The organism is Streptomyces globisporus (assembly GCF_003501885.1).
In the GTDB taxonomy this organism is placed as follows: Bacteria; Actinomycetota; Actinomycetes; order Streptomycetales; family Streptomycetaceae; genus Streptomyces; species Streptomyces globisporus_D.
The window spans coordinates 1-51,685 of record NZ_QWFA01000042.1; the positions used below are offsets into that span (position 1 = coordinate 1).

Genomic DNA, 51,685 nt, shown 5'->3' on the forward strand with positions numbered 1-51,685 from the left:
CTCCCACAGGCACCACTCCCACAGCACCCCCGGCTTCGCCCCCCGGCCCGCCGACCCCGCCCATCCCGCTGGCGGAGCTGCTGGCGAGCAAGGACCTGGGCCTGCGCAGGATCGCGGGCCCGGCCGAGGCCGAGCTGCTCTGGGTGCACACCTCGGAGATGGCGGACCCGTATCCGTACCTCCTCGGCGGCGAGCTGCTGCTGAGCGCCGGGGTGCTGCTGACGGACCCGGACCACTACGTCGGCCGGCTGGTGGAGGCGGGGGCGGCGGCGCTGGGGTTCGGGGTGCGCCCGGTGCACGAGACGGTGCCCGGGGCGCTGATCGAGGCGTGCGACCGGCAGGGCCTGCCGCTGCTGGAGGTACCGCCGCAGACCCCGTTCACGGCGATCGCGCGGGTGGTGTGGCGGCTGATGGCCGAGGCGCGCCACCGCGAGCTGCGCCGGGTGACCCGCGCCCAGCAGGCCCTGGCGACGGCGGCGGCCCGCCCCGACCCCGTACCGGCGGTCCTGCACCAGCTGGCGACGCAACTCGGCGGCCGGGCGGTGCTGCTGAGTGCACGGGGCGAGGAGGTCCACGCGGCGGGCCGCCGCCTGTCCCCGGAGCCGGCGGGAGCCCTGACGCGGCTGGCTCGCGTGGTGGCCCGGGAACGCCCCGGCTCCCCCGCGTCGGCGACGGACACCCACGGCGCCACGCATCTGTCGGCGTACGCGCTGGGCGGCGGCGACGGCCTGGTCCTGGCGCTGGCGGCCGGGCGGCGGGAGTCCGGCGACCACACGGTGGCGGGCATCGCGGTGGTCCTGCTGTCGCTCCTGGCCGCCCCGCACCAGGGCGCGGACGCGGCGGGCCGTTCGGCGGCCCTGGTCCGCATGCTCCTGGGCGCCACCCCCGCCGAGGTGGCCCCGCTCCTCGGCGCCACCGGCCCCTGGACGGTGATCCACGCGCGCCGCACGGACGGCACCCCGGCGGACGCCTTGACGGCCGGGGCCCTGGGCGCGTCGCTGGGCACGGCCCTGGTGGACGCGGGCCGTGGGGGCGGCGAGGCGGTACGGCTGCTGCTGCCGGGCGAAGCGGGGCGGCCGCTGCGGGAGGGCGAGGCAGCACGGCCGCCGCAGGAGGGCAGGGCAGCACGGCCGCCGCAGGAGGCGGACAGGATCGCCCCGCAGCCCGGCTGGACGCTCGGCGCGTCCGCCCCCACCCCCGTCACCGCGCTCGACGCCGCCGACTCCCTGGCCGCCCGCGCCCTGGCCCACGCACAGGCGACCCGCGCCCCGCTGACGGTGGACGCCCCCGTGAGCGGCCTGGCCGCCCTGGTCCCGCCCGAGGAGGCGGCCGCCCACGCCCGCGCCCTCCTCGCCCCGCTCACCGCGCCGCTGGCCGACACCCTGCGCTGCTGGCTCTCCCTGCACGGCAGCTGGGACCGCACGGCGGTGGCGCTCGGCGTCCACCGCAACACGGTGCGCCAACGCATCGGGCGGTGCGGGGAGTTGCTGGGCGCGGACCTGGACGACATGGACGTACGGGCGGAGCTGTGGTTCGCGCTGCGGCAGGGCTGAGCGAGGCAGACCGCGCGCCGCCCGAGTCACCGATGAGTTTCGGTGCCCGCCCCTGTCCTACTGGTGAACACCGCGACGGGCCCCGCCGCGGGCTCACGGACAGGCGGTACCGACGATGGACAAGCAATTCACCGCGACTCTGCGAAAGAGCCCGAGCAAGGGCGGCTGGACCTACGTGGTGTGGCCCGAGTCGGCCGAGTTCTTCGGCACCCGCGGCCTGGTGAAGGTCCGGGGCACGGTCGACGGCCACCCGTTCCGGAGTTCGTTCATGGCCCTGGGCGACGGCACGCACAAGCTGCCCGTGAAGGCGGACGTACGCAAGGCGATCGGCAAGGAGGAGGGGGACACCGTGACCGTCCGCCTGGAGGAGCGCATTTCCGACTGACCAGGGGCGGGTAGGACACCCCTATCCTCGCCCCCATGCCTCCTGTCGTACGGCGCCCCCTCTCCCGCTTCGACACCCCCCGGGCGCTGCGCGCGCTGACCGCGTGGACACCGGCCGACGCCCCGGCGGGGGGCCTGCACCCCGGGGACGCGGGCCGGCTGCTGTGCCACGCGGACGCGACGGTCCACCTCTGGGTCGACGCGCGGAGCACGGGACGCCCCCCTCGGCTCGACCCCCGGCACGACGCCGCGGCCCCGGTCGCGGTGGGCTTTCTCGGCGGACGCGTCCTACGGGTGACGGCAGCACCCGACGCCGACCTCGGGGCGCTCGCGGCGGACGCCGAGGAGTTGCTCGTACCGGGCATCGACCGGTCCGACGGCCTGCCCGTACCGGGGTGGCACCCCCACCCGGAGGAGACCCGGCTCGTCCTGTCCTCGACCCCGCAGCCGGTGACGACCCGCGCCGAACCGGTCGGCGAGCCCGACGCCGCCGGCCGGGTGCTGATCCACAGGTCGGCCTTTCCCGGGTCGAAGTTCGCCCTGAAGCACTGGGAGACGATGCGGGCGGCCCCGGCGGGCCGTCTGTCCACGGAGACGCTCGTCACCGGACGGCGAGCCGGCGGCCGCCGCGACGGGCTGGTTCGCGGGCGCGGGCCGATGCGCCCTGCTCGAACCGGTCGGCACTCACCCGGACCACCGCGGCCACGGCTACGGCCGCGACGCCGTCCTGGGCACGTGCGCGGCCCTCGCCGACCGGGGCGCGAGCGCGGTGGCCGTCGTGACTCCGGCCCGCAACGAGGCGGCGGTGGCGCTCTACACATCGGCCGGATTCACCGTCGTACGCGAGAACCGCGACTGGACCCGCCCCCGCCGGGCGTGAAACCGCCCCATCACTTCCGACGACCCTGGTGTGTACTCCGCGAGCGCCCCTCGGTATGTTGCAGTGGCAAAGGGGGATCGCGTGGCACGGGATTACGACAGTCAACTGCTGGAATCGGTGGGGGCACGCCGCCGCAGGATGCGCGATGCCCTGCTCTTCGGTGCGGGGCGCGCACGGCGCAGCGCCGACGAGCGGCTCGGGAAGGTATTCGCGGGTATCGCCATCACCGCTGTGCTCTGCGCCGGTTGCGTCGGCTGGTCCTTCCTCCAGCACACGCTGGAGAAGCAGAAGGCCGAGCAGGAGAAGCAGCAACAGCGGCAGGCGCAGCAGTACGAACCACCGGCACATTCTTCCGGCCCGGAGAAGGGGCCCTGATCAACTCCGGCCGGGAAACGATCCGGTGGCCGAAAATTCACCGGGCCGTTGACCGGCACTGCGGTGGACGGGGTGACCGGCCGTGCGCACCGCGTCGGCGCGTTCGCGACACGCTTCGACAACGCGGAAGACATGGCGCGAGCCGACGCCTACTTCCGCGCCGAGATGGCTCGCACCGGGGAAGAGGCTATAGAGACTTCGATCGAGGACGTGCTCGGTCCTGGGGCAGAGGAAAGGTTCACGGGCTACTATCGTGACCCGGCCAACCTTGACGAATTCAAGCCGGTGAATTTCGAAGGCGGAACAATTATGCCTCTGTACCGGCAGAATCCCGACGGCACATACCGCCTGCACACCATGTTCGCAAACCCGGCCCCTGGCCGCCACCCATAAGGAAGCATTTCGATGGACGCACGTTTCAGGAACTTCTTCAGGGCAAACCTGGATCTTGAGCGAGGGTATGAAAATACAGGAGACCTCAGGCCCACACTACTGAGCTACAGCGATTCCTACGTGAAATTGATTCGCGAGGGATTCGAACAGATTCTGTCGGATGATTCTTTCGGACCAGCCGAGTACGAAAGGCTGACCGATATCGAATTCCCTGACAGGGAAACCCTCCACACCTATCTCCGAGACATGTACGACTATCTTTTCAATAATGCGCCGGAACAGCCGATGCCACCGGGCTACTAGTGGGCTGCGCGGGACTGAACCTGGCTCCACCGCGTGAATTCTGGTCGTGAACGCCGGATGAGCTCCGGGGGCTTCTTCGGGGTGAGGCAGCAGTGAGCGTCGGGGGCCGAGCACCTTCTCCCATCACGCCTGACTCGGCGGATTGCCAGGCTGATGCCCCTGGTCGCCCGCGAGACCGAGGCCTCTCTACCCTTTACCGGCATGGGGATATGCATTGACGTACTGATCGTCGACTGGGACCACCTCATGTCGGAACCGAGCGATCAGCACTACGGGATGTTGCATGATGCCGGTTTCTCCGTGGGCGAGGAGTGGTGGGCCGCCGGTCCCGGCCATCCGTCACCCATAGGTCCTCAGTGGTTCTGGCCCTCTCCTTCCGCCCTCGGCTGGTTCGGGAAGTACGACTTCGGGGCCGTCGGTTTCTCGTACAAGGATCACTTCGCGGCGAGCGAGCACTGGGAGGCGATTCGGGGGTTCGTCCCGCCTGCAATGCGGTCGGCCGTGGACCGGTTCATCGATCCGCTCTTCTGGGGCGGGCTGGAGTACATGGCCGACCAGGACTCCGAGGGGGCCGCGGCGCACGTATCGGTGGTCTTGCCCCCTGCACCGCCGGATCACCTCCTGTGGTGTCCTCCTGAAGCTGCCTCTTCGCTGAAACTGTTCTGGGATCTGGTCGGCACCCAACTCGAAGCGCTCCAAGAGCCGTTCGAGCGGTACGCTCACGCCGGATCCAGCCGCATCAACAGCTTCGACGCGTTCGTTGGGCTGCTCCGCGGGTGGGGTGACGTCATCGGCCAGGCCCAGCAGCGTGGCTGGGGCGTTGTTGGGCTGCGTTGCTGAAGGCGGACGCGGAAGCAATGTCCGGTTGGGGGATTGGATAGTTCCATGGTGAGGCAGGAGCACACGAAGAAGAGGCAGGCTCCCTTCGGCATGCCCAAGGGCATCGTCCTTCTCGCGACGCCGGAAGGCTGGCGCCACAGTGTTCTCACCGAGGAAGGCGGGACACTCTGCGGGCGCCTTACCGGTCTGCCGCCCGATACCGACCCGGCCGAGGCACGGGCCGCCGTGACCGCGGTGGTGGTGGGACTCGCGCACGACGTGAACGAAGCTGACGTCGACGTGGTCTGGGATCAGCCTCGGGAACCCGGGTCCTGGACAGCCCGAGTCACCGTTGTGGCGCCCCCACCGAGCGCCCGGGGTTGAGCAACAGGCTCAGTCCTGCGTCGCGTTGCCGTCCAGCTTCCTGCGTTCCCGCTTGCCGGGGTGGCGGATGACCACTCCGGCCATGCCGCCGGACCCGGTGAGCCGGATCAGTGGCGTTCCCGGGAGGCGGTCGGGAGTCGTCTTGTCCTTCAGGCCGCCGAAGCCGGGGGCCAGGCCGGTGGTGTCCGCGGCCCAGCCGTCGGGGATGACGATCGTGACGCCGGAGGTCTCCCCGTACGCCTCCACCACGACCTCCGCGAGGCGGCACTCGACCCGGGTGAAGTCGAGGCTCACCCCTCCCACGCCCGCGTGCGCGATCACGTGCCCGGGGACCTCCCAGCGGCCGGGGCCCCGGGACGCGCCGTACATGCCGCCCTTGAGTACCAGCGGCGGCAGGTTCTCGGCTGCCGACGAAGGCGGCTTCGGCAAGTCGGCCGTGAGGAGCGCCAGTTCACCGTATGTCTTCGACGTCAGCGCCTGCTCCAGGCGGGAATCCAGCTCATCGAGGTCGATGCGCCCCTCTGCCGCCGCGTCGCGGAGCTGCTCCACCACTGCTTCCCGGTCGTCGTGAGAAGCTCGGAGCTCTCCTGATGGGACGGGGCGTGGAGTGGGCTCCGGGGGCTGGGCGGTCATGATCCCAAGAATAGGCAGTCGGCGGACGGGGCGAACAGGGGCAGCGCATTGCGAGCGCCGCCCCCTGCGACGCGCTCGTACCGGCGTAGTGAGCGGATGTCCGCCGGCATCCCGGTGGCTCGTGAACAGCCCCGTCAGCCCAGCCAGTTGCCGAAGCGGACCGCCGACGGCGTGACGCCCAGGCTCGCCTCGCCGAAGGAGACGCTGCCCTTGGTGACCGGGCCCGTGCGGCTGCCCTTGAAGAGCCAGACGCCGCCCTGGTTGGTGTTCTCGCCGGGGGCGGCCACCGCAAGCGTGGCCGGTACGTTCTTGGCCCCGGACACCACATGGACCTCGCCGCCGAACGCGTCGCCCTGCTCGTCGACGCCGGGCACGTCCACCGTGGACTGGCCGATCACCTTCGTGTCGGCGCCCGTGATGCCCGAGGCTCGGCCCTTGAAGACCAGGACCCCTCCGGCGTCCTTCGCCGTGCCGACGTCCTCGCCCGGCAGGCCCACGACGACCTCGCCGTAGCCGTCGCCGTCCAGGTCCCCCACCGCGGCGCTCGCGCCCAGGGCGTCGCCCTTCTCGTCGGCGCCCGGCACCCCGGCCGTGGCCTGGGTGATCCACTTCGGCTTCACGGAGGTGTTCTGCCCCTTGGGGCCGCCGAGGGCGACCGCCACCGCGCCGCCCTTGCTCGGGAAGTCCACGTCGCTGTCCAGGCCGGTGGGCCGCCGGGTGAAGACCAGGTCCGGGTACGCGTCGCCGTTGACCGAACCGACCGTCACCGAGGCGTGGTTGAGGTACGTTCCCGGCGCGGTGACGATGTCGGTGCGGGTGAAGCCCGTGCCGGTCGACAGGTACAGCGACGTCCCGCCGCAGTCCGGCTCGTCGTTGCAGCCGGTGCGTACCAGCAGGTCGTCCTTGCCGTCGTTGTTGATGTCCGCGGCCTGCAGTCCCTCGTAGGTCGTGACTCCGTCGGCGGTCAGCGCCGTGCGGGTGCTTCCGACCGAGCCGTCCGCGCCGATGTTCTCGCTGAGCACGATCCTGCCGGCCCATTCGGTGTTGTCGATCCCGGCCACGTCCGCCCGGCCGTCGCCGCCGAAGTCGCCCACCGCGTTGCCCTGCCCCTGGAACTCGACGGCCCGGGTACCGAGACCGCTCTTGCCGCCGAACAGGATGATCGGGCGGCCGTTTCCGGCCGAGACCAGCAGGTCGGTGTAGCCGTCGGCGTCGATGTCGGCGGGCGCCGAACCGCCGAAGCGCGCGTTCGCGGCGGCCGAGCCGGGGACTCCGGCCGTGTTCTGGTTGATCACCTGGTGCCGGGCCGGGCTGATGCCCTTCGCGTCACCCCGATACACCGCCACGTAACCGGCCTTCTTGATGCCGGAGACGGTCCCGTCGAGCACCGAGGCGATCATGTCCTCGTACCCGTCACCGTTGAAGTCGACCTGCTGACGGACTGCGGAGGCCTGCGCGGCCGCCACCGCCGTACCGGAGAAGGCCGGGGCGGCGGTCGCCGTGGCGGCGAGCGTCACGAAGATCGCCGAAGCGGTACGGAGTCGAGAAGTCTTCATGGTTCATCCCCCGGATGCGCGCGTGCGTACTACGGGCGGGTCTGCTGCCCGTCATCTGCCCAGAAAGACCATCCGTGCCGCGAATGGTTGTGCGCTCAGGTTCCGGACGGTTCGCCCGTCGGCTGCTCAGGAGCTGCCTGCGTGCCGTCCGCGAGGTGCGGACGAGTTGTCCGCGCATTGCCTCCACTGCCGGCTTCGGCGCCATCTTCTTGCGTTAGCGGCAAGACTGCATGCGTCAGGCGCAGGAGACCGTACGCTCGATCTCATGGCTCACGCACACCAGCACCAGCACCAGCACCAGCACGGGGCGCCCTCCGCGCATGCCCACACCCACGACTCCGACGCAACGCCGAACGGGCTTCCCGAGATCCTCGACCTCGACGCCGCTCTCTTCGCACCCCACCTGACCGCGCTCACCGGGCGTATCGCCTGTCTGGCCGGTGACGACGTCCGGCACATCGTCGACCTCGGCTCGGGCACCGGGACCGGCACGTTCGCCCTGCTGGAGCAGTTCCCGACCGCCCGCGTGACCGCGGTCGACAGCTCCCCCGCGATGCTGGAGCTGCTCGTCTCGGCGGCCCGCGAGCGGGGGCTGGACGACCGCGTGCGCACGCTGGAGGCCGACGCCGGTACGGGGGTGCCGGGAGTGGTCGACGCCGACCTCGTCTGGGCGTCGGCGTCCCTGCACCACCTGGACGACCCCGCGACCGCCCTGGCCGGGATCCGCGCCGCGCTGCGTCCCGGAGGGCTGCTGGCCGTCGCGGAGGTGGACGGGATGCCGTCCTTCCTGCCCGCGGACGGGGAGCCGGGCGAGCTGGAGGCCCGCTGTCGCGCGGCGCTCGACGGGCTGCACGCCGAGCGGATGCCGCACCGGGGTGCCGACTGGGGCTCCCTGCTGACGGCCGCCGGCTTCTCCGTCGAGCAGGAGCGCGCCGAGCCGTGGGAGCTGCGCGCCCCGCTGCCCGAGGGGGCGGGCCGGTACGCCTTCCTGGTCTTCGAGCGGATCCGCGGCTCGCTCGACGGGCGCGTCGACGCCGACGACCTGGCCGCGCTCGACCGGCTGATCGGCGGCGGGCCCGAGGACGTACGCCACCGCGACGACCTCGTCGTACGGTCCACTCGCCGGACCTGGATGGCCCGCCCCGTCGAAGAAGGCGTGAAGGCATAGGGGTGCAGGCAGCATCACCGGGCCCCCCGGGGCACCGTGTACTGCCCCGCCGTACCGTCCGCCGGGCGTACACGGTCGAGCAGCCTGGAAAGGCTAGCCATCGACGCGACGAAGGAACCTCTCTGTGCGTGCGTACGCCTCGGGAAAAGAGCCTGATGACAGCCCAGCACGGGGCCGGGCCCGGGCCGCGGCTCCGGCCCGCCTCCCGGGCGGCGCCGGAGCCCTCGAATCCGGTGGTGCCCTCGCTCCCCAACGGGCCCTGGGCAATGCGGCGGTGACGCGCCTGCTGGAGGAGGAACGGAAGCGGCAGGAGGAGTCGGCCCGGCCCGACGGGACGCAAACCGCGCCCGATGTGCAGCGTTTCACCGTCCAGAACGTCCTCCGGGCCCCGGGCCGCCCCCTGGACGCCGCGCTCAAGGACGACATGGAGAGCCGGTCCGACGCCGACTTCTCCGACGTCCGCCTGCACACCGGCGCGGCCGCCCGGGACTCCGCCGCCGAGATCGGTGCTCGCGCCTACACCTCCGGAAGCCACATCGTGATCGGCGACGGGGGCGACGACCAGCACACGCTCGCCCACGAGTTGACGCACGTCATCCAACAACGCACGGGGCCTGTCTCCGGCACCGACGACGGAACCGGTCTACGGATCAGCGACCCCTCCGACCGATACGAGCGCGAGGCCGAGGCGAACGCGTCGCGGGTGCTGTCCCGGCCGTCGGCCCACAGCCCGGCTGCAGAGAGCGCGGGCGGTGCCCCGTCCTCCCACGCCCCCGGGGCCACCGTGCAGCGCCGCCCCCGGGAGAAGCCCCCCGAGGAGGAGGGCGACCACACGCACGTGGACCCCGACTATCCCGGGCTGCGCCTGACGGTGGACCAGGCCCTGACCGACGAGTACTACGAGACGATCTTCAAGCTCGGCGAATCCGAAGAGCGCGTGCTCTTCGACATGGACGGCAGCTTCGGCTACATCAAGGTCGACGAAGGGCTCCAGACCTACGACAAACTCGTGGAACAGGAGATCGGAGCGCAGGACGCACAGGCGGACCTGACCGGCCACTTCTCGCCGCAGCGGGACAGCAGCTACCACGTCCGGGCCAACGGCAAGCAGTTCCAGGACGCCCGGATCAACAGCCTGCAGGACTTCGAGGCCGCGGGCATCGGACCGGGGCAGCTGGTCGAGGTGAGCGCGGCGCTGCTGAGCCGGGCCAGAGGCAGACGGCAGACGGCTAAGTGCTGCTGACGGCGACAGCGGTCCCCGCGGCAACCGCCGCCACCGTCCGCAGCACCGCCGCGTTCACCGCCTCCGCGCCCCAACTGCTCCGCTCCAGCTCCTTCGCCCGCTTGTAGACCTTGCCGGACCACGGGATGGAGCGGTGCAGCGTCGGGAGCGTGCCGCTCGCGGAGAGCAGTCCGGCCAGCGCCGCCGTACGGCCATCGGGCTCGGCCCCGTCGACCAGGACGACCCGGACCTTCTCCACCAGGGCCTTCTTGTACCCGGTGTCCGACACCGTCGTCGATGTCGTACGGAACAGGCCCAGGGTCTTCTTCGTCTCCTGGCGCAGCACGCTCCGCTCCACGAGGCGGTCGAGCACCGTCTCCCGCTTCCCCACCCCCGTACCGATCTCGATCAGCAGGGTCTGTACGCCGCGCACCCGCTCACCCACCTTCGCGTGGGCGGCCCGGAGCAGCGGGTCCGACGGCGTACGACCGGCTACGGCATGCACCTTCACGCCGTTGAGGCCCGTGTCGTTCTCGTCGGCCCTGATGTGCCCGCCGAGGCCCAGCTCCACGAGGAGCGCGCCGCCCAGCGTGTAGTACAGCGTGCCCGCCCCCGCGATGGCCCCCGACGTGTCGTCCATCATCAGCAGCGTCAGGTCTTCGACGATGAGCAGGTCGTTCTCGGTCTTCTTCTGCATGGCCTCTGTCCAACCGTCGGCATCCGGTGCGCGGGTCTTCCTCCAGCCTGACCCGCGCGGGCGGAGGGGAGCGGTGCGCCCTGTCACCACTGTTCATGACAGACGTCATGTCCGGGCGTACGGCGGGGCCGCCCGGCTCACGGCAGCGCCGATAGCATCCGGCAGGAGACCCGGACGGACGAGGACGGAGAAGGAGCGGCACATGCGATTCGCACGGGAAGCACTGTTCGCGGACGTGCCCGCCGAGCAGGTCGCCGAGGCCCGGGACTTCTACCGGTCGCGGCCGGCCGGCCGGGGGCCGGCCGGCTTCGAGGAGCTGGAGGAGGCCCGGGCGAAGAAGCCCGCGCCCCGTGCCGTCGTTCCGCCGCCCCTCGCAGAGACGGTCGAGGCCGCCGGCGTACGCGTCCCGGTCCGCATCTTCCTGCCTGCCGACGGTCCGCCCCGGGGCGTCTACCTGGGCATCCACGGCGGCGGCTTCTACATGGGCACCGCCGCCCAGGGCGACGAACGCCACCGCGCGCTCGCCGACGCCCTGCAGATCGCCGTCATCGGCATCGACTACCGGCTCGCGCCCGAACACCCCTGGCCAGCCGCCCCCGACGACTGCGCAGCGGTGGCGCTCTGGCTCGTCGAGGAGGCCGAGGCCCGCTTCGGGACCTCGCGGCTCGCGATCGGCGGAAGTTCCGCAGGGGCCACCCTCGCCCTCACGACCCTCCTCCGGCTGCGGGACCGGGGCGTCGTCGACCGGTTCGCCGGGGCGGCGCTCCGCTTCGGCACCTGGGACCTGAGCGCGCACACCCCGAGCGGCCGTCTCATCGCGGACGAGTACTTCATCCAGGCGTACGTCGGCCACGTGCCGGACCGCGACCGCACCCTTCCCGACATCTCGCCCCTCTACGCCGACCTGACCGGACTCCCCCCGGCCCTGCTGGTCGTGGGCGCCGAGGACATCCTGCTGGAGGACAACCTGACCATGGCCGGGCGGCTGTCGGCGGCGGGGAACGACGTCGAGCTGCGCGTCTACCCCGCGGCGCCCCACGGCTTCACCGGCCACGCCACCGCCCTGGCCGCCACCGCGGTCGACGGGATCAACGCCTGGCTGCGCGAACGGATCAGCTGAGCAACCGGATCAGCGGTCGCCTCTGACACGGGCGTGCAGATGCATGTCGTGCCGCCCGTCGTCGTGCACGGCCGAGCTGCGCTTGGTCCCCTCCAGCAGGTAGCCGGCCTTGGTCGCGACCCGGCAGGAGGCGTCGTTACGCGTCGAGTGGTCCAACTCCAGCCGGTGGAAGCCGATGTCGTCCAGCGCCCAGGAGCTGACCGCCGCGAGTGCGCGGCAGGCGACCCCCGCGCCGCGTGCGGCCGGGAGCACCCAGTACGCCGCGTTCGCGACCCCATCGGCGAAGTCCACGCGGCGCAGGGCCATCCGGCCGAGCACCTCGCCGCTCTCGCGGGCGACGGCCCAGTGGCAGCCCTTCTCCCGCTCCCAGTCCTGGCGGTACCCCTCGAACCACTCCCGGACCTCGGCCTCGGTCGAGGGCCGGTGCGTGTGCCAGCGGCGGGTGCCCTCGTCCTCGTACGCGGAGAGGAACGCCTGCGCGTCGGCCCGCTCCCACGGACGCAAGCGCAGCCCGCCGCCGGCTACCGGGATCACGGGTTGCGGGGCTCCGGCGAGGCAGCCGGACCGCATGGTGGGTGGCGTGGACAGCGTACGGGTCATGGCCTCATGATCGCCGATCCCCGGCTGACAGCGGATCGGCCCCCTGCCTGGGCTCAGCCCATGAACGTCTTCCACGGGGGTGACGGCAGACGCCTGGAGATGCGCAACGGCGGTACGGCGGTGTTCGTGGACGTCCTCGTACTCGCCGTCTCCGCCCTGGCCCGCGAGCCCTGGCACTTCCGCTTCGCCGCCCTGCTCACGCTCCAGGACCAGAACGTCATGGGGCGCGGGGTGGTCGGCTTCGATCTGGCGGAGCTCGACTGGGGAGACACCCCGCGCGAGCGGGCGGCGGCGAAGGACTGGCTGCTGTGCGTCCTCGACCTGGCGCTGACCCGTCACCGCTGGGAGGAGCTGACGTACGAACCGCCGTACACCGAGGGGTACTTGCGCACGTACCGGGCGATGGTGGAGGCGTTCGCCCCCGCGACGGCCGAGCCCGGTACAGATGTCCTGCCCGGCCCGGAGGACGCCGCGACGGCCTCGTGCGTACGTCACCGGGTGCTGGACGCCCTGCCGTACTGGGCGGGGTGCGTGTTCTGCACGGCCGGGGACCGAGGGTCCGTTCCCCAACAGCCCCTGCCGGGTCAGTGACGCCCGCCGCGCTCCCAGCGCTGCGCCGTGAGTTCCGCGGGCCGTCCACCGGCCAGCCGTTCCGCGAACGGCCGGACCAGTCCCCGCGCTTCGTCCGGGAGCCCCCGCACGGCCGCGACCACTCCCGTCGTGCCGGTCCCTCCGTCGTCGACCAGAGCGGCCACGAAGATGAGCCGGCTGTCCGTCTCCGCACCCGACAGCCCCCGCGGCTCGACATCATCCGGAGCAGCTGCCGACAGCGGCCACTGAGCGGTGACGAGGGTGTGGGGGACGTCCGCCTCGGGTTCACGGCTCAACAGCACGTTCGCCGCGACGACCGTGAGATCGCGGTAGAGGCCCGCCTTCCAGAACGGCTCCTCCCGCGCGAACCGCTCCGCCGCGGCCCGGTCCGCGAGGTCGGCGACGTGGACGCTCCCCGTGTGCTCCTCCCCGTCGTCGGACACGGTGGGGCCGCGGAGTATCAGCCGGCCCTCGAACCGGTCCATGTAGGACCAGTGCTCCTCGGACAGCTCCATCAGCTGGTCGGCGACATCCGGCTGGTCCTGGGCGTACACATAGAACGGCATGCCGTGACCGTACCGGGACTCCTGAAGCGGCCCTCTCCGCCTGACCTGGAGGAGCAGGCGGAGAGAGCGCTGGCCTCACTCCCCCACGTACTCCGCGAGGTGTTCGCCCGTCAGGGTCGAGCGGGCGGCGACCAGGTCGGCCGGGGTGCCCTCGAAGACGATCTTGCCGCCGTCGTGGCCCGCGCCGGGGCCGAGGTCGATGATCCAGTCGGCGTGGGCCATGACCGCCTGGTGGTGCTCGATGACGATCACCGACTTTCCGGAGTCGACCAGGCGGTCCAGCAGGCCGAGGAGCTGCTCCACGTCCGCGAGGTGCAGGCCGGTGGTCGGCTCGTCGAGGACGTAGGTTCCGCCCTTGTCGCCCATGTGCGTCGCCAGCTTCAGGCGCTGGCGTTCGCCGCCGGACAGGGTGGTGAGCGGCTGGCCGAGGCTGAGGTAGCCGAGGCCGACGTCCGCCAGGCGGTCGAGGATCTTGTGCGCGGCCGGGAGGGCCGCCTCGCCGGAGCCGAAGAACTCCTCGGCCTCGGCGACCGACATCGCGAGGACCTCGCTGATGTCGCGGCCGCCGAGGTGGTAGTCGAGCACCGAAGGCTGGAACCGCTTGCCCTCGCAGTCCTCGCACGGGCTGGAGACGCCGGCCATGACGCCGAGGTCGGTGAAGATGACGCCCGCGCCGTTGCAGGTGGGGCAGGCGCCCTCGGAGTTGGCGCTGAACAGGGCGGGCTTCACGCCGTTGGCCTTGGCGAAGGCCTTGCGGATCGGCTCCAGCAGGCCGGTGTACGTCGCCGGGTTGCTGCGGCGGGAGCCCTTGATGGGGCTCTGGTCGACCGAGATGACGTTCTCGCCCGCCGGGATCGAGCCGTGGACCAGCGAGCTCTTTCCGGAGCCGGCGACGCCCGTGATGACGGTGAGGACGCCGAGCGGGATGTCGACGTCGACGTCCTGGAGGTTGTGCGCCGTCGCGCCGCGGATCTCCAGCGCGCCGGTGGGCTTGCGGACCTCGTCCTTGAGGACGGCCCGGTCGTCGAGGTGGCGGCCGGTGACGGTGTCGGAGGCGCGGAGCCCTTCCAGGGTGCCCTCGAAGCAGACGGTGCCGCCCGCCGTACCGGCCCCGGGGCCGAGGTCGACCACGTGGTCCGCGATGGCGATGGCCTCCGGCTTGTGCTCGACGACCAGGACGGTGTTGCCCTTGTCGCGCAGGCGCAGCAGGAGGTCGTTCATGCGCTGGATGTCGTGCGGGTGGAGGCCGATGGTCGGCTCGTCGAAGACGTACGTGACGTCGGTGAGCGAGGAGCCGAGGTGGCGGATCATCTTGACGCGCTGGGCCTCGCCGCCGGACAGGGTGCCGGAGGGGCGGTCCAGGGCGAGGTAGCCGAGGCCGATCTCCACGAAGGAGTCCAGCGTCTGCTGGAGGGCTTCGAGCAGCGGGGCGACCGAGGGTTCGTTCAGGCCGCGGACCCATTCCGCGAGGTCCCTGATCTCCATGGAGCAGGCGTCGGCGATGGAGATCTTCTTGATCTTCGAGGAGCGGGCGCCCTCGGTGAGCCGTGTTCCCTCGCACTCGGGACAGGTGGCGAAGGTGACCGCGCGGTCGACGAACTCCCGGATGTGGGGCTGCATCGCCTCGCGGTCCTTGGACAGGAACGACTTCTGGATCTTGGGGATCAGCCCCTCGAAGGTGAGGGTGGAGCCCTCGACCTTCACCTTGGTCGGCTCCTTGTAGAGGAAGTCCTGCATCTCCCGCTTGGTGAACTTGGCGATCGGCTTGTTCGGGTCGAGGAAGCCGGACTCCGCGTAGATCCGCACGGTCCACCAACTGTCCGACTTCCAGCCGGGGATGGTGAACGCGCCCTCGGCGATCGACTTGGAGTCGTCGTAGAGCTGGGTGAGGTCGATGTCGGAGACCGACCCGCGGCCCTCGCAGCGCGGGCACATGCCGCCGGTGCGGCTGAAGGTCGCCTTTTCCGTCTTCTTGTTGCCGCGCTCGACGGTGATCGCGCCGCTGGCGGTCACCGAAGGGACGTTGAAGGCGAAGGCGCCGGGCGGGCCGATGTGCGGCTTGCCGAGCCGGCTGAAGAGGATGCGCAGCATGGCGTTGGCGTCGGTCGCGGTGCCGACGGTGGAGCGGGGGTCGCTGCCCATGCGCTGCTGGTCGACGATGATCGCGGTCGTCAGGCCGTCGAGCACGTCGACGTCGGGCCGGGCCTGGGAGGGCATGAAGCCCTGGACGAACGCGGGGTACGTCTCGTTGATCAGCCGCTGGGACTCGGCGGCGATGGTGGCGAAGACCAGCGAGCTCTTGCCCGAGCCCGAGACTCCGGTGAACACCGTCAGCCGGCGCTTCGGCAGCTCGATGCTGACGTCCTTCAGGTTGTTCTCCCGCGCGCCGTGCACGCGGATCAGGTCGTGGCTGTCGGCAGCGTGCGGCGCGGGCGGCTGCGGGGTCTTCGTTCTCGGAGCCATGCTCGTCGTCTCTCCATTACTGGATTACTGGTGCGCGGAGCCTACTGTCCGTGCGTGGGGGCCGGGGCCCGAATACCGGGCTCCGGCCCCTGGGGGCGGTGGGGCGGGTACTACTTCTTGGCCTGGGTGATGCGCAGCATGTTGCCGGAGGGGTCCCGGAAGGCGCAGTCGCGGACGCCGTACGGCTGGTCGATCGGCTCCTGGAGCACTTCGCCGCCCGCGGCGCGGACCTTCTCGAACGCCGCGTCGACGTCGTCGGAGGTGAGGATGACGCCGCGCAGCATGCCCTTGGCGAGCAGCTCGGCCATGGTCTGCCGGTCGGCGGCCGGGGCGTTCGGGTCGGCGAGCGGGGGCTCCAGGACGATCTCCACGTCCGGCTGCGCGGGGGACCCGACGGTCACCCAGCGCATGCCTTCGAACCCGACATCGTTGCGCACCTCCATTCCCAGGGCGTCGCGGTAGAAGGCGAGCGCCTTGTCGTGGTCGTCGACGGCGATGAAGCACTGCGAGAGCTTGATGTCCATGGGTTTCACGCTACGGGCGGGGCTTTCGATCCGCTTCTCCATTCCTGACCGGTCGTGTCAGCATCTTGGCGACGCACGCGGGGATGGTCTCGCCGGCTTCGTGGGGGCGGGCCCGGTAGGCGCTGGGGCTCTCCCCGACCAGCTCCGTGAAGCGGGAACTGAACGAGCCCAGCGACGTACAGCCGACGGCGAAGCAGACGTCCGTGACCGACAGGTCGCCCCGGCGCAGCAGTGCCTTGGCCCGCTCGATGCGGCGGGTCATGAGATAGCTGTACGGGGTCTCGCCGAAGGCGGCGCGGAAGCTGCGGGAGAAGTGGCCCGCCGACATCAGGGCGTCACGGGCCAGCGCGGGGACGTCGAGCGGTTCGGCGTACTCGCGGTCCATGCGGTCACGGGCCCGACGCAGCCGGACCAGGTCCTCCAGCCTCACTCCCACACCTTCCTCCTCTCACCGTCCCACGGCCACCGACGCCCGGCCCGCCGCTCGAAGAGGACGTGGTCCGGGACATAGTCGTCCTCGTACAGCAGGTCCAGGAAGGTGTGGCCCGCCGGCTGCTCGCTGGTGATCGTCATCGTGCCCCCCGATACGTACCGCCGCCGTCTGCATCCGATAGTCCCCCATGCCACTGACAATCGGGCCGCCCCTTGGCCTTCGCCGGCCTCCGCCGGTCCGTCGCGTGCCGAGCATCACCCTGGACAGCGACCGCAACCGGCGGGTAACTTCGAAGGGAGTCTGAGCAAGCGCTTAGCCATGTTCCGCGAGTTTCCGCGAATCGACTGCCGACCTAGGAGGCATCCCGTGCGCCGTACGGTATTCAACGAGGATCACGAGGCGTTCCGGGAGACCATCCGCGCCTTCATCGCGGCCGAGGTCGTGCCGGTCTACGACGAGTGGTTCGCCGCGGGCCAGGCTCCGCGCGACTTCTACCTCAAGCTGGGCGAGCTGGGCGTCTTCGGCATCGAGGTCGACGAGGAGTACGGCGGCGCGGGCATCGACTCGCACAAGTACGAGGCCGTCATCTACGAGGAGACCGCCCGCGCGGGCGTCTCCTTCGGCGGCTCCGGCGTGCACACGCTGCTCGGCCTCCCCTACATCAAGATGCTCGCCACCGGCGAGCAGAAGAAGCGCTGGCTGCCGAAGTTCGCGAGCGGTGAGGAGATGTGGGCCCTCGCGATGACCGAGCCGGGCACCGGCTCCGACGTCGCGGGCATGAAGACCACCGCGAAGCTCTCCGAGGACGGCACGCACTACGTCCTCAACGGTGCGAAGACCTTCATCACCGGCGGCGTCCACGCCGACCGCGTCATCGTCTGCGCCCGTACCGCCGCCCCGCGCGAGGACGACCGCCGCTTCGGCATCTCCCTCTTCGCCGTCGACACGAAGTCCGAGGGCTACTCGGTCGGCCGCAAGCTCGACAAGCTGGGCCTGAAGGTTTCCGACACCGCCGAGCTGGCGTTCGTCGACGTCAAGGTCCCGGTCGAGGACCTCATGGGCGAGGAGAACAAGGGCTTCGGCTACCTCGGCACCAACCTGGCCTCCGAGCGCTGGGGCATCGCCTTCGGCGCGTACGCCCAGGCCGCGGCGGCCGTCCGGTTCGCCAAGGAATACGTCCAGGACCGCACGGTCTTCGGCAAGACCGTCGCCTCGTTCCAGAACACCAAGTTCGAGCTGGCCGCCTGCCAGGCCGAGGTGGACGCGGCCCAGGCCGTCGCCGACCGCGCGCTGGAGGCCCTGGACGCCGGTGAGCTGACGGCGGCCGAGGCCGCCTCCGCGAAGCTGTTCTGCACCGAGGTCGCCCACCGCGTCATCGACCGCTGCCTCCAGCTGCACGGCGGCTACGGCTTCATGAACGAGTACCCGATCGCCCGCCTGTACGCGGACAACCGCGTCAACCGCATCTACGGCGGCACCAGCGAGGTCATGAAGTCCATCATCGCCAAGTCCATGGGTCTGTAAGGGATTACCTTCCCTCCATGAACGCGAGTCCCGATCCCCTGCTCGATCTGCTCCACCTGCTCGACCTGGAGCAGATCGAGCGGGACATCTTCCGGGGCGAGAGCCGCAGCGCGCTCGTGCCCCGGGTGTTCGGCGGCCAGGTCGCGGCCCAGGCGCTCGTCGCCGCGGGCCGCACCGTCCCCGCCGACCGGGGAGCCCACTCCCTGCACTCCTACTTCCTGCGGGCCGGCGACCCCGGCGCGCCCATCGTCTACACCGTCGACCGCATCCGCGACGGGAAGTCCTTCACCACCCGCCGCGTCGTCGCCGTCCAGCACGGGCAGCCGATCTTCCACCTCTCCGCGTCCTTCCAGACGCACGAGGAGGGCATGGAGCACCAGGCCCCGATGCCCGCCGCCCCGGACCCGGAGACCCTGCCGACGGCCGCCGAGATGCTGCCCCGGTACGCGGACCGCTTCAGCGATCCCAGCGTCGTGGACCGGCTGATCGAGGCGCGGCAGGCGGTGGACCTGCGGTATGTGGACGCGCCGCCGTTCGGCACGGTGGGCGAGCCGCGCGAACCCCGCTCCCAGGTGTGGTTCCGGACGAACGGCAAGCTCGCCGACGATCCGCTGCTGCACGTCTGCATGGCGACGTACGTCTCCGACATGACCCTGCTCGACTCGGTGCTCCTCGCCCACGGGCGGGGCGGCTGGGCGGTCGGGGACGTGGTCGGGGCCAGCCTGGACCACGCGATGTGGTTCCACCGGCCGTTCCGGGCGGACGAGTGGCTGCTGTACGACCAGGAGTCGCCGTCGGCCTCCGGTGGCCGGGGACTGGGCCAGGCCCGTATCCACACCGCCGACGGCCGCCTCGCGATCACGGTCATCCAGGAAGGCGTCGTCCGTATCCCGCGAGGATGAGCGGCCTCTGAAGCCGCGATTCCGACATACTCCCCACCATGAGCGACGCGAAAGCGAGCAGGGAAACCGATGGTGGGGAGTCCACCTTCACCGTGATCGTGGCGGCCCTCGCCAACCTCGGCATCGCCGTGGCCAAGGCCGTCGCCGGTCTGATCAGCGGCTCCAGCGCGATGCTCTCCGAGGCCGCCCACTCGGTCGCCGACACCGTCACCGAGGTCATGCTCCTCACCGCCCTCAAACGGAGCGAGAAGCCGGCCGACGAGGACCACCCCCTCGGTTACGGCCCCGAGCGCTACATCTGGGCGATGCTCGCCTCCATCGCCACCTTCGTCGGCGGGGCCGTCTTCTCGATCTACGACGGGGTGCACACCCTGGTCGCGGGCGAGGAGCTGGGCGACCCGCTCATCTCCTACATCGTCCTGGCCGTCGCCTTCCTGCTGGAGGGCTACTCGCTGCGCACCGGGGTCAAGCAGGTGCGGCGCGAGGCGTCCCGGCTGCGGGTGCCGGACACGTACTACCTGCGGCACACCCCCGACACGGCCGTGAAGGCCGTCGTGATGGAGGATTCGGCGGCGTTGATCGGCCTGTTGCTGGCAGCGGGCGGCCTGCTGGGCGGGCAGCTCTCCGGCTCGGGCGTCTGGGACGGCATCGCGTCCTGTCTGATCGGCCTGCTGCTCGTGTACGTCGCCTGGGTGCTCGGCCGGTCCAACGCCCAGCTGCTCATCGGGCGGCCGCTGCCCGCGGCGGTGCGGTCCGGGGTGCGCGAGGAGCTGCTGTCGGTGCCGCACATCGTGGAGGTGCTGGAGCTGACCACGTTGATCCAGGGGCCGGACGAGATCCTGATCGCCGCGAAGATCGACTTCCGGGACATGGCCACCGCGGCGGAGGTCGAGTGGGCCTGCGAGGAGGCGGAGGCCCAGTTGCGCGAGCGGTTCCCGTCGGTCCGGCGGGTGTATCTGGACCCCACGCCGGGGCGGGCGCAGCGGCTGCGGCGCGGCGGTTCCTAAGGCGTCAGCTCGGCCACCGTCTTCGCGATCCGTCGCTCCCGGGTCTCCTGCGCCTTCGCGCCCCCGATCGACGTGACGTGCGCCTTCTGGCGGCTGGGCGAGAGCGCGGCGAACGCCTCGGCGGCCCCGGGGGCCGCCGCCGGCGCCGCCGCGAGGTCCTCGGGCGGCTCGACCGTGCGGGGCGCGGTGTCGAGGGTCAGCTCCACCTCGATGGCGTCCCCGCCGCCGATGCCGGTCTCCTTGCGCTTGTCGGCGCTGAACGGGATGAGGTACTGCCCGCCCATCGGGGCGATCGTCGAGCGGTACGCGTACCCGTTGACGTTCACGTTCACCGGCGGGCGCTTTCCCGCCCCGAGGGCGTCGACCACGTCCACGGGGACCTCGATCCCGGTGTTGTTCCCGGTCTGGAACATCGTCGTGCTGAACTTCATGGCCCGCACCCCTTCGTCTCCGTCGGCTGGTGCCAGGGCAGACACCCGCCGCGCCGGAATCTCATCGCCGACACCCCTGTGCGACGGCCTCCTCCTCTTCCAGCAGCCCCGCCGCGTGCAGCAGGTAGTCCGTCATCGGGTCGTAGAAGCGCGGGTCGGTGACGTGGTCGTCCAGCGGGACCGTGACCTGGAGGGTGCCCTCCGACTCGCCGAGGAAGAGGGCCGGGTCGTTGCAGTCGGCGTAACCGATCGCGTCCAGCCCCCGCTGTCCCGCGCAGCCCGCCCAGCCGTGGTCGGCGACGACCAGGTCGGGCAGCGGGCGGCCCAGATGGGCCATGGCGTCGAGGATGGCGGCCATCGGGGCCGGGGAGTGGGTGTGCCAGAGGGTCGCGCCGCGTTCCAGCATCGCGACGTCGGCGAACTGGAAGACCATGCCCTCGTCCGCGATGAGCCCGGACGGGATGCGGACGATCTCGCAGCCGGCCCGGCGCAGCGCGTCCGCCGTCTGCCGGTGCACGTCCAGCAGGCCGCCGGGGTGCCCGGTGGCGAACAGGACCCGCTCACGGCCGTCGGCGGCCTTGCGCAGGCGGGCCGCCATCCGCTCCAGGGCGTCGACCGTCAGCTCCGGGTCGATGGTGTCCTGGCCCTGCCGGTGCGCGGGATCGTCGTTCACCCCGCAGCGCTCGGCCATCACCGCGAGGACGTCCTGCTCGTCGGTCCAGCGGTCGCCGAGCTCCAGACCGAGCCAGTAGTGGCGGTCGCCGTTGGCGAGCTTGCGGTAGTGGGAGAGGTTGTTGTCGCGTGGCGTGGCGACGTCCCCCGCGATACGCGTACGGACGAGGTGGTCGACGAGGGCGGCGCGGCTGGGTATCGGCATGGACCCATTGTGCCGTCCGGTGTGCGGACTGTGCCCGGTTCCTGATCAACGGACGACTGAGGGCAGCGGTCCGGGCACCGACGCCGGGCGTCCTACGACACCGCGGTGAGGACCGTCACCACGGTCACCGCGGAGATCGCCGCCTGCAGGTTGCGGATCGCCTCGCGCACGCTCACGCCCGCCCAGTGGCCCTCGGCGATCTCGGCCACGCGCGGGGCGACCTGCTTCTTCGGCAGGCCGGGGAAGGCCTGGCGGTGCATGCCCGTGGCGTGCACCAGGGCGACGAGCGCGCTGGTGCGGGCGTCCGGCTCGGCGCCCGCCAGTACCGCGGCGGCCAGCCGGGCGCGCAGCTCCCGTTCGACGGTTCCGTCGGCCTCCGGGTAGCGGCGGACGGGGAAGACACCGAGGGCCCGGTGCTTCTCCTCGGTCACCAGGCCGCGGACGCAGAGGCTCTCCACGACGTCCTGCGAGCCCTTGGCGTGGTCCCGGGTCAGCCAGTCGGTCACCTTGCGGCTGCTGGAGGCCCCGTGGACCCAGCGCGTGAGCCGGTCGAGGCGGCCGTCCAGGAGGGCGTCGCCGGTCGGGGTCGGGTCGAAGACCTCGACGCGGCCGCCCCTCACCGTGACGCGCCCCGCCATGACCAGCTCCAGGAGCATGCCGGCCGCCACGCCCCAGCGGGCGGCGGTCTCCCCCTTCGCCGCGCCGGTCTCGTCGTCCAGCGACAGCAGCATGATCTCTTCGCCCAGTGAGACGGTCATGGTGCGGCTCCCCGATTCGTTGCGTGTCGACCGGAGAGACGTACGTACCCCGTCCCCGGTTGCCCGGAACCCGGGCCGGCCCAGCCGCAGCTCAGGAAGGTTCCGCCGCGGCGAAGGCGCCCCGGGCCAGCCGGTGCAGCAGGGCGGCGGTCGCCGCGCGGCCGGGCAGGGCGTCGGGGCGGGCCAGGTGCGGGGTGGAGTTCAGCAGGCCGAAGACGGCGTGCACGGTGACGCGGGCCCGGTTCTCGGGCAGCGCCGGGTAGAGGGCGCGGACGACGCCGACCCAGACCTCGACGTACTCGCGCTGCAGGCGGCGCACCCGCTTGCGGTCCGTGTCGCGCAGCCGGTCCAGCTCCCGGTCGTGGAGGGTGATCAGGGGGCGGTCGTCGAGGGCGAAGTCGATATGGCCCTCGATGAGCGCGTCCAGGAGGGCCTCCGGGGAGCCGTCGCCCCGGGCCGCGTCCTCCGAGACCCGCAGCCGTCCGCCCTCCAGCAGGCGTTCGCTGATGCCCACCAGCAGTTCGGCGAGCATCGCGTCCTTGCCGGGGAAGTGGCGGTAGAGGCCGGGGCCGCTGATTCCGACGGCGGCGCCTATCTCGTCGACGCCGACACCGTGGAAGCCACGCTCGGCGAAGAGGCGGGCGGCCTCCCGGAGGATCTGCTCGCGGCGGGTGGGGGCCGCGACGCGGGCGGCGGCAGGGGTGCTCATGAGGATTCATTCTAGACAGGGTCGTTAGCGGTCGTTAACCTGAGGGAAACGCGTTAACGCTCATTAACAGCACGTCAACGCTTTCACACTGCGGTACGGGCAAGGGGGCTCGACACGATGCAGCAGGCACCGGTCCTGGCGAGCGCGGCCGATCCCGCCTCGGAGGCCTGGCAGGCCAACGAGGCGGCGCATCGCGCGCTCTCCGACGACCTGGCGGAACGTCTCGCCACGGCACGGCTGGGCGGGGGTGAGAAGGCGCGGGCCCGCCACGAGGCGCGCGGCAAGCTGCTCCCCCGGGACCGGGTGGACACCCTGCTCGACCCGGGTTCGCCGTTCCTGGAGCTGGCCCCGCTGGCGGCGAACGGGATGTACGGGGACCAGGCGCCCGCCGCGGGCGTCATCGCGGGCATCGGGCGGGTCTCCGGCCGGGAGTGCGTGATCGTCGCCAATGACGCGACCGTCAAGGGCGGCACGTACTACCCGATGACCGTGAAGAAGCACCTGCGCGCCCAGGAAGTGGCGCTGGAGAACCGTCTCCCCTGCCTGTATCTGGTCGACTCGGGCGGCGCGTTCCTGCCGATGCAGGACGAGGTCTTCCCCGACCGGGACCACTTCGGGCGGATCTTCTACAACCAGGCCCGGATGTCGGGGGCAGGCATTCCGCAGATCGCGGCGGTGCTGGGCTCCTGCACGGCGGGCGGGGCGTACGTCCCGGCGATGAGCGACGAGGCCGTCATCGTCCGCAACCAGGGCACGATCTTCCTCGGCGGCCCGCCGCTGGTGAAGGCCGCGACCGGTGAGGTCGTGACGGCGGAGGAGCTGGGCGGCGGCGAGGTCCACTCCCGTACGTCGGGGGTCACCGACCATCTCGCGGAGGACGACGCGCACGCGCTGCGGATCGTCCGGAACATCGTCGCGACCCTGCCGGACCGGGCCCCGCTCCCCTGGTCGGTCGAGCCGGCCGAGGAGCCGAAGGTGGACCCGGCCGGGCTTTACGGGGCGGTCCCGGTGGACTCCCGCACGCCGTACGACGTCCGCGAGGTGATCGCGCGCGTGGTGGACGGCTCCCGCTTCCAGGAGTTCAAGGCGGAGTACGGGCAGACGCTGATCACCGGCTTCGCCCGCATCCACGGCCACCCGGTCGGGATCGTCGCGAACAACGGCATCCTGTTCTCCGAGTCGGCCCAGAAGGGCGCGCACTTCATCGAGTTGTGCGACCAGCGCGGCATCCCCCTCGTCTTCCTCCAGAACATCTCCGGCTTCATGGTCGGCCGGGACTACGAGGCGGGCGGCATCGCCAAGCACGGCGCGAAGATGGTCACGGCGGTGGCCTGCACGCGGGTGCCGAAGCTGACGGTCGTCGTCGGCGGTTCGTACGGCGCGGGCAACTACTCCATGTGCGGCCGGGCCTACAGCCCCCGCTTCCTGTGGATGTGGCCGAACGCCAAGATCTCGGTGATGGGCGGCGAGCAGGCGGCCTCCGTCCTGGCCACCGTCAAGCGCGACCAGCTGGGCGACGACTGGAGCGCCGAGGACGAAGAAACGTTCAAGGCCCCGATCCGCGCCCAGTACGAGACCCAGGGCAACGCGTACTACGCCAGCGCCCGGCTCTGGGACGACGGTGTGATCGACCCCGTGGACACCCGGCAGGTCCTCGGCCTCGCCCTGACCGCCTGCGCCAATGCCCCGCTGCCCCAGAAGGACCCGGCCGGGCCCGGCTTCGGCGTCTTCCGGATGTGAGGAACAGATGACGACGATGTTCGACACCGTTCTGGTCGCCAACCGCGGCGAGATCGCGGTCCGCGTGATCCGGACCCTGCGGGAGCAGGGCGTGCGCTCGGTCGCGGTCTTCAGCGACGCGGACGCGGACGCCCGGCACGTCCGGGAGGCGGACACGGCGGTACGGATCGGCCCGCCGCCGGCCGCCGAGAGCTATTTGAACGTGCCGGCGCTGCTCGAGGCGGCCCGCCGCACGGGTGCGCAGGCGGTCCACCCGGGGTACGGATTCCTGGCGGAGAACGCGGAGTTCGCGCAGGCGTGCGCGGACGCGGGGCTGGTCTTCATCGGCCCGCCCGCCTCCGCGATCGCGCTCATGGGCGACAAGATCCGGGCCAAGGAGACGGTCGCGGCGTACGGGGTCCCGGTCGTGCCCGGCTCCTCGGGCAGCGGTCTGACCGACGCCCAACTGGAGTCGGCGGCAAGGGAGATCGGCACCCCGGTCCTGCTGAAGCCCTCGGCGGGCGGCGGCGGCAAGGGCATGCGTCTGGTCCGCGACGCGGCGGTGCTGGGCGAGGAGATCGCGGCGGCGCGACGGGAGGCCCGCGCCTCCTTCGGCGACGACACCCTCCTCGTCGAGCGGTGGATCGACCGCCCGCGCCACATCGAGATCCAGGTCCTGGCGGACGCCCACGGCAACGTGATCCACCTGGGCGAGCGCGAGTGCTCGCTCCAGCGCCGCCACCAGAAGATCATCGAGGAGGCGCCTTCCGTCCTGCTGGACGAGGAGACCCGGGCGGCGATGGGCGAGGCGGCCGTCCAGGCGGCGCGCAGCTGCGGCTATGTCGGGGCGGGGACGGTGGAGTTCATCGTCCCGGGCAACGACCCGTCGTCGTACTACTTCATGGAGATGAACACCCGCCTCCAGGTCGAGCACCCGGTGACCGAGCTGATCACCGGCCTGGACCTGGTGGAGTGGCAGCTGCGGGTGGCGTCGGGCGAGCAACTCCCGTACGCACAGAAGGACATCACGCTCACCGGCTGGGCGATCGAGGCGAGGGTCTGCGCCGAGGACCCGTCCCGTGGCTTCCTGCCCTCCGGCGGTACGGTGCTGGCGCTGCGCGAACCGCGGGGCGGCGGGGTGCGGACGGACTCGGGGCTCAGCGAGGGCGTGCCGGTGGGCAGCCTGTACGACCCGATGCTGTCGAAGGTCATCGCGTACGGCCCCGACCGCGCGACGGCCCTGCGCAAGCTGCGGGCGGCCCTCGCGGACACGGTGATCCTGGGCGTCCCGACCAACGCGGGTTTCCTGCGCCGCCTGCTGGCGCACCCGGACGTGGTGGCGGGCGACCTGGACACCGGCTTGGTGGAGCGCGAGGCGGAGGGCCTGGTGCCGGACGGGGTTCCGGACGAGGTGTACGCGGCGGCGGCCGCGGTGCGCCGGGAGACTCTGGAGCCCCGGCCGGACGCGGGCGGCTGGACGGACCCGTTCTCGGTGCCGAGCGGGTGGCGTACGGGGGGTGTGCGGGCGCCGCTGCTCTTCCCGTTGCGAGTAGCGGGACGTGAACCCGTCACTCGGGACTCTCCGGCGTCCGCGACGGTCACGGCCGACCGGGTCACGGTCGAACTGAACGGTATGGCGCACCACTTCCACCGCTCGGGCGACTGGCTCGGCCGGGACGGTGACACCTGGCACGTCCAGGACCACGACCCTGTGGAGGCGTCCCTGAGCGGGGCGGGCCGGAACGGGGCGGACACCCTGGCGGCCCCGATGCCGGGCACGGTCACGGTGGTGAAGGTGGCCGTCGGGGACGAGGTCGAGGCGGGTCAGAGCCTGCTCGTGGTGGAGGCGATGAAGATGGAGCACGTGATCTCGGCCCCGCATGCGGGGACGGTGACGGAGCTGGACGTCACGGCGGGCGCGACGGTGGCGATGGACCAGGTCCTGGCGGTCGTGGTCCCGGCCGAGGCGGAGGACGCATGAGCGCGCAGGGACTCCCCATGAAGGTCCCGGCACCGGGCCTGCCTTCCCGGGTCCGCATCCACGAGGTGGGAGCGCGGGACGGCCTGCAGAACGAGAAGGAGACCGTTCCGACCGAGGTGAAGGCGGAGTTCATCCGCCGCCTGGCGGTGGCGGGCCTGACCACCATCGAGGCGACGAGCTTCGTGCACCCGAAGTGGGTGCCCCAACTGGCGGACGCGGAGCAGCTGTTCCCGCTCCTCGGCGACATCGCGGACGTGGGTGACGTGTCCCTCCCCGTCCTGGTCCCGAACGAACGCGGGCTGGACCGGGCGCTGGCGCTCGGGGCGCGGTCGATCGCGGTGTTCGGCTCGGCGACGGAGACGTTCGCGGCGCGGAACCTGAACCGTACGGTCGACGAGTCGCTGGCGATGTTCGAGCCGGTGGTGGCCCGCGCGAAGGCGGACAAGGTCCAGGTGCGCGGGTATCTGTCGATGTGCTTCGGCGACCCGTGGGAGGGCGCGGTCCCGGTCGCCCAGGTGGTGCGGGTGGCCAAGGCCCTGATGGACCTGGGCTGCGACGAGTTGTCGCTGGGCGACACGATCGGGGTGGCGACGCCGGGCCACGTGACGGCGTTGCTGACAGCCCTGAACGAGGCGGGCGTTCCGACGGATGCCATCGGCGTCCACTTCCACGACACGTACGGCCAGGCGCTGTCGAACACCCTGGCGGCGCTCCAGCACGGCGTGAGGACGGTCGACGCCTCGGCGGGCGGCCTGGGCGGCTGCCCGTACGCGAAGAGCGCCACGGGGAACCTCGCCACCGAGGACCTGGTCTGGATGCTCGAAGGACTGGGCATCGAAACGGGCGTCGACCTGGCCGGACTGGCCGCCACCAGCGTCTGGCTGGCCGAACACCTGGGCCGGCCGAGCCCATCCCGCACGGTCCGAGCCCTGACCCCTCCCCCTTCTTCCTCTCCCACAAGGAGTGAGTGACCCCATGTCCCTGGACCACCGGCTGACCGCCGAACACGAGGAACTGCGCCGCACGGTCGAGGAGTTCGCGCACGATGTGATCGCGCCGAAGATCGGCGACTTCTACGAGCGCCATGAATTCCCGTACGAGATCGTGCGCGAGATGGGACGGATGGGCCTGTTCGGGCTGCCGTTCCCGGAGGAGTACGGCGGGATGGGCGGCGACTACCTGGCGCTCGGGATCGCCCTGGAGGAGCTGGCCCGGGTCGACTCCTCGGTGGCGATCACCCTGGAGGCCGGCGTCTCCCTGGGCGCGATGCCGCTCCACCTCTTCGGCACGGAGGAGCAGAAGCGCCAGTGGCTGCCGAGGCTGTGCGCGGGCGAGGCGCTGGGCGCGTTCGGCCTGACCGAGCCGGACGGCGGCTCGGACGCGGGCGGCACGCGGACGACGGCGGTGCTGGACGAGACGACGAACGAGTGGGTGATCAACGGCTCGAAGTGCTTCATCACCAACTCGGGCACGGATATCACGGAGTTGGTGACGGTCACCGCGGTGACCGGCCGCAAGGAGGACGGTCGTCCCCTGATCTCGGCGATCATCGTCCCGTCGGGCACCCCCGGCTTCACGGTCGCGGCGCCGTACTCCAAGGTCGGCTGGAACGCCTCGGACACCCGTGAGCTGTCCTTCTCGGACGTCCGCGTCCCGGCGGCGAACCTCCTGGGCGAACAGGGCCGGGGCTACGCCCAGTTCCTCCGCATCCTGGACGAGGGCCGCATCGCGATCTCGGCCCTGGCGACGGGCCTGGCGCAGGGCTGTGTGGACGAGTCGGTGAAGTACGCCGCCGAGCGCCACGCGTTCGGCAAGCCGATCGGCGCGAACCAGGCCATTCAGTTCAAGATCGCCGACATGGAGATGCGCGCCCACATGGCCCGCATCGGCTGGCGTGACGCCGCCTCGCGCCTGGTAGCGGGCGAGCCGTTCAAGAAGGAGGCGGCGATCGCGAAGCTGTACTCCTCGACGGTCGCGGTGGACAACGCCCGCGACGCCACACAGATCCACGGCGGCTACGGCTTCATGAACGAGTACCCGGTGGCGCGGATGTGGCGCGACTCGAAGATCCTGGAGATCGGCGAGGGGACGAGCGAGGTCCAGCGGATGCTGATCGCGCGGGAGCTGGGCCTGCCGGGCTGAGCCGCCGGCTGATGCGCTGACTGCTGCCGCCCCGTCCGCCGTGGATCGCTCCACGGCGGGCGGGGCGGACGTGTCCCTGAGGGGCACCCGTCAGACCTGTCTCTCCGGACCCGGGCCCGGAGAATTCACTGTCCGAGAGAGGGGTCCGTGGGGGAGGCTGCAAGCGTGATGGAGCGAGAAGCCGCCGTTCGGATCGTCGAGGCCCAGCTGGAGCGCGACTACCTACGGTGGCGGGCCACCGGAGTGGACGCGCGGCGGATGGCCGTGGTCGACGTCGAGGAGCACGAGCTGGTGTGGATCGTCGACTGGACCTCCGAGGAGTTCGTCCGCACCGGGAACCCGGAGTTCATGCTGGCCGGCAACGGGCCGTACCTGGTCGACCGTGTCGACGGCGGGCTGCACCAGATCGGCGTCGTCTCCGCGCTGACCGGGGAGTGGGAGGCCGACTACCGAGCCCGGATACGCGGGCTGCCGGTGCGCACTGCGGTGGACGACCTGCACGACGCGCTCTGCGAAGTCGCCGCCGCGCGCGGACGCATGCACGCGGTGCGGATGCTGCGCCGGAGACTGCCCATGCTCTCGCCCGCGGAAGCCCTCGCCTACGTGAGCGCCTTGCCGGGCGGTGACGTACCCGCGCATCTCGTGTCCGTAGCCACCAGGGAGCTCGTGAAGCCTCTCAACCCGGTACTCATGGTGGAGACGATTCGGGACCCGGGGCACGGATGAAGGGCAAGCAATCGTGATCGCTTCCCCGTCCTGGTCGAAAGCCCGGGCAGGTGTGGGATCACCCCCTCGCGAGCGCATGCCGCGCGGCGAGGACGTGCACTCCCGGGAGCGGGCCGTCGAGCTGGGTGTCCCGGAGCGGCCTCTGCGCGGCTAGGACTTGCCCCGTGTCCTCGGCCCCGGCTCACGACCGCGCGGGCTGGTTGGCGATCAAGAGGGTGACGTCGGCGGGGCGGAAGCCCAGGCGGGTGTAGATGCGGGCGACGACATCCTCCGCGTAGGCGAGGAAGACGGTGTGCACCCCGTGGTCGCGGGCGTGGGTGGCCAAAGCTGCCGTGACGGCGGCCGCGAGGCCTTGGCGGCGGGCCGTGGGCAGCGTGCCGACGCCGCCGATCTCGGTCGCGCCGTTCGCCGGGTGGTAGTGGCCGGCTGCCAGCGGGATGCCGTCGGGGGCGAGGGCGGCCATGAGGGTCTTGTGCCCGGCGCGGAGGGCGGGGCGGGTCGTCGCGACCGTTCCGTCCGCGGCCAGCTTCTCCGCCACTGCCGACAGCTCCGCGCGCCCCGCCACGCCCACCGCGGTGCCCGCATCGGCGAAGGCCAGCCGGGGAAGGGCGAGGGCCCCGGGGAGGGCCGGGTCGTCCGCCGTCAGGGCGCGGATCGTGACGCCGTCCGGCAGGGGATGCCGAGGCAGCGCGCTGTGCGGGTCGAGGACCATCAGCGGGCGTTCCTGGACCGGGAGCCCGGCGGCCTCGATCCGGGCACGCAGCGTCGGCGCTGCCTCGGCGAGCCACTCGAAGGCTTCCGGCACCCCGAGTTCACGCTGCCGGGCGCGCACCCGGGCGATGTCCGCAGCGGTGACGGCCGCGGAGCCCTCCGCGGTGGGCTGTGCGTGACTCGGACCGCCGTAGTACGGGGTTCCGGGCTGGTTCCGTACGAACAGTCGCAACGGGCCGAACGCTTCCGCGTCGGCGAACAGCAGGGGCACGGTGGCGTAGTACTGCTCGATACGGGCACGCAGCGACAGGGCGTTCATGCAGCTCATCCCATCATGCCGAGGTGGCCCGCCCCATCCGGGATGCGGCGGTCCCTCGCCGGGGCCGGGTGCCCGCCGGGCTTTACGGGCGGACCTCCGAAGTGACCTTGAACGGGCCCTCGGCGACCGCCACGCACGGGACGACGTCCGACACCGCGCCCGCCGCCAGACCCGTTTCGCAGAGCCGGCCGCCGTCCTCGCGCAGGTCGATGTGGAAGCGGGTCTTCTTGCCGTCCTGCTTCAGATTGTGGATGCGTTCGTCCGTGTAGCCGAGGCCGTTCAGGGTCGTGCGGACCTTGGCGGGCGTGGGATCCGCGAGCATCTGCAGCGCCGCGATGACGCGCTGCTCGTGGTGGGCGCTCACACACCGGTCGCGGTCGTCCAACTCCGCCTCGGGCCCGGTGGGAGGGGCGGGCTCGACGGGGTCGGCCGGAGGTGTCTCCCCGGGGGCGATGGTCTCCGGCTCCTCCCCATCGGGCTTGCTCGTGCCGATGGGTCTCCGGGAGTTCACTCCGGGCTCGGGGCACGCCTTCTCGAATCTGTCGAACAGCGCCTGGGCAGCCGCCGATTCCGGAGATGGCTGCTGGGACACCGTCGACGAGCCGGCGTTCCCGGCCCTTCCCCCGCCGCCGCTCTGTTCTGTTCCGCAGGCGGTGAGGGCCAGGGCCGCGACGGCGGTGAGGGCGGCGGCCGCGAGAGCGCGTCGGCCGGGGGTGAACATGCTGATGGGGCCTCTGATATGCGTCATGCGCCGAGTCTCCGGCGGGCCCCTGCGGCCCGCTTGAGTACGCGTACTCATCGCCCACGGGCAATTCGACGGCCGGGGAACGGGGTTACGGGCCTCCCGATCCCGCAACCGCTGACGCCCCTCACGGGGTCCTGCGGTGAGCACGCCATGTTGACGATCACTACAACGACACCCCGGCGATCGAATGGCGCGTACTTGCGCCTCAGGAGACGGCTGCCCCCTCGCTCTGCCGGGCGTCGTAGTCGCTCCGGGCCTTCGCGATCTCCTGCTGGTGGCTCTCGGTCCAGTCGACGAGCGACCTGATCGTCGTGTGCAGGGTCGCGCCCAGCTCCGTCAGCTCGTACTCCACCCGGGGCGGGACGACGGGGTACACCGTGCGCCGTACCAGACCGTCGCGTTCGAGCTGGCGCAGGGTCACCGTCAGCATGCGCTGGCTGATGCCCTCGATGAGCCGACGCAGCTCGGAGAAGCGCAGCGTGCGGCGTTCCAGGTGGGCGATGGCGAGGAGCGACCACTTGTCCGCGACGCGGTCGAGGATCTGCCGCACCTCGCAGCCCTCACGGACGTCCCACTGGCTGATGTCGTAGTCCGGACCCGCGTCGGTATCTACGCAGTGACTCGGTGACTTCGAAGTGCCTTCTTCCATACCGCCCCACGGTGCCGCAAGCTTCGAGTGGTTACAAGAGGGAACCGACCACCGGTTCGGTAACTCGCTCCTGTTCCGCGCTGCTTGAGGCCTCTGCACGCGAACCCCTTCTCGATGAGCTGCTGTTGCGGCTGATCGTCATGCCCGATTCGACCGTGCACAAGGAGATTCCCGTGTCCTCATCACCGTCCCCCTCGAGACCGAAGAGCGCCCGCATGACCGGCCGCGCCTGGGGCGTGCTGCTCGTCCTGTGCGGCGCGATCTTCCTCGAAGGCATCGATGTGGCCATGCTGAACGTGGCCATGCCCGCGATCCGCGAGGATCTCGGTCTGTCCACCGGCACCCTCCAGTGGGTGATGAGCGCGTACGTCCTGGGCTACGGCGGTTTCATGCTGCTGGGCGGACGGGCGGCCGATCTCTTCGGCCGTCGCCGGATGTTCCTCCTCTGGCTCGTGGTGTTCCTGCTCTTCTCCGGGCTGGGCGGACTGGCCACCGAGGGCTGGATGCTGATCGTCGCCCGCTTCGTGACGGGGATCGCCGCTGCCTTCATGACCCCGGCCGGTCTGTCGATCATCACCACCGGCTTCCCGGAGGGGCCGCAGCGCGACAAGGCCCTCCTCGTCTACGCGGGCACCGCCGCCGGGGGCTTCTCGATCGGTCTGGTCGTTGGCGGGCTGCTCTCCGCGATCGACTGGCGCTGGGTGTTCTTCGCCCCGGTCATCCTCTCGCTGGGCATCCTGCTTGCCGCGCTCGCGCTCATCCCCGCCTCGCCCCGCCCGGACCGCACGGGGCAGGGCGTCGACCTGGCCGGAGCCGTCACCGTCACCGCGGGCATCCTGCTGCTCGTCTTCGGCGTCGAGCGGGCCACGCACGTCCCGGCCGTCTGGACCGTCGGCACGGTCGGCGCGGCGCTGCTCCTCTTCCTCGCTTTCGTCGTCATCGAGCGCTCCTCGTCCTCGCCGCTGGTGCGCCTGGGCATCTTCCGCAGCGGGTCACTGGTCCGCGCCAACGTGTCGGGGCTGCTGTTCGCCGCGGGATTCTTCGGCTTCCAGTTCATCGCCGTCCTCTACCTCCAGGAGCTGCGCGGCTGGTCGTCCCTGCAGACCAGCTTCGCGCTGATCGTCATCGGCGTGGACGCCGTGCTCTCGCCGCTCCTCACCCCGAAGCTGGTCGCCCGGTTCGGCAACGCCCGGGTCATCTTCGTCGGGCTGCTCGTCGCGTCGCTCTCGTACGCTCTGTTCCTGCCGCTCGCCGCGGACTGGACGTACGCGGCGATGTTCCCGGGCCTGCTCCTGCTGGGCGTGGCCTTCTCCCTGGTCTACGGGCCGCTGACCATCGTGGCCACGGACGGTGTCGCCGAGGAGGAGCAGGGGGTGGCCGGCGGACTGCTCTACACGTCCTTCCAGTTCGGCGCCGCGCTGGGGCTGTCCGCCGTGACCGCCGTCAGCATCGGCGCGACGGACGGGACGTCACCGGCCGCCCTCCTCGACGGGTACCGGGCGGCCCTGGTCATCCCTCTGACCGCCGCCCTGATCGCTGCCGNCGCTGCCGTCCGGGCTTACGGCCGACGGCGGATGACGTACGGGCGAAGGCGGATGTCGCACGGTCGACGGCGTACCGCCGGCTGCCGGAATTCCGGTCGACACGTCTCCGGCCCGTCCGGCAGAGTCTCGTCATGGACCTCCGGCATTGGCCCCTCTACGGGCTCCGTCTCCGCACCCCGCGCCTCGAACTGCGTCTGCCCGGGCTCGAACTCCTCGACGAGCTTGCCTCGGCGGCGGCCCACGGGGTGCACGATCCGGACCGGATGCCGTTCAGCGTGGCATGGACCGACGGGAAGCCCGACGAGGTGGCGCGCGCGGTGTTCCAGCATGTGCTGGGGACCGTCGCCGGCTGGTCCGTACAGGACTGGACGCTCAGCCTGGCCGTGCTCCACGAGGGCGAGGTCGTCGGACGGCAGGACCTCATGGGGCGGGACTTCGGGGTGCGGCGGCAGGTGGAGACGGGGTCGTGGCTCGGGCTCCCTCACCAGGGGCGGGGTTTGGGTACGGAGATGCGGGCCGCCGCCCTCCACCTCGCGTTCGCCGGGCTCGGCGCGCGGTACGCCGTCTCCGCGGCCATGACCGACAACCTCCGTTCGCTCGGGGTCTCGCGGCGGCTCGGGTACGGGGACGACGGCCTGGACACGGGTGTGGTGCGCGGGGCCGCGGTCACGCTGCGGCGGCTGCGCCTGGACCGGGCCCGATGGGAGGCGCACCGGAGCGTGGCCGTGACCGTGGAGGGGCTCGACGCCTGCCGGGCGGAGTTCGGCGTGTGAGTCGGCGGCTTCCGCGGGTGTCGCACGACGCCCCATTCGGACAGTCCCGCGCACCGAGGACCGGCAGGCACTGAACACCGCGGTGAAGTCCCGGATCAGCCGGCTCGCCCGGAGCGAGGGGACCGCCTGCGGCGTGGAGACCGTGCGCGCCGCTCCGTTGCCCGAAGGCACGCCGTACTCATGGAGCGCGGGCGAGGCGTCCGGGGTGCGGGCACTACGCCACCACCCCGTCCGGGAGCGCGGGTTCGCCAGGGCGCGGGTGACGTCCACCACGTACTGGGCGCGCGGACTGAGCGAGGAACAGGCGCGGAAGGCGGAATCGGAGGCCGTATCCGCCGGAATCGACTCGGCAGAGCACCCCAAAGATGGATCGGGTGGATGAAGTGGCGCGATAGGGGAGGTAAAGCGGACAACCGGCACACACGCCGGGGGCGAGGAAAGCGAGCGATTCCGACTTAGGTTAGGCTCCCCTTAGTTCAAGATCGCGCCCTCGTCCCCTCTTCCTGCCCGGAGGGACGCGATGCAGTTGCCCTCACCCGGGAGGACCCCTTCATGCGTGCGCACCTGCTCAACAACACGACTGCGGAGCACTATCGGAGCACCGTCTCCGCAGGCGTGGAACGGGTCGCGGCCACCCTCGCTGCCACCGAGCGCCCCTTCAGCGGGATCGGTGTCGACGAGCTCTCCCCCGTCGTCGACGCGATCGACCTCGACCGGCCGCTGGGCGACGCCGCCGCCGCCCTCGACGAGCTCGGCGAGGTCTACCTCCGCGACGCCGTCTACTTCCACCACCCCCGCTACCTGGGCCACCTCAACTGCCCGGTCGTCATACCCGCGGTGCTCGGCGAGGCCGTGCTCTCCGCGATCAACTCCTCGCTGGACACCTGGGACCAGAGCGCGGGCGGCACGCTCATCGAGCGCCGTCTGATCGACTGGACCACCGAGCGGATCGGGCTCGGCCCGGCCGCCGACGGGATCTTCACCAGCGGCGGTACGCAGTCCAACCTCCAGGCCCTGCTGCTGGCGCGGGAGGAGGCGAAGATCCGGCCGGAGCACTTCACCCGGCTGCGGATCTTCACCTCCGAGTGCAGCCACTTCAGCGTGCAGAAGTCCGCCAAACTGCTCGGCCTCGGCCCGGACGCCGTCGTCTCCGTCCCCGTGGACCGCAACAAGCGCATGCAGACCGTGGCGCTCGCCCACGCGCTGGAGCAGTGCGTGGCCGAGGGGGCCGTCCCGATGGCCGTCGTCGCGACCGCCGGCACCACGGACTTCGGGTCCATCGACCCGCTGCCCGAGATCGCCGCGCTCTGCGAGCAGTTCGCCACCTGGATGCACGTGGACGCCGCGTACGGCTGCGGGCTGCTCGCCTCCCGCGAGCGGCGCGGGCTGCTCGAAGGCATCGAGCACGCGGACTCGGTGACCGTGGACTACCACAAGTCCTTCTTCCAGCCGGTGAGTTCGTCGGCCGTCCTGGTCCGCGACCGGGCGACCCTGCGCCACGCCACCTACCACGCGGAGTATCTGAACCCGCGCCGGATGGCCGAGGAGCGGATACCCAACCAGGTCGACAAGTCCCTCCAGACGACCCGCCGGTTCGACGCGCTCAAGCTGTGGATGACGCTGCGCGTCATGGGCGCCGACGGCATCGGCGAGCTGTTCGACGAGGTCTGCGACCTGGCTGCCGAGGGCTGGAAGCTGCTCGCCGCCGACCCGCGCTTCGACGTGGTGGTCCAGCCGCAGCTGTCCACGCTCGTCTTCCGCTACATCCCCGCCGGGGCCGTCTCCCCGGACGAGATCGACCGCGCCAACCTCCACGCCCGCAAGGCCCTGTTCGCCTCCGGCGAGGCGATCGTCGCGGGCACCAAGGTGGGCGACCGCCAGTACCTGAAGTTCACCCTGCTCAACCCCGAAACGACCGCGCACGACATCGCCACGGTCCTCGACCTGATCTCCGGCCACGCCGAGAAGTACCTGGGAGACTCCCTTGACCGCGCTTCCTGACCCCCACGACTTCATCGGCATCGGCCTCGGCCCGTTCAACCTCGGCCTCGCCTGCCTCACCGAGCCGATCGACGAACTGAAGGGCGTCTTCCTGGAGTCCAAGCCGGACTTCGAGTGGCACGCCGGGATGTTCCTCGAAGGGGCCCATCTCCAGACGCCCTTCATGTCGGACCTGGTGACCATGGCCGACCCGACCTCGCCGTACTCCTTCCTCAACTACCTGAAGGAGCGCGGCAGGCTCTACTCGTTCTACATCCGGGAGAACTTCTACCCGCTGCGGACCGAGTACAACGACTACTGCCGCTGGGCCGCCGGGAAACTGAGCAGCATCCGGTTCGACGAGACCGTCGAGACGGTGACGTACGACGAGGGCACCGAGCTCTACACCGTGCGCACCGTCTCCGGAGAGGAGTTCCGCTCCCGCCACCTCGTCCTCGGCACCGGCACGCCGCCGCACATCCCCGAGGCCTGCCAGGGGCTCGGCGGGGACTTCATCCACAACTCCCGCTATCTGGAGGGGAAAGCCGAGCTCCAGAAGAAGAAGTCGATCACGCTGGTCGGCAGCGGGCAGAGCGCGGCGGAGATCTACTACGACCTGCTCTCCGAGATCGACACCTACGGCTACCGGCTGAACTGGGTCACCCGCTCCCCGCGGTTCTTCCCGCTGGAGTACACCAAGCTGACGCTGGAGATGACCTCCCCGGAGTACATCGACTACTTCCACGCGCTGCCCGAGGAGACCCGCTACCGGCTGGAGACCGGGCAGAAGGGGTTGTTCAAGGGCATCGACGGGGAGCTGATCGACGCGATCTTCGACCTGCTCTACCAGAAGAACCTGCCGGGCCCCGTGCCGACCAGACTGCTCACCAACTCCGCCCTCGTCAACGCGCGTTACGACGAGGAGGGCGGCGCGTACAGCCTGGGGCTGCGCCAGGAGGAGCAGGGCAAGGACTACGAGCTCACCACCGAGGGCCTGATCCTCGCCACCGGCTACCGGTACGAGGCCCCCGCCTTCCTCGCGCCCATAGCCGGGCGGCTGCGCCACGACAGCCGGGGCCGCTTCGACGTGGCCCGCAACTACAGCATCGACACCACCGGGCGCGGGGTCTTCCTCCAGAACGCCTCGGTGCACACCCACTCGATCACCTCGCCCGACCTCGGCATGGGCGCCTACCGCAACGCCTACATCATCGGCGAGCTGCTCGGCCGTGAGGTCTACCCGGTCGAGAAGTCCATCGCCTTCCAGGAGTTCGCCGTATGACCCGCCCCGACGAACAGCAGTCCGCAGCCATCGGCACGTTCACCGTCCGGCCGCTCGACCCCGCCGCCGACGCCGAGCTGGTGCACGGCTGGGTGACCCACCCCAAGGCCGCGTTCTGGCTGATGGGAGAGGCAGAACTCGCGGACGTGGAGCGGGAGTACCGGTCCATCGCCGCCCACCCGCACCACGAGGCGTTCATCGGGCTGCACGACGGCGAACCCGCCTTCCTGATCGAGCGGTACGACCCCACCGAGGTCGAGCTGAAGGGGCTGTACGAGGCGGAGCCCGGCGATGTCGGGATGCACTTCCTCGTCGCCCCCACCGACACCCCGGTGCACGGCTTCACCCGGGCCGTGATCACCGCCGTGATGGATTTCCTCTTCGCCGACCCGTCGGTGCGCCGGGTCGTCGTCGAGCCCGACGTGACCAACAGCGCGGTCCAGGCCCTCAACAAGGCCGTCGGGTTCGAGGTGCTCCGCGAGATCGCCAAACCGGAGAAGGACGCTCTGCTCAGCGCCTGCACCCGTGAGCAGTTCGAAGCAGCAACCGGAGGTAACGACCGATGACGACCGCCCTCACCGACAGCGTCGCCCACCTCTCCCCCGGACGCTGGGCCACCGCAAACCGACTGCTGGTCCGCAAGGCACTGGCGGAATTCAGCCACGAGCGGCTACTGACCCCCACCCCGCTCGGCGACGACCACTACACCGTCCGTAGCGACGACGCCTCCACCGAGTACCGTTTCACCGCGCGCGTCTTCGCCCTGGACCACTGGCAGGTCGAGGCCGAGACCATCACCCGGCACCGGCACGGCTCCGAACTCCCGCTGGACGCAGTGGAGTTCTTCATCGAGTTGCGGCACGCCCTGGGGATCTCCGAAGAGATCCTGCCGGTCTACCTGGAGGAGATCTCCTCCACGCTGGCCGGAACCGCCTACAAACTCACCAAGGAACCGGCCACCTCCGGCCAGCTCGTCGCCGCCGGCTTCCAGGCCGTCGAGACCGGGATGACCGAGGGCCACCCCTGCTTCGTCGCCAACAACGGGCGGCTCGGCTTCGGCGTGGACGAGTACCGGGCGTACGCCCCCGAGGCGGCGTCCCCGATCCGGCTGGTGTGGCTGGCCGCCCACCGGGAGCGGGCCACCTTCACCGCGGGCGCCGGGCTCGAATACGACGCGCTGATCAAGGACGAGCTGAGCGAGGCGACCCGGGAACGGTTCGCCGGCGCGCTGCGCGGTCTCGGCCTCGACCCGGACGACTACTTCCTGCTGCCCGTCCACCCCTGGCAGTGGTGGAACAAGCTCGCCGTCACCTTCGCCGGCGAGCTGGCCGAACGCCGTCTGGTGGTGCTCGGGGAGGGCGAGGACGGCTATCTCGCCCAGCAGTCGATCCGTACCTTCTTCAACACCGACCACCCCGAGAAGCACTACGTCAAAACGGCGCTCTCGGTCCTCAACATGGGCTTCATGCGCGGGCTTTCGGCCGCGTACATGGAGGCCACGCCCGCGATCAACGACTGGCTGGCCGGTCTGATCGAGCGCGACGACCTCCTGCGCGGGGCCCGGTTCTCGATCATCCGGGAGCGGGCCGCGATCGGCTACCACCACCGCTCGTACGAGGCGGCCACCGCCAAGGGCTCCCCGTACCGGAAGATGCTCGCCGCCCTGTGGCGCGAGAGCCCGGTGCCGGGCCTCCAGCCGGGCGAGCGGGTCGCGACGATGGCCTCGCTGCTCCACACCGACCACGAGGGCGGCTCGGTGGCCGGGGTTCTGATCGCCGAGTCGGGCCTGGACCCGCAGGTGTGGCTGCGGCACTACCTGGACGCCTATCTGGTGCCGGTGCTGCACAGCTTCTACGCCTACGACCTGGTCTACATGCCGCACGGCGAGAACGTGATCCTGGTCGTGGAGGACGGGGTCGTCACCCGCACGATCTTCAAGGACATCGCCGAGGAGATCGCGGTGATGGACCCGGACGCGGTGCTGCCGCCGCAGGTCGAGCGGATCCGGGCCGAGGTGCCCGAGGACATGAAGCTGCTCTCGGTCTTCACCGACGTCTTCGACTGCTTCTTCCGCTTCCTGGGGGCGAGCCTGGCCACCGAGGGCATCCTCGACGAGGACGCCTTCTGGCGGACGGTCGCCGCCTGTGTGCGGGACTACCAGGAGTCGGTGCCGTATCTCGCGGAGAAGTTCCGGCAGTACGACCTGTTCGAGGCGGAGTTCGCGCTCTCCTGCCTCAACCGCCTCCAGCTGCGCGACAACCAGCAGATGGTCGACCTCAACGACCCTGCGGGCGCTTTGCAGTTGGTGGGCCGCCTGAAGAACCCGATCGCCGGGTTCTGAGCCCGGCCGCCACGGCGCGGCGGCCCCTGGACGGGGAGCGCCCGAGGACGGTCCCTCGGGCGCTCGCCCCTTTTCCGGGGCGGCCGGCTGGCAGAATCGGGGCCATGGCAGAAATCATCCAGCGGGACGGAACGTGGACGTTCGACGGGGGCACCGTGCGCATCGTGCCGGGCGGAAAGGCGCATCCGGTCCGGCAGGAGCTGGGTGAGATCGCCGTCCCGCTGGAGGCGGTGGCGGGCGTCTCGTTCGAACCGGACCGCAAGGGCGGCCGGCTGCGGCTGCGGCTGCGCGGGGGCGCCTGCCCGGTGCTGCGGGCCGCCGACGGCCGGCTCAAGGACGGCGCCGACCCCTATGCGCTGACCGTGGAGAAGGACCGTACGGGGGTCGCGGAGTACTTCGTCGACGAGGTCCGCAACGCGCTGCTGATCGAGCAGGTGCCGGACACCCCGGTGGACCGCTTCCTGCTGCCGGGACCGACGCTGCCGGTCTCCGGCGGGGGCGGCGACGGCACGGCGTCCTTCGACGGCGAGACCATCCGGCTGACCTGGAACTGGAAGGCCGAGGAGTCCAAGACCGCCGGGGGCGCGTCCACCCTCCCGCTGTCGCGGATCGCGGCGGTGCGGTGGCTGCCCTCGATCGGCCTGGAGAACGGCTATCTGCGCTTCGAGCCGGTTGAGGGGCCCGTCTCCGCGCCGCCGAAGTACGACCCGTACGCCCTGGACCTGTGGGGGATGTCCAAGAAGGAACACACCGCGGTCCTGGTCGCGGCGGCCGTGCTGATGCGGCTGCCAGGGCCCCGCACGGCCCTGGAAGCCCCGCAGGCGCCCCCGGCCCTGACCAAGGCGGCCGATCCCGCCGCAGCGCCCGCGGGCGACCACGACGCGCTGCTGCGGCGGCTGCGGGAGCTGGGCGAGCTGCACAGGGCGGGGGTCCTCACCGACGAGGAGTTCAGCACCGCGAAGCAGGCCGTTCTGCGCAGCATGTGACGCGATCGGGCGACGTTCACCACACCGGCTGCCCGATATCGGGCAGATTTCTTGCGTAAGCGCGCCCCGACAAGCAATATCGACGGGTGCTTGAACGCCGCTCGTCGCACGACGACCTCATCGATCACCTCGTACGCTCCACCGCGCTCCAGCGCGGCGAGGCGGCCCGGGTGATCCTCGACGTGCTGGCGTACTTCGACGAGAGCACCGACGACTTCGTCCGGCGCCGCCACCGCGAACTGCAGTCCGGCGGCCTGGTCAACACGGAGATCTTCGAGCGGATCGCGGCCGAGCTGCCGCACCGCGCCGTGGCGCCGCCGGAGCTCTCGCTCCGCCAGCTGCGCCGCATCGTCTACGGCTGAGCGGGCCGGGCGCCCGTGCGCGGGGCGCCGCCACGCATGTGTACGTGTACGTCGATGGAGGGGCAGAGAATTCATGTGCGGGATCGTCGGATACATCGGGAAGCGTGACGTCGCTCCGCTGCTGCTGGAGGGCCTGCAGCGGCTGGAGTACCGGGGGTACGACTCCGCGGGCATCGTCATCACCAGCAAGGCGGCGGCGGGCAAGCCGGGCACGCTGAAGATGGTCAAGGCCAAGGGCCGGGTCCGTGAGCTGGAGGCCAAGGTCCCCAAGCGGTTCGCTGGCACCACCGGCATCGCCCACACCCGATGGGCCACCCACGGCGCCCCGAGCGACGAGAACGCCCACCCGCACCTGGACGCGGAGAACAAGGTCGCCGTCGTCCACAACGGGATCATCGACAACGCCTCCGAGCTGCGCACCCGGCTCGCCGCCGACGGCGTCGTCTTCCTCTCGGAGACCGACACCGAGGTGCTGACCCACCTGATCGCCCGCGCCCAGGCGGACACCCTGGAGGAGAAGGTCCGCGAGGCGCTGCGCCACGTCGAGGGCACGTACGGCATCGCCGTGCTGCACGCCGACTTCAACGACCGCATCGTGGTCGCCCGCAACGGTTCGCCGGTCGTCCTCGGCATCGGCGAGAAGGAGATGTTCGTCGCCTCCGACGTCGCCGCCCTGGTCGCCCACACCCGCCAGGTCGTCACGCTCGACGACGGCGAGATGGCCACGCTGAAGGCCGACGACTTCCGTACGTACACGACGGAGGGCTCGACCACGACGGCCACGCCGACCACCGTGGAGTGGGAGGCCGAGTCGTACGACATGGGCGGCCACGACACGTACATGCACAAGGAGATCTCCGAGCAGGCCGACGCCGTGGACCGGGTCCTGCGCGGCCGGATCGACGACCGGTTCTCCACCGTGCACCTGGGCGGCCTGAACCTGGACGCCCGCGAGGCGCGCGGGGTGCGCCGGATCAAGATCCTCGGCTGCGGCACCTCGTACCACGCGGGCCAGATCGGCGCCCAGCTGATCGAGGAGCTGGCCCGGATCCCCGCCGACGCCGAGCCGGCCTCCGAGTTCCGCTACCGCAACCCGGTCGTGGACCCCGACACCCTGTACGTCGCGGTCTCCCAGTCGGGCGAGACGTACGACGTGCTGGCCGCCGTCCAGGAGCTGAAGCGCAAGGGCGCCCGGGTCCTCGGCGTGGTCAACGTGGTCGGCTCCGCGATCGCCCGGGAGGCCGACGGCGGTACGTACGTCCACGCGGGCCCGGAGGTCTGCGTCGTCTCCACCAAGTGCTTCACCAACACCGTGGTCGCCTTCGCGCTGCTCGCGCTGCACCTGGGCCGCATCCGTGACCTGTCGGTCGCGGACGGCAAGCGGATCATCGACGGGCTGCGCCGGCTGCCGGAGCAGATCAGCGAGATCCTGGCGAACGAGGACGAGATCAAGCGGCTCGCGGCGGAGTACGCGGACGCCAAGTCGATGATGTTCATCGGCCGGGTGCGCGGCTATCCGGTGGCCCGCGAGGCTTCGCTGAAGCTGAAGGAGGTCTCGTACATCCACGCCGAGGCCTACCCCGCCTCCGAGCTGAAGCACGGCCCGCTCGCACTGATCGAGCCCGCGATGCCGACCGTGGCGATCGTGCCGGACGACGACCTGCTGGAGAAGAACCGCGCCGCGATGGAGGAGATCAAGGCCCGCAGCGGCCGCATTCTCGCCGTGGCCCACCAGGTGCAGGAGAAGGCCGACCACACCATCGTCGTGCCGAAGAACGAGAACGAGCTGGACCCGATCCTCATGGGCATCCCGCTCCAGCTGTTCGCGTACCACACGGCCCTCGCGATGGGCCGGGACATCGACAAGCCGCGCAACCTGGCGAAGTCCGTGACGGTCGAGTAGCCGACCCCGCAACAACGTGGGCCCCGTACCGCGATCAAGCGGTACGGGGCCCAACGCGTGCCGTTGCAGGGCCTTCTGGCGGTCCCTCAGGGAATGCGGACCTCAGAGGGTTGCGGCCCCTCAGGGAATGACGATGACGGGGCGTTGCGCGCGGCGGGCCAGGCGGCCGGCGACGGACCCGAAGATCCGGCCGACGATGCCGTGCGTGGAGCCGACGACGATGGCGTCCGCGGCATACTCCCGGCCGACCTCCTCCAGCTCGTGGCAGATGTCGCCGCCGCGCTCGACCAGCACCCAGGGGACCTCGGAGAGATAGTCGGCGCAGGCCAGCTCCAGGCCGAGGACCTCGGTGCGGTGGTCGGGGACGTCGACGAAGACGGGGGGCTCGCAGCCCGCCCAGACGGTGGTCGGCAGCCGGTTGGCGACATGGACGATGATCAGGCCGGAGCCCGAGCGGCCGGCCATGCCGATGGCGTAGGCGAGGGCCCGCTCGCTGGACGTCGAGCCGTCGAAACCGACCACGACTCCGTGCCGGAAGGCGGGATCGCACGCATGGCGTGCTTCTTCGACCGTGCGCGGCTCCGACCCGGGGTCGGCGAGCGGCTTGCGGTCCTTGGGTTCAGGGATTTCGTGACCGGCCATCGGTGTCTCGGCGAAGAGAGTCCTCGTGAGGAGGGAACGGTTTCGATGTGCGTCGGGTGCGTCAGCTGATGGTGAAGCTCTGTCCGGGAATCATCTTCCCAACCCCATACCCCCAAGGGTACGGCGTCACTCCTCCATCGCCCAGACCCCCGCAAAAGCGTGCGTGACGCTGGAGGGAGCATGCACGAGCCGGTCCGGTATGGCAATGCCGGTTGTGTCGTACACGCGCCTTCGAGGGGGCGAAGACCATCGGGCGTCCTGTTTTTCACGAGGGCCCGCGAGCACCCGCGAGGGGTGGCGACGGAGCCCGCACCCGGTCCCTGTTGGCCACGTCTCCGAACACCGCGCGAAACCCGTCGTTCGCGTGTTCCCCGGCACATCGGCCGGTGACGCGCCCCTGCGGGACCTCGGCCCGATCCACGCCGCAACGCCCGCCATGACCGCCCTTCCCGACCCGAGCACGCCACGCGTCCACGGCCCCCAGGGAGCGCACCGGCGCGGCTGCCTTACGACGGTTGTGCGCCCGGCGTGACCGGATACAGCACACACAACCGATGATTTTCAGCCAACTTCGCCCGGGGGGCGACCCCTTCGCGGGATGGCCGGACAACCCACCGCCCACCAGGCAGGAACGGACCGCGCGGTACGCTTTCACCCGACGCGGACGGGCCACGTTGGCGAAGGGCACTTCCCTGTGCGCTTCGCAGGTGGAACGCTTCGTGATCGAACGCTTCACGCCACGTTTCCTTATCGACATTGAGCTGGTGGGGGAAGGTGTCACGGCGGGACCACGCGACGCAGTAGATTCGATCTTGAAAAATCGGGGGCTGGGGAACCGTGCGAAACCGAGGGGAAACGTGCAGGAGCGGCAGGCCCGTAAGGACCAGGGAGACGCGAACACCGAGGGGGGCTTAGCGTCATGAGCCAGGACTCCGCCACCGCGACGGATGGCGCACGCAAGCTGACCGGGCGGCGACGCCGGGAAGTCGTTGCCGTGCTGCTGTTCAGCGGCGGCCCTATCTTCGAGAGCTCCATCCCGCTCTCCGTTTTCGGGATCGACCGGCAGGACGCGGGAGTTCCCCGCTACCGCCTGCTGGTCTGCGGGGGCGAGGAAGGACCGCTGCGCACCACCGGTGGGCTCGAACTCACCGCGCCGTACGGCCTGGAGGCGATCAGCAGGGCCGGCACCGTGGTGGTGCCCGCCTGGCGGTCGATCACCTCGCCGCCGCCCGCCGAGGCACTGGACGCGCTGCGGCGCGCCCACGAGGAGGGCGCCCGCATCGTCGGTCTGTGCACGGGAGCCTTCGTGCTCGCGGCCGCCGGCCTGCTGGACGGACGGCCGGCCACCACACACTGGATGTACGCGCCGACGCTGGCCAAGCGCTATCCGTCGGTGCACGTCGATCCGCGCGAGCTGTTCGTGGACGACGGTGATGTGCTCACCTCCGCCGGTACGGCGGCGGGTATCGATCTCTGCCTCCATATAGTCCGCACCGACCACGGCACGGAGGCCGCCGGGGCACTCGCCCGCCGGCTCGTCGTGCCGCCGCGGCGCAGTGGCGGGCAGGAGCGCTACCTGGACAGGTCTTTACCGGAGGAGATCGGGTCCGACCCGCTCGCCGAGGTCGTGGCCTGGGCCCTGGAGCATCTGCACGAGCAGTTCGACGTGGAGACGCTCGCGGCGCGCGCCTACATGAGCAGGCGGACCTTCGACCGCAGGTTCCGTTCGCTCACCGGCAGCGCACCGCTCCAGCGGCTGATCACCCAGCGGGTGCTGCAGGCGCAGCGGCTGCTGGAGACCTCCGACTACTCGGTCGACGAGGTCGCGGGCCGCTGCGGCTTCCGCTCCCCGGTCGCGCTGCGCGGGCACTTCCGCCGCCAGCTCGGCTCCTCCCCCGCCGCGTACCGGGCCGCCTACCGGGCCCGTCGTCCGCAGGGGGGTGGCGGAGAGCGCGGCAACGGTGGTCGAAACGATGGTGCCCAGCCAGGGGCCGCCGTCCGGACGCCGGGGGTCCCCGTTGTCCTCCGCACCGGTCGCCGTGGCGGCCGCGACGGGTCCCGGGGAGCACTCCCTGCCCGGCCCCGACGCGTTCGTTCCCGGACGCCCGGCCCTGCCGGGACAGCGGAGTGCCCCGTAGGGTGGGGCCCATGAACGACCGCATGGTGTGGATCGACTGCGAGATGACCGGGCTCTCGTTGACGGACGACGCACTCATCGAGGTGGCCGCCCTGGTCACCGACTCGGAGCTGAACGTGCTCGGCGAAGGGGTGGACATCGTGATCCGCCCGCCGGACGCGGCCCTGGAGACCATGCCCGAGGTGGTGCGGCAGATGCACACCGCCTCGGGCCTCCTCGACGAGCTGGCCGGGGGCACCACCCTGGCGGAGGCCGAGGAGCAGGTCCTGGCCTACGTCCGCGAGCATGTGAAGGAGCCCGGCAAGGCCCCGCTCTGCGGAAACTCGGTCGGTACCGACCGCGGCTTCCTGGCGCGGGACATGCGGGATCTGGAGAGCTACCTGCACTACCGGATCGTGGACGTGTCCTCGGTCAAGGAGCTGGCCCGGCGCTGGTTCCCCCGGGCGTACTTCAACAGCCCGGACAAGAACGGCAACCACCGGGCGCTGGCGGACATCCGTGACTCCATCACGGAGCTCCGCTACTACCGGGAGGCGGTCTTCGTCCCGCAGCCCGGCCCGGACTCGGACCGCGCCAAGGAGATCGCGGCGCGTCTGGTGACCCCGGCCACATCGTAGGAACCCGCTGGTCACGGGCGTGAGAGCGCCCGCGGACCGGCCCCGGGAAACGGGGGCGCGAGCACCCTCCCGGACCCTGTACACTTTTTCTCGGCCGGTCGGAAACGACCGGGCGACATGGTGGGTATAGCTCAGCTGGCAGAGCACCTGGTTGTGGTCCAGGATGTCGCGGGTTCAAGTCCCGTTACTCACCCTGAAGGAAGGGCCCCGGTCTTCGGACCGGGGCCCTTCCGCGTACGCGCTCTGCCGATCGGGCGATCAGCTCAGAACGCGACGTCGGAGCAGGCGTGGAAGGCATTGCCGGTGTCCGCGATGGTCCGGACGCCGAGGATCAGGTGCTTGCCCGACTTCTGCGGCAGCGCGCCGGCGTGCGTGACGGTGGAGCCGGGCGGAAGGTGTGGCTCGCCCCGGCGGTCATGGCAGGGGCCGGCCAGGCCCCGCCACGCGGGTCGTCCAGCTCGGCGAAGCGCTGGTTGGAGGCCGGCCCCGCCCTCTAGTCATGTCCATACCACCGAAAGCCCCGCACGCGGGGTGGAGCCGACGCCGCCGCCCCCGTCACGAAGAGTCGCGGACCACCAGCTCCGTCGGCAGCACCACCGAGGGGCGCTCGTCACCCGGGGTGCGGCCCGCGATCTCGTCCAGGAGGAGCTGGGCCATGCGGCGGCCCATCTCCTCTATGGGCTGGCGGACGCTGGTGAGGGCCGGGTGCATGTGGCGGGCGACGACCGAGTCGTCGAAGCCCACCAGGGCCACGTCCTCGGGAATGCGGCGGTCCGCCTCGCGCAGGACCTGGCGGGCGCCGGCGGCCATCACGTCGGAGGCGACAAAGACCGCGTCCAGGTCGGGGCGGCGGGCCAGGAGGTCGCGCATGGCGGCCGCGCCGCCCTCCTCGGTGAAGTCGGCGGGGGCGATGAGGCGCTCGTCGGGGGCCAGGCCGGCGGCGGAGACCGCCGCACGGTAGCCGTCCAGGCGGCGCTGGGCCCCGTACACCTCCAGGCGGCCGGTGATCGTGGCCACCTGGCGGCGGCCGCGGGAGACGAGGTGCTCGACGGCGGCCCGCGCGCCCTCGAAGTTGTCGGAGTCGACCGAGGGCAGCGTCTCGGCCGCGTGCCGGGCGCCGCTGATCACGCACGGCATGCCCAGCTGCTCCAGGAGCTCCGGCAGCGGGTCGTCCGCGTGCACGGCGACCAGGAGGACCCCGTCGACGCGGTGGGCGGTGAGGTACTGGGCGAGGCGGCGGCGCTCGCGGTCGTTGCCGACGAGGGTGAGGAGCAGCTGCATCTCGGTGTCGGCCAGGGCCGCCCCGACCCCGCGCACTATGGCGGAGAAGTACGGTTCGGCGAAGAAGCGGGTCTCCGGCTCGGGCACCACCAGCGCGATGGCGTCGGTGCGGTTGCCCGCCAGGGCGCGGGCGGCGCGGTTGGGGACGTATCCCAGCTCGGCCACGGCCGCCTCGACCGCCTGCCGGGTCGCGTCGCTGACCCGGGGCGAGCCGTTGATGACCCGTGAGGCGGTGCCCCGGCCGACGCCGGCCCGTGCCGCCACCTCTTCGAGCGTGGGCCGCCCGCCGCTCCGTACTCGCGCTGCCGCCATGGCCGCCTCCCCGTTCCCGGTCAATTTCTCACAGCCGTAACGTCAATCCAAGTCCTGGATCGATCACCTCGACGAGCGTACGGACAGGGTATTGGGAGCGCTCCCAAAAGCGGTAATGAAAGGTCGGTGGGCCCGGTCGCGGAGACGACCGGGCCCACCGTTCCCGGGAGGTCAGGCCTCCGGGGGCAGCGCGTGACGGGCGATCAGGTCGCCGTACCAGTGCGCGCTGGACTTCGGCGTACGGCGCTGGGTCGCGTAGTCGACGTACACCGCGCCGAAGCGCTTCCCGTAGCCGTAGCCCCACTCGAAGTTGTCCATCAGGGACCAGAGGAAGTAGCCCCGCACGTCGGCACCGTCGGCGACCGCCCGGCGCACCGCCTCCAGGTGGCCGTGCAGATAGGCGATCCGCTCGGGGTCGTGGACCCGGCCGTCGGCATCCGGGGCGTCGTCGAAGGCGGCCCCGTTCTCGGTGACCATCAGCGGCAGGTCCGGGTGCTCGCGGGATACGTCCATGAGGAGGGCGTGCAGACCGTTCGGGTCGACCGACCAGTTCATGGCGGTACGGGGCTTGCCCTCGGCCAGGTGGAAGGCCACGTGCTCGGAGCCGGGCCACGGGGAGTGGTCGCTGCTGCCGTGGCCGTCGTTGCGGGTGTCCCCGGCGCCGTCGGCGGGCGTCGAGACGATGGTCGGCGTGTAGTAGTTGACGCCGAGCACGTCGATGGGGGCCGCGATGGCGGCGAGGTCGCCCTCATGGATCAACTCGGGCCAGTCGACGATCCGTTCGGTGTCGGCCAGCAGGTCTTCCGGGTACGCGCCCTTCAGCATCGGCCCGGTGAAGATCCGGTTGCCCACCGCGTCGATCCGGCGGGCCGCGTCCGCGTCCGCCGCGCTGTCGGTCAGCGGGCGCACCTGGTGGAGGTTGAGGGTGACCGAGGTCTGCGCGGCAGCGGGGAGGTTGGCGCGCAGCGCCTCGGTCGCCCGGCCGTGGGCGAGGTTGAGGTGGTGGGCGGCCCGCAGCGCGGCGGCCGGTTCGGTGCGGCCGGGGGCGTGGACCCCGGAGCCGTACCCGAGGAAGGCCGAGCACCAGGGCTCGTTGAGCGTCGTCCACATCGAGACCCGGTCGCCGAGCGCGCGGGCCATGATGGCCGCGTAGTCCGCGAACCGTTCGGCCGTCGCGCGCTCGGGCCAGCCGCCCGCGTCCTCCAACTCCTGTGGCAGGTCCCAGTGGTAGAGCGTGGCGACGGGCTTGATGCCGGCGATGAGCAGCTCGTCGACGAGCGACCGGTAGAAGTCCAGGCCGCGTTCGATCGCGGGGCCCCGGCCGGTGGGCTGGACCCGGGACCAGGAGACGGAGAAGCGGTACGCCTGGAGGCCGAGGCGCTTCATCAGGGCGACGTCGTCGCGGTAGCGGTGGAAGTGGTCGGCGGCCACGTCCCCGGTGTCGCCGTTGACGACCTTGCCGGGGGTGTGGCTGAAGGTGTCCCAGATGGAGGGGGTGCGGCCCCGCTCGGAGGCCGCACCCTCCACCTGGTACGCGGCGGTGGCCGCGCCCCACAGGAAGCCGGTCGGGAAGGGGGCCTGGGCGGCGGGTGCCTGCTGCGGGACCGTGTCGGGTCGGACGGCTGTCATGCGGGAGCGCTCCCTAGGGGAAGGTGAGGGGTGGGGAAGGAGAGGTGAAGGCCGTCAGCCCTTGACCGCGCCGGACATGATGCCGCCGACGATCCGCTTGCCGAAGAGGACGAACACCACCAGCAGCGGCAGCGTGCTGATCAGCGCGCCCGCCATCACGATGGACTGGTCGGGGGTGTACGAGGCGCTGAGCTGGCCGAGGGCCACCTGAAGGGTCGGGTTCTGCTGGTTGAGGGCCAGGTAGGGCCAGAAGAAGTCGTTCCAGGCCTGGACGAAGGTGAGCATCCCGAGCACCATCATCGCGGGGCGCGCCACCGGCAGCACCACGCTGCGCACGATGCGGAAGTTGTTCGCGCCGTCGATCTTGGCCGCCTCGATCAGCTCGTACGGCAGGGCCTCGATCAGGTACTGGCGCATGAAGAACACGCCGAACGCGCTCACCAGGGTCGGGAAGATCACCGATTCGAGCTGTCCGCCCCAGCCGAGGCCGGACATCATCATGAACAGCGGGACGACACTGAGCTGCGGCGGGATGGTGAGGGTGGCGATGACCGCGGTCATCAGCCAGCCGCGGCCCCGGAAGCGCATCTTGGCGAACGCGTAGCCGGCGAGCGTGCAGAAGAAGAGCGTGGCGAGGGTGATCGAGGACGAGACGATGACGCTGTTGACGATCGCCTTGCCGAGGTTCGCCTGTTCCCAGGCGGTCTGGACGTTCTCGATCAGCTTGCCGCCCGGGAAGAACGGCGGGGTGGAGGCGAGGACCTCGTCCTGGGTGCGGGAGGCCGCGACCAGGGTCCAGTAGAGCGGCAGCAGCGAGCCGAAGCCGACGACGGCGAGCGCGGCGTACGCGAACGGGCCGCCTTTCATCTGCTGTCCGGCGCCCATCCGGAAGCGGCTCGGGCGCTTCGGAGCACGGTTCTCCGGGCTCGGCGCGAGCTTCACGGGGGCGGTGGGCGTGGGGCTGGTCATGGTCATGGAGTCGCTCCCGGTCAGACCGCGGACGTGCGGAAGAATCGGCCGATGATCCAGTTGGCCGCGGCGATGAGCAGCAGGAGGGCGAGCATCGCCCAGGCGACGGCGGCGGCCGGACCGAGGTGTCCGAGGTTCCAGCCGTAGTTGTAGAGGTAGATGCTGAGCGTCTCGTACTGGTTCTCGTTGCCGCCGGTGGCGCCCAGCGCACCGCCCTCCAGCAGCAGCGGTTCACCGAAGAGCTGCATGGAGCCGATGGTGGAGATGACGATGGTGAACAGGATCGTCGGCCGCAGCGAGGGGATGGTGACCTTGCGGAACTGCTGCCAGCGCGACGCCCCGTCCAACGAGGCCGCCTCGTAGAGGTCGTTGGGGACCGCCTGCATGGCGGCCAGGTAGATCAGCGCGTTGTAGCCGGTCCACCGCCAGATGACGATGACGGAGATGGCGAGCTTCGACGTCCAGTGCCCGTTGGCCCAGTTGACCGGGTCGAAGCCGACGAGGCCGAGCGTCCAGTTGAGCAGTCCGCCGTCGGCCCGGAACACCAGGGCGAAGACGAGGGCCGCCGAGGCCACGGAGGTGGCGTACGGGGTGAGGATGATCGTGCGCCAGAACGTGCTGGCGCGCAGACGGTAGTTGAGGAGATGGGCGAGGCCCAGGGCCATCAGGAGCTGCGGGACGGTCGAGATGACGCCGATCAGGAAGGTGTTGCTGACCGAGGTCCAGAACTCCGGGTCGTTCAGGATCTTGTCGAAGTTCTCCCAGCCCACCCACTCCATGGAGTCCAGGCCGGTCATCGAGACCCGGTGCAGGGCGATCCACCCGGTGTAGAGCAGCGGGTAGAGGCCGAAGGCCCCGAAGATCAGGAAGAACGGCGCTATGTACGCGTACGGGGACGCCTTGTCGTCGAACCGCCACAGCCGGCTGCGCCACAACTGCCGTCGCTCGTCGGTCGGTTCCTTCTTCGATGGGCGGGGCGCTTTCGCGTACGCATCCCGGGTGGGGGTCGAGGTTGCCACGGGCGGGGAGTCCTTCCCTGGGTGCGGCTGAGGAGTCGGGCGGG

General features: G+C 71.1%; 51 protein-coding genes, 1 tRNA gene and 4 pseudogenes. 33 read left to right on the top strand and 23 right to left on the bottom strand.

Annotation, left to right across the window (positions count from 1 at the left end; translation table 11 throughout):
* Both D3105_RS10305 and D3105_RS10310 read left to right on the top strand, forming a co-directional pair.
* Positions 1-1,553: PucR family transcriptional regulator (locus tag D3105_RS10305; protein WP_425315730.1), on the top strand; the 1,553-nt coding region annotated here is incomplete at its 5' end.
* 115 nt (positions 1,554-1,668) lie between these two features.
* Complete coding sequence (locus D3105_RS10310; protein ID WP_010062891.1) at positions 1,669-1,938, top strand: DUF1905 domain-containing protein; 270 nt, start codon at positions 1,669-1,671, stop codon at positions 1,936-1,938.
* A gap of 287 nt (positions 1,939-2,225) precedes the next feature.
* Here the strand turns inward: D3105_RS10310 and D3105_RS36020 are convergent, their stop codons facing one another.
* Positions 2,226-2,447, bottom strand: a complete 222-nt coding sequence (locus tag D3105_RS36020; protein ID WP_425315731.1) for a hypothetical protein — start codon at positions 2,445-2,447, stop codon at positions 2,226-2,228.
* A 154-nt stretch (positions 2,448-2,601) separates the two neighbouring features.
* On the opposite strand from D3105_RS36020, the gene D3105_RS36025 reads away from it, so the two are divergent.
* From D3105_RS36025 to D3105_RS10340, 6 genes are all read left to right on the top strand, one after another.
* The gene (locus D3105_RS36025; RefSeq protein WP_425315732.1) at positions 2,602-2,817 is read left to right on the top strand and encodes a GNAT family N-acetyltransferase; all 216 of its coding nucleotides are present in this window, start codon (positions 2,602-2,604) and stop codon (positions 2,815-2,817) included.
* 81 nt (positions 2,818-2,898) lie between these two features.
* Positions 2,899-3,192: a hypothetical protein gene (locus tag D3105_RS10320; RefSeq protein ID WP_118902472.1), complete on the top strand. Its 294-nt coding sequence runs from the start codon at positions 2,899-2,901 to the stop codon at positions 3,190-3,192.
* A 48-nt stretch (positions 3,193-3,240) separates the two neighbouring features.
* Positions 3,241-3,585 (top strand): hypothetical protein, encoded by a 345-nt coding sequence (locus D3105_RS10325; RefSeq protein WP_240646864.1) that lies wholly within the window; start codon positions 3,241-3,243, stop codon positions 3,583-3,585.
* A 12-nt stretch (positions 3,586-3,597) separates the two neighbouring features.
* Positions 3,598-3,888: a hypothetical protein gene (locus D3105_RS10330; protein WP_118902475.1), complete on the top strand. Its 291-nt coding sequence runs from the start codon at positions 3,598-3,600 to the stop codon at positions 3,886-3,888.
* 153 nt (positions 3,889-4,041) lie between these two features.
* Positions 4,042-4,728 carry a hypothetical protein gene (locus D3105_RS10335; protein ID WP_240646865.1) on the top strand — a complete coding sequence of 229 codons (687 nt, stop codon included), beginning with the start codon at positions 4,042-4,044 and terminating at the stop codon, positions 4,726-4,728.
* 45 nt (positions 4,729-4,773) lie between these two features.
* Complete coding sequence (locus D3105_RS10340) at positions 4,774-5,091, top strand: hypothetical protein (RefSeq protein WP_118902478.1); 318 nt, start codon at positions 4,774-4,776, stop codon at positions 5,089-5,091.
* A gap of 9 nt (positions 5,092-5,100) precedes the next feature.
* Here D3105_RS10340 and D3105_RS10345 read toward each other — a convergent pair whose 3' ends face one another.
* Complete coding sequence (locus D3105_RS10345) at positions 5,101-5,724, bottom strand: DUF1707 SHOCT-like domain-containing protein (RefSeq protein WP_118902481.1); 624 nt, start codon at positions 5,722-5,724, stop codon at positions 5,101-5,103.
* Between the two features lie 134 nt (positions 5,725-5,858).
* The gene (locus tag D3105_RS10350) at positions 5,859-7,280 is read right to left on the bottom strand and encodes an FG-GAP and VCBS repeat-containing protein (protein WP_118902484.1); all 1,422 of its coding nucleotides are present in this window, start codon (positions 7,278-7,280) and stop codon (positions 5,859-5,861) included.
* A gap of 265 nt (positions 7,281-7,545) precedes the next feature.
* Between D3105_RS10350 and D3105_RS10355 the strand changes: the two genes are divergently transcribed.
* Both D3105_RS10355 and D3105_RS10360 read left to right on the top strand, forming a co-directional pair.
* Positions 7,546-8,448 (top strand): class I SAM-dependent methyltransferase, encoded by a 903-nt coding sequence (locus tag D3105_RS10355; protein ID WP_118902487.1) that lies wholly within the window; start codon positions 7,546-7,548, stop codon positions 8,446-8,448.
* A gap of 274 nt (positions 8,449-8,722) precedes the next feature.
* A complete protein-coding gene (locus D3105_RS10360; RefSeq protein WP_240646866.1) occupies positions 8,723-9,691 on the top strand; it encodes a DUF4157 domain-containing protein in 969 nt (322 codons plus the stop codon).
* Here the strand turns inward: D3105_RS10360 and D3105_RS10365 are convergent.
* The gene (locus tag D3105_RS10365) at positions 9,678-10,367 is read right to left on the bottom strand and encodes a GOLPH3/VPS74 family protein (RefSeq protein WP_118902494.1); all 690 of its coding nucleotides are present in this window, start codon (positions 10,365-10,367) and stop codon (positions 9,678-9,680) included. The genes D3105_RS10360 and D3105_RS10365 overlap by 14 nt on opposite strands.
* Before the next feature lie 202 nt (positions 10,368-10,569).
* On the opposite strand from D3105_RS10365, the gene D3105_RS10370 reads away from it, so the two are divergent.
* A complete protein-coding gene (locus tag D3105_RS10370) occupies positions 10,570-11,487 on the top strand; it encodes an alpha/beta hydrolase (RefSeq protein ID WP_118902497.1) in 918 nt (305 codons plus the stop codon).
* Positions 11,488-11,496: 9 nt separating this feature from the next.
* Here D3105_RS10370 and D3105_RS10375 read toward each other — a convergent pair whose 3' ends face one another.
* Positions 11,497-12,087, bottom strand: a complete 591-nt coding sequence (locus tag D3105_RS10375) for a GNAT family N-acetyltransferase (RefSeq protein ID WP_118902500.1) — start codon at positions 12,085-12,087, stop codon at positions 11,497-11,499.
* 60 nt (positions 12,088-12,147) lie between these two features.
* Here D3105_RS10375 and D3105_RS10380 point away from each other — a divergent pair, with 60 nt between their 5' ends.
* The gene (locus D3105_RS10380; RefSeq protein ID WP_118902503.1) at positions 12,148-12,678 is read left to right on the top strand and encodes a hypothetical protein; all 531 of its coding nucleotides are present in this window, start codon (positions 12,148-12,150) and stop codon (positions 12,676-12,678) included.
* On the opposite strand, the gene D3105_RS10385 is transcribed toward D3105_RS10380, so the two are convergent.
* From D3105_RS10385 to D3105_RS34535, 5 genes are all read right to left on the bottom strand, one after another.
* On the bottom strand, positions 12,672-13,244 hold the full coding sequence (locus D3105_RS10385) for a YciI family protein (RefSeq protein ID WP_118902506.1): 573 nt from the start codon (positions 13,242-13,244) through the stop codon (positions 12,672-12,674). The two genes, D3105_RS10380 and D3105_RS10385, sit on opposite strands and share 7 nt — an antisense overlap.
* 75 nt (positions 13,245-13,319) lie before the next feature.
* Positions 13,320-15,707, bottom strand: coding sequence for an excinuclease ABC subunit UvrA (locus tag D3105_RS10390; RefSeq protein WP_118902509.1), 2,388 nt, complete (start codon positions 15,705-15,707; stop codon positions 13,320-13,322).
* Positions 15,708-15,817: 110 nt separating this feature from the next.
* Positions 15,818-16,231, bottom strand: a complete 414-nt coding sequence (locus D3105_RS10395; protein ID WP_010062862.1) for a VOC family protein — start codon at positions 16,229-16,231, stop codon at positions 15,818-15,820.
* Between the two features lie 10 nt (positions 16,232-16,241).
* Positions 16,242-16,661, bottom strand: coding sequence for a helix-turn-helix transcriptional regulator (locus D3105_RS10400; protein ID WP_118902513.1), 420 nt, complete (start codon positions 16,659-16,661; stop codon positions 16,242-16,244).
* Entirely contained in the window at positions 16,658-16,804 is a 147-nt protein-coding gene (locus tag D3105_RS34535) for a hypothetical protein (RefSeq protein WP_165890997.1), read from the bottom strand. The genes D3105_RS10400 and D3105_RS34535 overlap by 4 nt, the downstream gene beginning before the upstream one ends.
* A 226-nt stretch (positions 16,805-17,030) precedes the next feature.
* Here D3105_RS34535 and D3105_RS10405 point away from each other — a divergent pair, with 226 nt between their 5' ends.
* Genes D3105_RS10405 through D3105_RS10415 form a run of 3 tightly spaced genes read left to right on the top strand, consistent with a single transcriptional unit; the run spans position 17,031 to position 20,097 of the window.
* Entirely contained in the window at positions 17,031-18,188 is a 1,158-nt protein-coding gene (locus tag D3105_RS10405; protein ID WP_118902516.1) for an acyl-CoA dehydrogenase family protein, read from the top strand.
* Positions 18,189-18,205: 17 nt separating this feature from the next.
* Entirely contained in the window at positions 18,206-19,090 is an 885-nt protein-coding gene (locus tag D3105_RS10410) for an acyl-CoA thioesterase (protein WP_118902518.1), read from the top strand.
* Positions 19,091-19,128: 38 nt separating this feature from the next.
* Positions 19,129-20,097, top strand: coding sequence for a cation diffusion facilitator family transporter (locus D3105_RS10415; protein WP_118902521.1), 969 nt, complete (start codon positions 19,129-19,131; stop codon positions 20,095-20,097).
* On the opposite strand, the gene D3105_RS10420 is transcribed toward D3105_RS10415, so the two are convergent.
* From D3105_RS10420 to D3105_RS10435, 4 genes are all read right to left on the bottom strand, one after another.
* Positions 20,094-20,528: a YdeI/OmpD-associated family protein gene (locus D3105_RS10420; protein WP_118902593.1), complete on the bottom strand. Its 435-nt coding sequence runs from the start codon at positions 20,526-20,528 to the stop codon at positions 20,094-20,096. The two genes, D3105_RS10415 and D3105_RS10420, sit on opposite strands and share 4 nt — an antisense overlap.
* A gap of 61 nt (positions 20,529-20,589) precedes the next feature.
* Positions 20,590-21,405, bottom strand: a complete 816-nt coding sequence (locus tag D3105_RS10425; RefSeq protein WP_118902524.1) for a phosphatase — start codon at positions 21,403-21,405, stop codon at positions 20,590-20,592.
* Between the two features lie 92 nt (positions 21,406-21,497).
* Positions 21,498-22,163 (bottom strand): GOLPH3/VPS74 family protein, encoded by a 666-nt coding sequence (locus tag D3105_RS10430; RefSeq protein WP_118902527.1) that lies wholly within the window; start codon positions 22,161-22,163, stop codon positions 21,498-21,500.
* 91 nt (positions 22,164-22,254) lie between these two features.
* A complete protein-coding gene (locus tag D3105_RS10435; RefSeq protein WP_118902530.1) occupies positions 22,255-22,872 on the bottom strand; it encodes a TetR/AcrR family transcriptional regulator in 618 nt (205 codons plus the stop codon).
* Between the two features lie 117 nt (positions 22,873-22,989).
* Here D3105_RS10435 and D3105_RS10440 point away from each other — a divergent pair, with 117 nt between their 5' ends.
* The 5 genes from D3105_RS10440 to D3105_RS10460 all read left to right on the top strand — a co-directional run bounded on the left by D3105_RS10440 (position 22,990) and on the right by D3105_RS10460 (position 29,440).
* A complete protein-coding gene (locus D3105_RS10440) occupies positions 22,990-24,612 on the top strand; it encodes a carboxyl transferase domain-containing protein (protein WP_032774824.1) in 1,623 nt (540 codons plus the stop codon).
* 7 nt (positions 24,613-24,619) lie between these two features.
* Positions 24,620-26,572: an acetyl-CoA carboxylase biotin carboxylase subunit gene (locus tag D3105_RS10445; protein ID WP_118902533.1), complete on the top strand. Its 1,953-nt coding sequence runs from the start codon at positions 24,620-24,622 to the stop codon at positions 26,570-26,572.
* The gene (locus D3105_RS10450) at positions 26,569-27,543 is read left to right on the top strand and encodes a hydroxymethylglutaryl-CoA lyase (protein WP_206272707.1); all 975 of its coding nucleotides are present in this window, start codon (positions 26,569-26,571) and stop codon (positions 27,541-27,543) included. Before D3105_RS10445 ends, D3105_RS10450 begins: the two co-directional genes overlap by 4 nt.
* Before the next feature lie 4 nt (positions 27,544-27,547).
* The gene (locus D3105_RS10455) at positions 27,548-28,714 is read left to right on the top strand and encodes an acyl-CoA dehydrogenase family protein (RefSeq protein WP_118902539.1); all 1,167 of its coding nucleotides are present in this window, start codon (positions 27,548-27,550) and stop codon (positions 28,712-28,714) included.
* Between the two features lie 165 nt (positions 28,715-28,879).
* On the top strand, positions 28,880-29,440 hold the full coding sequence (locus D3105_RS10460; RefSeq protein ID WP_118902542.1) for a YrhB domain-containing protein: 561 nt from the start codon (positions 28,880-28,882) through the stop codon (positions 29,438-29,440).
* Between the two features lie 181 nt (positions 29,441-29,621).
* Here the strand turns inward: D3105_RS10460 and D3105_RS10470 are convergent, their stop codons facing one another.
* The 3 genes from D3105_RS10470 to D3105_RS10480 all read right to left on the bottom strand — a co-directional run bounded on the left by D3105_RS10470 (position 29,622) and on the right by D3105_RS10480 (position 31,864).
* Entirely contained in the window at positions 29,622-30,470 is an 849-nt protein-coding gene (locus D3105_RS10470; RefSeq protein ID WP_118902545.1) for a GNAT family N-acetyltransferase, read from the bottom strand.
* Between the two features lie 82 nt (positions 30,471-30,552).
* The gene (locus D3105_RS10475) at positions 30,553-31,218 is read right to left on the bottom strand and encodes a hypothetical protein (RefSeq protein WP_118902548.1); all 666 of its coding nucleotides are present in this window, start codon (positions 31,216-31,218) and stop codon (positions 30,553-30,555) included.
* Between the two features lie 202 nt (positions 31,219-31,420).
* Complete coding sequence (locus D3105_RS10480) at positions 31,421-31,864, bottom strand: winged helix-turn-helix transcriptional regulator (protein ID WP_118902552.1); 444 nt, start codon at positions 31,862-31,864, stop codon at positions 31,421-31,423.
* 215 nt (positions 31,865-32,079) lie between these two features.
* Between D3105_RS10480 and D3105_RS10485 the strand changes: the two are divergent.
* From D3105_RS10485 to glmS, 10 genes and pseudogenes are all read left to right on the top strand, one after another.
* Positions 32,080-33,435 (top strand): annotated as a pseudogene (locus D3105_RS10485) (MFS transporter); the annotation flags it as partial.
* Positions 33,436-33,539: 104 nt separating this feature from the next.
* Positions 33,540-34,181: a GNAT family N-acetyltransferase gene (locus tag D3105_RS10490; protein ID WP_118902596.1), complete on the top strand. Its 642-nt coding sequence runs from the start codon at positions 33,540-33,542 to the stop codon at positions 34,179-34,181.
* Positions 34,182-34,218: 37 nt separating this feature from the next.
* Positions 34,219-34,576, top strand: a pseudogene (locus D3105_RS10495) (SIP domain-containing protein); the annotation flags it as partial.
* 157 nt (positions 34,577-34,733) lie between these two features.
* Positions 34,734-36,182, top strand: a complete 1,449-nt coding sequence (locus tag D3105_RS10500) for a pyridoxal phosphate-dependent decarboxylase family protein (RefSeq protein ID WP_118902558.1) — start codon at positions 34,734-34,736, stop codon at positions 36,180-36,182.
* Positions 36,166-37,443, top strand: a complete 1,278-nt coding sequence (locus D3105_RS10505) for a lysine N(6)-hydroxylase/L-ornithine N(5)-oxygenase family protein (RefSeq protein WP_118902561.1) — start codon at positions 36,166-36,168, stop codon at positions 37,441-37,443. Before D3105_RS10500 ends, D3105_RS10505 begins: the two co-directional genes overlap by 17 nt.
* Entirely contained in the window at positions 37,440-38,009 is a 570-nt protein-coding gene (locus D3105_RS10510) for a GNAT family N-acetyltransferase (protein WP_118902564.1), read from the top strand. The genes D3105_RS10505 and D3105_RS10510 overlap by 4 nt, the downstream gene beginning before the upstream one ends.
* Positions 38,006-39,784 carry an IucA/IucC family protein gene (locus tag D3105_RS10515; RefSeq protein ID WP_118902568.1) on the top strand — a complete coding sequence of 593 codons (1,779 nt, stop codon included), beginning with the start codon at positions 38,006-38,008 and terminating at the stop codon, positions 39,782-39,784. The genes D3105_RS10510 and D3105_RS10515 overlap by 4 nt, the downstream gene beginning before the upstream one ends.
* A 104-nt stretch (positions 39,785-39,888) precedes the next feature.
* Entirely contained in the window at positions 39,889-40,770 is an 882-nt protein-coding gene (locus D3105_RS10520; RefSeq protein ID WP_118902571.1) for a DUF4429 domain-containing protein, read from the top strand.
* A gap of 86 nt (positions 40,771-40,856) precedes the next feature.
* On the top strand, positions 40,857-41,132 hold the full coding sequence (locus tag D3105_RS10525) for a hypothetical protein (protein ID WP_003968990.1): 276 nt from the start codon (positions 40,857-40,859) through the stop codon (positions 41,130-41,132).
* 73 nt (positions 41,133-41,205) lie between these two features.
* The gene (gene glmS / locus D3105_RS10530) at positions 41,206-43,035 is read left to right on the top strand and encodes a glutamine--fructose-6-phosphate transaminase (isomerizing) (RefSeq protein WP_030813175.1); all 1,830 of its coding nucleotides are present in this window, start codon (positions 41,206-41,208) and stop codon (positions 43,033-43,035) included.
* A gap of 120 nt (positions 43,036-43,155) precedes the next feature.
* Here glmS and D3105_RS10535 read toward each other — a convergent pair whose 3' ends face one another.
* Positions 43,156-43,677, bottom strand: a complete 522-nt coding sequence (locus tag D3105_RS10535) for a universal stress protein (protein WP_010062832.1) — start codon at positions 43,675-43,677, stop codon at positions 43,156-43,158.
* Between the two features lie 919 nt (positions 43,678-44,596).
* Here D3105_RS10535 and D3105_RS10540 point away from each other — a divergent pair.
* The 3 genes and pseudogenes from D3105_RS10540 to D3105_RS10550 all read left to right on the top strand — a co-directional run bounded on the left by D3105_RS10540 (position 44,597) and on the right by D3105_RS10550 (position 46,624).
* Positions 44,597-45,815, top strand: a pseudogene (locus D3105_RS10540) (helix-turn-helix domain-containing protein).
* A gap of 10 nt (positions 45,816-45,825) precedes the next feature.
* Positions 45,826-46,431 carry an oligoribonuclease gene (orn, locus tag D3105_RS10545; protein ID WP_118902574.1) on the top strand — a complete coding sequence of 202 codons (606 nt, stop codon included), beginning with the start codon at positions 45,826-45,828 and terminating at the stop codon, positions 46,429-46,431.
* Between the two features lie 120 nt (positions 46,432-46,551).
* Positions 46,552-46,624, top strand: a tRNA-His gene (locus D3105_RS10550).
* Positions 46,625-46,694: 70 nt separating this feature from the next.
* On the opposite strand, the pseudogene D3105_RS35270 reads toward D3105_RS10550, so the two are convergent.
* From D3105_RS35270 to D3105_RS10575, 5 genes and pseudogenes are all read right to left on the bottom strand, one after another.
* Positions 46,695-46,906 (bottom strand): annotated as a pseudogene (locus D3105_RS35270) (lytic polysaccharide monooxygenase); the annotation flags it as partial.
* Between the two features lie 80 nt (positions 46,907-46,986).
* Positions 46,987-48,024 carry a LacI family DNA-binding transcriptional regulator gene (locus tag D3105_RS10560; RefSeq protein WP_065488170.1) on the bottom strand — a complete coding sequence of 346 codons (1,038 nt, stop codon included), beginning with the start codon at positions 48,022-48,024 and terminating at the stop codon, positions 46,987-46,989.
* A 171-nt stretch (positions 48,025-48,195) separates the two neighbouring features.
* A complete protein-coding gene (locus D3105_RS10565; protein ID WP_118902578.1) occupies positions 48,196-49,653 on the bottom strand; it encodes a GH1 family beta-glucosidase in 1,458 nt (485 codons plus the stop codon).
* A 54-nt stretch (positions 49,654-49,707) separates the two neighbouring features.
* A complete protein-coding gene (locus tag D3105_RS10570; RefSeq protein WP_118902581.1) occupies positions 49,708-50,628 on the bottom strand; it encodes a carbohydrate ABC transporter permease in 921 nt (306 codons plus the stop codon).
* 14 nt (positions 50,629-50,642) lie between these two features.
* Positions 50,643-51,641: a carbohydrate ABC transporter permease gene (locus D3105_RS10575; RefSeq protein ID WP_118902584.1), complete on the bottom strand. Its 999-nt coding sequence runs from the start codon at positions 51,639-51,641 to the stop codon at positions 50,643-50,645.
* Positions 51,642-51,685 lie beyond the last annotated feature (44 nt).

Excerpts from the sequence above, each read along its gene's own strand:
- D3105_RS10395 (WP_010062862.1), bottom strand. The coding sequence starts at position 16,231 with ATGGACATCAAGCTCTCGCAGTGCTTCATCGCCGTCGACGACCACGAC.
- glmS (WP_030813175.1), top strand. The coding sequence starts at position 41,206 with ATGTGCGGGATCGTCGGATACATCGGGAAGCGTGACGTCGCTCCGCTG.
- D3105_RS10440 (WP_032774824.1), top strand. The coding sequence starts at position 22,990 with ATGCAGCAGGCACCGGTCCTGGCGAGCGCGGCCGATCCCGCCTCGGAG.
- D3105_RS10520 (WP_118902571.1), top strand. The coding sequence starts at position 39,889 with ATGGCAGAAATCATCCAGCGGGACGGAACGTGGACGTTCGACGGGGGC.
- D3105_RS10385 (WP_118902506.1), bottom strand. The coding sequence starts at position 13,244 with ATGCCGTTCTATGTGTACGCCCAGGACCAGCCGGATGTCGCCGACCAG.
- D3105_RS10410 (WP_118902518.1), top strand. The coding sequence starts at position 18,206 with ATGAACGCGAGTCCCGATCCCCTGCTCGATCTGCTCCACCTGCTCGAC.
- D3105_RS10480 (WP_118902552.1), bottom strand. The coding sequence starts at position 31,864 with ATGGAAGAAGGCACTTCGAAGTCACCGAGTCACTGCGTAGATACCGAC.
- D3105_RS10335 (WP_240646865.1), top strand. The coding sequence starts at position 4,042 with ATGCCCCTGGTCGCCCGCGAGACCGAGGCCTCTCTACCCTTTACCGGC.
- D3105_RS10500 (WP_118902558.1), top strand. The coding sequence starts at position 34,734 with ATGCGTGCGCACCTGCTCAACAACACGACTGCGGAGCACTATCGGAGC.
- D3105_RS10445 (WP_118902533.1), top strand. The coding sequence starts at position 24,620 with ATGACGACGATGTTCGACACCGTTCTGGTCGCCAACCGCGGCGAGATC.
- D3105_RS10510 (WP_118902564.1), top strand. The coding sequence starts at position 37,440 with ATGACCCGCCCCGACGAACAGCAGTCCGCAGCCATCGGCACGTTCACC.
- D3105_RS10490 (WP_118902596.1), top strand. The coding sequence starts at position 33,540 with ATGGACCTCCGGCATTGGCCCCTCTACGGGCTCCGTCTCCGCACCCCG.
- D3105_RS10375 (WP_118902500.1), bottom strand. The coding sequence starts at position 12,087 with ATGACCCGTACGCTGTCCACGCCACCCACCATGCGGTCCGGCTGCCTC.
- D3105_RS10420 (WP_118902593.1), bottom strand. The coding sequence starts at position 20,528 with ATGAAGTTCAGCACGACGATGTTCCAGACCGGGAACAACACCGGGATC.
- D3105_RS10350 (WP_118902484.1), bottom strand. The coding sequence starts at position 7,280 with ATGAAGACTTCTCGACTCCGTACCGCTTCGGCGATCTTCGTGACGCTC.
- D3105_RS10330 (WP_118902475.1), top strand. The coding sequence starts at position 3,598 with ATGGACGCACGTTTCAGGAACTTCTTCAGGGCAAACCTGGATCTTGAG.
- D3105_RS34535 (WP_165890997.1), bottom strand. The coding sequence starts at position 16,804 with ATGACGATCACCAGCGAGCAGCCGGCGGGCCACACCTTCCTGGACCTG.
- D3105_RS10535 (WP_010062832.1), bottom strand. The coding sequence starts at position 43,677 with ATGGCCGGTCACGAAATCCCTGAACCCAAGGACCGCAAGCCGCTCGCC.
- D3105_RS10475 (WP_118902548.1), bottom strand. The coding sequence starts at position 31,218 with ATGACGCATATCAGAGGCCCCATCAGCATGTTCACCCCCGGCCGACGC.
- D3105_RS10430 (WP_118902527.1), bottom strand. The coding sequence starts at position 22,163 with ATGACCGTCTCACTGGGCGAAGAGATCATGCTGCTGTCGCTGGACGAC.
- D3105_RS10345 (WP_118902481.1), bottom strand. The coding sequence starts at position 5,724 with ATGACCGCCCAGCCCCCGGAGCCCACTCCACGCCCCGTCCCATCAGGA.
- orn (WP_118902574.1), top strand. The coding sequence starts at position 45,826 with ATGAACGACCGCATGGTGTGGATCGACTGCGAGATGACCGGGCTCTCG.
- D3105_RS10560 (WP_065488170.1), bottom strand. The coding sequence starts at position 48,024 with ATGGCGGCAGCGCGAGTACGGAGCGGCGGGCGGCCCACGCTCGAAGAG.
- D3105_RS10450 (WP_206272707.1), top strand. The coding sequence starts at position 26,569 with ATGAGCGCGCAGGGACTCCCCATGAAGGTCCCGGCACCGGGCCTGCCT.
- D3105_RS10380 (WP_118902503.1), top strand. The coding sequence starts at position 12,148 with ATGAACGTCTTCCACGGGGGTGACGGCAGACGCCTGGAGATGCGCAAC.
- D3105_RS10455 (WP_118902539.1), top strand. The coding sequence starts at position 27,548 with ATGTCCCTGGACCACCGGCTGACCGCCGAACACGAGGAACTGCGCCGC.
- D3105_RS10390 (WP_118902509.1), bottom strand. The coding sequence starts at position 15,707 with ATGGCTCCGAGAACGAAGACCCCGCAGCCGCCCGCGCCGCACGCTGCC.
- D3105_RS10470 (WP_118902545.1), bottom strand. The coding sequence starts at position 30,470 with ATGAACGCCCTGTCGCTGCGTGCCCGTATCGAGCAGTACTACGCCACC.
- D3105_RS10435 (WP_118902530.1), bottom strand. The coding sequence starts at position 22,872 with ATGAGCACCCCTGCCGCCGCCCGCGTCGCGGCCCCCACCCGCCGCGAG.
- D3105_RS10365 (WP_118902494.1), bottom strand. The coding sequence starts at position 10,367 with ATGCAGAAGAAGACCGAGAACGACCTGCTCATCGTCGAAGACCTGACG.
- D3105_RS10355 (WP_118902487.1), top strand. The coding sequence starts at position 7,546 with ATGGCTCACGCACACCAGCACCAGCACCAGCACCAGCACGGGGCGCCC.
- D3105_RS10370 (WP_118902497.1), top strand. The coding sequence starts at position 10,570 with ATGCGATTCGCACGGGAAGCACTGTTCGCGGACGTGCCCGCCGAGCAG.
- D3105_RS10340 (WP_118902478.1), top strand. The coding sequence starts at position 4,774 with ATGGTGAGGCAGGAGCACACGAAGAAGAGGCAGGCTCCCTTCGGCATG.
- D3105_RS10310 (WP_010062891.1), top strand. The coding sequence starts at position 1,669 with ATGGACAAGCAATTCACCGCGACTCTGCGAAAGAGCCCGAGCAAGGGC.
- D3105_RS10425 (WP_118902524.1), bottom strand. The coding sequence starts at position 21,405 with ATGCCGATACCCAGCCGCGCCGCCCTCGTCGACCACCTCGTCCGTACG.
- D3105_RS10570 (WP_118902581.1), bottom strand. The coding sequence starts at position 50,628 with ATGACCATGACCAGCCCCACGCCCACCGCCCCCGTGAAGCTCGCGCCG.
- D3105_RS10415 (WP_118902521.1), top strand. The coding sequence starts at position 19,129 with ATGAGCGACGCGAAAGCGAGCAGGGAAACCGATGGTGGGGAGTCCACC.
- D3105_RS10515 (WP_118902568.1), top strand. The coding sequence starts at position 38,006 with ATGACGACCGCCCTCACCGACAGCGTCGCCCACCTCTCCCCCGGACGC.
- D3105_RS10565 (WP_118902578.1), bottom strand. The coding sequence starts at position 49,653 with ATGACAGCCGTCCGACCCGACACGGTCCCGCAGCAGGCACCCGCCGCC.